This window comes from Streptomyces sp. ICC4 (genome assembly GCF_003287915.1).
GTDB lineage: Bacteria > Actinomycetota > Actinomycetes > Streptomycetales > Streptomycetaceae > Streptomyces > Streptomyces tritrimontium.
The window spans coordinates 6,824,073-6,879,190 of sequence record NZ_CP030286.1 but is presented as its reverse complement, the minus strand read 5'-3'; the positions used below and the strand labels follow the sequence as shown (position 1 = coordinate 6,879,190).

Here is a 55,118-nt window from a genome sequence, read left to right as displayed (position 1 = left end):
CAGCGCCTCCGGCGCCTTCCACGTCTTCGCGGAAGCCACCTCCAAGATCTGGTTCACGGCCGGCTGGCAGGACAAGGTCGCCGCGGGCTTCACCAACTCCGGCTCCAAGTCGGGCGACAAGGGCAACACCCTCGACTTCTTCCAGACGCTGGCCTCGCAGCACGGCATGAGCTGGGTCAACCTGGGTCTGAAGCCGGGCTGGAACTCCAGCACCGCTTCCGAGAACGACCTCAACCGCCTCGGCTTCTTCGACGGTGCCGCCGCCCAGTCCAACAGCGACCAGGGTGCCGAGCACGTCCACAAGGCCGACATCGCGACCGCCGAGCACCTCGGCCGCCGCGTCACCGAGCAGACCCGCGTGCTCCTCGCGGGCCGCGCCGCCCTGGCCTCCGCCTCCGCCTGAGACGGCGCGCCCGGAGAGCGGGCGGGACACGCGGGGCACGGCCGCGCGGCGCAAGCCGCGCTCGGCCGTGCCCCGCGGGCGTTCAGGGGTCCGGACCGGGATCCGAAGCCGGGTACGAGAAGCCGGGTACTAGAAGCCGAAGTCCTGCGTCCACCACGGACCGCCGGAGGCGTTGTGCATGCCGACGCCCAGGGTGCGGAACTCGCAGTTGAGGATGTTCGCCTTGTGGCCCGGGCTGTTCATCCAGGCCTTCATGACCGCCTGCGCGTCCCCCTGGCCGCGGGCGATGTTCTCGCCGCCCATCCCGGAGATCCCGGCCTTGGTGGCCCGGTCCCACGGGCTGTTGCCGTCGGGGTCCGTGTGGTCGAAGAAGCCCCGGACGGCCATGTCCTTGCTGAAGGCTCCGGCCAGCGCCGCCAGCGGCGGGTTCGCCCGGACCGGGACGCAGCCCGCCTGGGCGCGCTCCTGGTTCACCAGGGTGAGTACGGCGGCTTCCTCGGCGGAGTGCCCGGTATCGGCCGGCGGCCGTCCTCTATACACACCTGACCCCGCCGGGGGGAGACGAGGCGCAGGGCGGCCATGCAATACAGCAGCAGGCGTGCGGTGCGGCCCTGCGGGGTCGTCAGCAGGAACGGCAGCACGGGTGCGGCGGGGGCGACGGGCGGTGACACAGCGCCCTGAACGCTGCCTGGTGGCCCGCGCCACGGCGCGCGGCGGGGGATCGGGGGGCGGGGGGATGAGGGCTCCGGGGGATGCGGGCTCCGGGGGCTCGGGCTCCCCGGGCTCCCGCTCCCCTGCTGCTCTCTGCTCCCCGCTCCCGTTCCCCTGCTCCCCGCTCCGGGTCAGCCGCGGTCCGCGACGGCCCAGGACGCGGCGGCCACGATGCCCGCGGCTCCGAGCACGGCCGGCCAGGCGCCGACCTTCTTCGCCAGCGGGTGCGCGCCCGCGAAGCCGGCGAGGTACAGCGCGCCGAGCCCGGCCGCCGCGGGGGCGCCGCCGCGCTTGTGCCACTCCAGCCCGGCCACGATGCCCGCGGCACCGAGGACGACACCGCCGAGCGGGCGCTTCTTGGTCCACCGGGCGACGGCGTACCCGCCGACCAGGCCGGTGGCCGCCACAACGGAACTCGGTACCCGTGCCATGCCCAACTCCCTCACGCCATCGACTCGTACGGCCACGTGCCCGTACACCCGTACGCTTTCACATCCGCGCGCCAATTCGCCCACCCGCCGCTAACCCGGCCCCTTGACCACCCGTCGGGCACCCAGTCCGCCCAGCACCAGCACGGCGCCGCCGATCACCGGATCCGGCACCGCGTCCCGTACGCCGCGCGGCAGCACGGCCACCACGCCCAGGACGAGGAGGAACGCGAGCCCGCACCCGGCGGCGGCCCGTAGCAGTCTGTCCACGTGCTGCTCAACGCGCCGCCCGGCCGCCCGACACGGACCGCGTCGAGGGGATTTGTCGCACACTCGCCGGATCCGTGCGATGTCTGCCCAGGCAACCCGATGGGCATAAATTCAATCTCCCACCCAAAGGGGCAAACCACCTCGGCCCCTTGGAGCACAACCGCCCCTCCACTCCACTCCACTCCACTCCACTCCACTCCCCTCCCCGACCAACACACCAGGAGCCAGGACACAGTGATCTGCTACGGACAGGCCGTCCTCGACCTCGCGGACGAACTGGTCGACGTCTACGCCGACGTCTTCTCCGCTCCGCCGTGGAACGAAGACGAAGAAACCATTCGCCAGTTCGCCACCCGCCTCCCGGCCGATGCCCGGCGCCGTGGCTTCCGCACCGCCCTCGCCCAGTCCGCCACCGGCATCGACGGCTTCGCGACGGGCTGGATCACCCTGGCGGCCTTCCCGAAGAACCGCGCGTACGCCCAGGTCGCGGCGCAGCTCGGACCGGCCCGGGTGAAGGAACTCCTCACCGGGGCGCTGGAGATAGACGAACTCGCGGTACGCCCCTACGCGCGCGGCCGCGGCACCGCCCGTGACCTCCTCACCGAGATCACCACCGACGCCCCGGACCGCCGCGCCTGGCTGCTGACCAGCCGGCTGGCCAGGGAGACGGTGGCCACGTACCGCCGCCTGGGCTGGCACGAGGTCGAGGCCCGGCCGGGCACGGAGACGGGCGTGATCGTCTTCCTGTCCCCGGAGCACCCGAACCGCGCGGGGTGAGGGCGGACGGGGGCGGGCGGCACGCCGCGCGCCCCGACCACGGCCGGGCGCCGGCCGCCTGATTCCCGCACACGGCGCGCCGGGGGAGTCCGGACAGCCCGGCGGGGGCATACCGGGGCCATGAACCCCACCACGCGCACCAGCCCCGCCCGGCACGCGACGAAGCCCACGCCGACAAGGCCCAAGCCCCGCACATCACCCCCGCACACGGCTGCGCCCCCGCGCACGGCTGCGCCCATGTACACGGCTGCGCCCGCGCCCCGCACATCACCCCCGCACACGGCTGCGCCCACGCGCACGCCCAAATACACGGCCACGCCCACGGCTTCGCCGACTCCCCCCACCCCCATGGCGCGGCGCCAGCTCAACCTCGCCACGCGCCACCAGCTGACCACCAGGGCCGGCATCCCGCCGGGCACGATCACCTCCCGTACCCGCCCCGGCGGCCCCTGGCAGCGCCTGCTGCCCCGCGTCTACCTCCTCCAGACCGGGCCCCCGGACCACCGCCAACGCGCCCTGGCGGCCGTCCTCTACGCCGCCGAGCCCGCCGCCGACCCGCTCTCCGGCGATACGGCCGCCCTCACCGGCGCCGCCGCCCTCTCCCTCCTCGGCATCCGCATCCGCGAAGCCCCGTACCCGCCCGCCGCGCCCGCCGCGCCCGCCGACGTCCTGATCCGCGCCCCGCGCCGGCTGGCGTCCGTGGACGGGGTCCGCCCGTTCCCGACCGCCCGCTGGCCCCGCACCATCGCCGTCTGCGGCATCCCCAGCACCCGCCCGGTCCGCGCGGCCGCCGACTTCGCCGCCCGCTGCGAGGCCCCCGACACGATCCGCTCGGTCCTGGCCCAGGTGGTCCAGTCCGGCTGGTGCCACCCGCACGACCTGCACACCGAACTCCGCTCGGCCCGCCTCCTGAGCCGCCCGGCGATCCGCGAGGCCGCGGCGGAACTGGTCGCCGGAGTCCGCTCGATCGCCGAGGCCCGGGCCCGCGACACCCTGACCGCCACCGACCTCCCGACGCCCCTGTGGAACGCCCGCCTCTACACCCCGGACGGCACCTTCCTGGCGAGCCCGGACGCGTACTGGCCCGAAGAGGGCGTGGCCCTGGAAGTCGACTCGGCGGAATACCACTACACCCGTGACTCCTGGCAAGCCACCCTCCGTCGCCGCCTGCGCCTGGAGTCGCACGGAGTCCTGGTGGTCAGCGCCACCCCTTCGATGATCCGCGACACCCCGACGGAGGTCCTCGCAGCCCTCCGCACCCTCCTGATCCTGGCCAAAACCCGCCCCACCCCACCCACAACCCACGCCCGCGGCCACCAACAGCTCACCCTCTTCCCCGGGGCGAGGTGACGGCTGCGGGCCAGGACTCCTCAGCCCGCGATGGCGGAGTACGAGGAGACGTCAGCGGGGATCTCGTGGTGCAGCCGCCACTCGATCCCCATCGGCTTGCTGCCCTGATGGCGGACGTATTCGGCGGGTCCCAGGAGCATCCACGCCTGGGGGCCGCCGATGTCGGTCTTCTTGAAGCGGCGGACGAAGAGGAGGACATGCGATCCCCCCTCCGTGTGGGTCCGGTACCGAATGCCGGTGGGTGAGGTCTCGGAGGTGCTGTTCTGTGACTCCCAGTGGAAGTGGAACTCGCCCAACGCGTAGTCCTTGTACTGGGTCTGGGGCGAGAAGTCCTTGACGTCCTTCTCCAGGGTGACCAGGAGGGCATCCGTCTGGATCTCCTCGCACCACTTCACGCCTTCCCGGAAGTGCCCGGGAAGGAAGCCGCCGAGAGCCGCCTGCCCCAGGGCAGGAAGGATCTCCTCGCGGCTGTACGAAGCGTGCACGGTCAGCGGGAGCGCCGCGTGGTCGCCGGTCAGCGGAACGGGGACGTGTTCGGTCCGGTCCAAGTCATGGGCCAGGACCTGGCGGAGTTCGTTACGGAAGGCGTGCTGCGGCCGAAGGGACGCGAAGGCCTCTTCGTAGGTGGTGAATTCTGCTCCGAGCGGCCAGAGGGAGAAGAAGAACATGCGGGCGTAGGCCTGCTCGTGCTCGTCGAGATCGGAATACGCCGGGGCATCGTCGTCGAGGAAGGAGGCGTAGGCCTGTACTCGGGCGGGATCGTCCACGTGCAGGAAGGCCGAGACCCGCCTGAGGAGCACTTCTTCGCCCTCCGGTGCGGGGGTGGTGAGCAACTTCGCTCGGCGCAGGAGGCCCGTCCAGGAGTTGCCGTTCCCCCGGTACAGCTCGTTGATCTGGCGGCCGCTCTCCTTGAGGAAAGCAGCCAGATCCGCCTGCGCGTACGCGGCTACCTCTCGGGCGAGCTGGACGACGTTCACGTTGATCTGGCTTCGGATGTTCTCGATGATCCGGTCCTTCGCCTTGCTCTCGAGAACGATCTGGCAGCCGGCCGGGAGCTGCGGGAAGTCCTTCTCGATGGCGGCCAAGAGCCGGTTGCGCGTCAGGTTGGTGAGGGCGCGGAACTGCTCCTCGAAGCGGAACTCCTTACGGTGCTGCCCGATGAAGTCGAGGACGGTCAGCACCGGCTTGTTCTCGCTGCGGCGCAGGCCCCGGCCCAACTGCTGGAGGAACACGGTTGCGCTGGAGGTGGGCCGCAAGAGGAGCAAGGTGTCTACGTCAGGAACGTCGAGGCCCTCGTTGAAGAGGTCCACGGAGAAGATCACATTGAGTTTGCCGGCCTTCAGCGCTTCGAGAGCGGCCCGACGCTCCTCACGGGGAGTTTCGCCGGACAGGGCCACGGAGGTGAACCCCGCGAGGTTGAAGAAGTCGGCCATGAAGTGCGCGTGCGCCACGGACACGCAGAATCCGAGGGCGCGCATCGTCTCCGGTGCGTTGAGCTTCTCCTGAAGGGCGCGAACGACCAGTCGGGCCCGTGCCTCGTTGCCGGTGAAGAGAGAGCTGAGGGCGTCGGAATCGTAGGATCCCCGCTTCCACGCGACGGCGCTCATGTCGGTGCTGTCGGTGATGCCGAAGTAGTGGAAGGGGCAGAGCAGGTCGTTCTCCAGGGCCTCCCACAGGCGCATCTCGGCGGCAATGCGTCCCTCGAAGAACTCGTCCTGGACGTTCAGACCGTCCATGCGCTCGGGGGTGGCCGTCAGCCCGAGGAATTCATTGGGGGAGAAGTGATCGAGGACCCTGCGGTAGGTGGGGGAGGTTCCGTGGTGGAACTCGTCGATGACGATGACGTCGAAGTGTTCTGCGGAGAGCCGTTCCAAGGTGCGGGCGTTCAAGGACTGGACGCTCGCGAAGACGTTTTCCCAATCCTTCGGAACCTTCCCGTCGCACAACAGCTCGCCGAAGTTGGCGTCGTCGAGGACGTCCCGGTAGGTGCGCAGGGACTGTTCGAGGATCTCCTTGCGGTGGGCGATGAACAGCAGACGGAGATCGCGCCCCAGCTTCGCTCGCAGGCGTTTGAAGTCGAGCGCCGCCATGACGGTCTTTCCGGTCCCCGTCGCCGCTACGAGCAGGTTCGCGTGCCGGTCGTGCACCGTGCGTTCGACTTCGAGCCGCTCCAGCATGTCGCGCTGGTGCGAGAAGGGCTGGATGCCCAGGCCCGACAGGCTGATGACGCGGGCGGCGTCACGGTCCTTGCTCGACCCACCTGCGATGTCGAGAGCCCTGTCCAGGCGGTCGGCGTCGCGGTCCGGATCGTAGGGCTCGAAGGCCCGCTCGCTCCAGTAGGCGTCGAAGGTGGCTTCGAACTTCCGTAGTACGTCCGGTGTCGCGATGCCGGACAGTCGGACGTTCCACTCCAGCCCGTCGAGCAGCGCTGCTTTGGAGAGGTTGGAACTCCCGACGTACGCGGTGTCGAAGCGGGAACGGCGGCGAAAGAGCCAGGCCTTGGCGTGCAGACGCGTGGAGCGAAGCTCGTAGTTGATCTTCACCTCGGCGTTGAACTCGCGCACGAGCCGGTCCAGAGCCTTGCGCTCGGTGGCGCCGATGTACGTCGTGGTGATGACGCGGATGGGAACGCCCCGGGCGGCAGCTGCCTTGAGCGGCTGCTCCAGTACGCGCAGTCCGGTCCATTTCACGAAGGCGCACAGCAGGTCGATGCGGTCGGCGGTGGCCAGCTCGGCCCGGAGCTCCGAGCCAAGGCTCGGGTCCTCGGGCGAGTTGGTGATGAGGGCCGTCTCGGACAGCGGAGTGGAGGGTCGGATCGAGTAGCCCTGGGACGGTGCACTGCCTGCTACGGCGAGGAGTTGGCGCGGTCCCTCCATGATGGGACCGACCCAGCTCTCGGATTCCTTGGGCCCCGCGAACGTGCTCAGGGACCGGAGGATCTCGTTCGCCGCGTGCACCTGGTCGCTGGGTGCCAGCCTCTTCAGGACTTCGCCGATCGCGTGGGCAACGTGTCGGGTCAGTACGTGCTGAGAGGACTCGCCGCTGACTTGATCGGCTATGACGACGCTTCCCGCGGCGATGAGTTCCTGGAGCTGTTCCTCGAGCCCTGTGGTGATCAGCGTTTCGTGCAGTCCGGTGACGGGCTTCGAAGGGCTCGGGTGGTTGCCAGACGTCACGGAATCTCCTCGGGGGTTGATCGTCGCAGCCCCGTTGTATCAAGGCCGACTGACAACACCTGTCGGAATGTGACCCGAAAAGCCCTGAGAGAGATCCACTTCAGTCAGGTTGTGACTGGTTTTACTCACTCACTCACTCACTCACTCGTGCCGTGGCACTCCGCGTACGGCTTGCCCGACTGGCACCAGCACGTGGACGTGCCCGTCGGGGGCCACGGGGTGGCTTTGCCTCGGGCCGCCAGGGTCGTGGCGTACTCGACCAAGAGCGAGGGGGAGGACGGGGAGGTCTTCTCCGAGGCCGCGAAGGCCTCGTACGAGGGGACGCTCGCGGTGACGATGCCCAGGTTGGTCGTGCCCGAGGCGGCCAGGGTGCGCAGGGAGGCTTCGACCTGTGCCAGGTGGGCGTCGTGGGAGGGGTACTCGGCGGCCAGCGTCGGGTACGAGGTCAGGAGCTCCGCCAGCTCGCGCGCCGGCCAGTGCAGGATCGCCACCGGGAACGGGCGGGAGAGCGCGGCGCGGCGGTCGCCCAGCTCGGCGCGCAGGCGGGCGATCTCGGCGCGGAGCTCGGCGGGGTCGTCGGAGCCGAGGGCCCAGATGCGCTTGGGGTCGTGGAGTTCGTCCAGCGGGATCGGGCCGATGTGGCGGGTGTCCGCGACCATGTCCCAGTCGTCGTGCGGGAGTCCGAGGAGGCGGCGTACGCGGTGGCGGCCCGTGAGGAGCGCGGTGGTCGCCCGGGTGAGGGGGGCGTTGTCCGGGGCGAGCAGGGTGGCCGCCTCCGTGAAGCACTCGTGGGAGGCTTCCAGCTCGTCGTGGGCTTCGAGGGCCTCGGCGATGACTTCCCAGGGCGCCGGGTCCGAGGGGGCCGCCGCGCGGATGCCGGAGATCAGGGCGCGGGCCTCGGGCTCGTGGCCGTACTCCCAGAGGTTGGCGGCCTGGAGCGCCTTGATCAGGGAGGGGTCGGCCGGTTCGGCCGCGAGGAGTTGGTCGTAGAGCGTGCTCGCCCGCTCGCGTGCGTCGGCCAGTTCGAGGTGGGCCGCGGCCTGGAGGAGCAAGGGCTCCTGGTCCTCGGGGTAGCGGGTCGCCGTGCGGATGAGGCGCTCGGCTTCGGCGATGTGCTCGGCAGGCGTGTCGGGGCGCATGGTTCACACCGTACTGCGGCTGGTCAGTTGACGGGGGAGGACTTAGGGTGCCGCCCGTGCGAGATCACGTGCGGGTCGTGGTGCAGGGGAAGGGCCGGCGGTCGCGCCGGGCCGGTCTCGCGGGGGCGCTGTGGGCGGCGGCCGAACTGGCCGTCACCGTCGGCATGGTGGTGATGCTGCTGGTGGTGCACCAGGTGTGGTGGACCAACCGGCAGGCGCTCGCCGCGGCCCACGAGCAGGTCAGGGAGCTGGAGAGCGAGTGGAGCGAGTCGTCCGCCGCCCCGCCGCCCGACTCCGGCGCCGCGTCCGAACCCGCGGCCGAAGCCCCGGCGGAGCCCTCCGAGGCGCCCGTCGTCACGGACCCGCCCGAAGGGGCGGCCCCCGCGCCGGCGCCGTCGCGCGCCGCCAAGTCCCCGGCGCGCGAGGCCGCGTACGGTGTCCTGCGCATCCCGCGCCTCGGCGTCGTCGTGCCCGTCGCCGAGGGCGTCGACAGGCGGACCGTCTTGGACAAGGGGTACGCCGGCCACTACGTCGGAACCGCCCAGCCCGGGGCGCAGGGGAACTTCGCCCTCGCCGGGCACCGCAACACGCACGGGGAGCCCTTCCGCTACATCAACCGGCTCAGGGCCGGGGACGAGTTGATCGTCGATGTGAAGGGGAAGAGGTACGTGTACGTCGTGGGGAAGACGCTGGCCGAGACGAGCGAGCGCGACACCGGGGTGATCGCGCCCGTTCCGCACAGCACGGTCAAGCCGGACGCCGGATACGGCGAGCCCGGCGCGTACATCACGCTCACCACCTGCACGCCCGAGTACACCTCCAAGTACCGGCTCGTGGTGTGGGGAACCCTCAAGCGTTGACGCGGGTACGGTCTGGTCGATCGGGGCGACCTTCTGACGTGCTTGCCGTCTAGCTGCCCTCGGGCGGTGATCACCGGTGAGCGCCGCGTACGTCGTGGGGGCCTCGCTCAGTAGGCGGTGCGCAGGCGTGCTCACTGGGACTGACACGATTCTCGAGGTCTCCTCGATTTGATCGAGATGTGCATCGGTGATCACTTTTGCCATGAGAACCGAGTATTCCGGTGTCGCGGGAGGCCAATGTCCGTCATTCCTCGATCTGGGCCGTGTCGGTCGCAACTCGTCGGCAGGATGGAGGTGTGAAGGCGGACGCAGGGCGTAAGTATCGTGCGTACCCCACCGCGGTCCAGGATGAGGTCTTGAGCGGGTGGGGGCATACTGCGCGTGCTCTGTGGAATGTCGCTCTGGAGCAGCGGGTGTATCTGTGGGAGCAGCGTCGGTACACCCTGCGCTCCACGGAGCAGTGCAAGCAGTTGACGGCCGCCCGTGCGGATCTAGACTGGATCGGTGACTTTCCAGCACAGGCGGGGCAGCAGGTCTTGCGCCGTCTCGACCAGGCGTACGACAACTTTTGGAACCCCGCGCATTCTGCTGGGTTTCCGGCGCGGAAGAAGCGCGGGCACCGCCTGTCGATCCCGTTTCCCGGGCAGGCGGTGGAGGTCCGCAAGCTGAACCGCAAATGGGCCGAGGTGCGTCTGCCGAAACTCGGCTGGCTGCGGTTTCGGCTCTCCCGTGCGATCGGGGGCACCATCCGTAACGCCACGGTCTCCCGGGACGGCAACGGCTGGCACATCAGCTTCGGCGTCCACACCGGCCGCAAGCCGGACGCACCGAACGGGAAACCGTCGTGCGGGGTAGATTTCGGCGTCGCCGCATCCGCGTTCGTGTCCACCGAGACCCAACCCCGGCTCATGCCCCCGACGCTGACCGCCAACGAGAAGAAGCGGCTGAAAGTGCTGGAGCAGCGCAAGGCACGCCAGATCGCCTACGCGAAGAAACACAGCGGAGGGAAGTACAGCCGTCGTCTGCGCACGACGATTACCCAGATCGCGAAGCTCACCATCCGGCGGGCCAACCGGCGCCAGGACTTCACGCACAAGTTCACCACCGACCTCGCCAAAAACCACGGCCTGATCGGTATCGAGGACCTGCGCGTGAAGAACATGACCAAGTCCGCGAAGGGCAGTGCCGAGGCGCAGGGGAAGAACGTCCGGGCGAAAGCCGGGCTGAACAGGTCGATCCTCGACAACACCCCCGGGGAGCGGCGCCGCCAGCTTGAGTACAAGGCCTGCATGTACGGGTCCGTACTCGTCGCCGTGCCGCCGTTCCACACCTCCCAGACCTGCGGCAACCCTGCCTGCGGGAAGGTCGATCCCGAATCCCGCAAGGGATGCGGCCGGCTGTTCGCCTGCATCCACTGCGGACACGAGGACCACGCCGACCACAACGCCTCGGTCGAGATCGAGGCCCGAGCCCGCCGGACGGGCGGCTCGGACATCGACAGCACGCGCAGCACCCCCAGGGTGCGAGTCCCGGCCACCAGCCGGAGGCGGATGCGTGAAGCCCGCCCACGCGAGCTAGGGGGAATCGCCCGGTTTCATCGGGGCGAGGATCGTCAAAACGTGCTGCTCTTCGTGACGTGAAGGGGCTGGCTGGCGCGAAGTCCAACCTCTGGTCCGCTGCCCGGGGACGATCCGGTCCCCGTGGTCGTTGTCGATGGTGCGGGCTAGGATCGATCACGAGTGTGATCGCGAGTGCGAGTACACGGGCGTACGGGAGTTCGTGCGCGGGAGGGGAAGGGGGTGGTCTGCATGGCTGGGGAACGAAGCGGTGGTGGGACCTCGCCGTCCCTCTCTGTCGTATCCGGCTTCGCCGTCTTGTCCGCGCTCGCCCGGAGTTCGGGTGCGAGGGCGTTCGCCCGGCTGGGCCCGCTGGTGCTGCTCGGGGGAGTCCTCGGGCTGTTCGCCGGCGAAGGCGGGCTGGGCACCGTGGTGGCCGTGCTGTCGGTCACCGTCGCCCTGGGCTCCGCGGCCATGGCCGCCGCCGCGCGTCTGGTCCGGCCCGTGCCGCCGCACCGAATACGCACCGCGATCCGTGATCGCGAGCAGCGCACGGCGTTCCTGCCGCAGCGCGATCCCGACGCCTCGGGCCGGTCGCGGCCCAGGGCACCCGGCCGTCTGGTCCCGACGGCCGCGTAGGGGCGCGCAGTTCCTCTCGCCTTCTGCTGACTGATCACTGTCGTCGCCCCTCGCGGGTCGTCACGCCGAAACGCATTTCTTTCGACGTTCGACGAGACCCTTCGGAGGGCCCGCGTGTCCGTTTTCACTCATCTCGTAGCCCAGCTGGGCCGGCTCTTGGAGCCGCTGCTGGCCGATTCCGCGACCGCTGCCGCGATCGTGCTCTTCACCGTGCTCGTGCGGCTCGCGCTGCACCCGCTGAGCCGGGCCGCCTTCCGCGGGGCGACCCCGGTGGCGGGCTGCCTGCCCGTGCTGCTGCAGCTGCCGGTGTTCTTCGTGATGTACCGGGCGTTCTCCTCGGCGGAGATCGGCGGGGCCGCCAACGAGCTGCTCGGGCACCGGCTGTTCGCCGCGCCGCTGGGGGACCGGTGGGGCGACGCGCTCGGCGAGGGCGGCCTGTTCGGGGCGCAGGGGCTGGTGTTCCTCGGCCTGTTCGCGGTCATCGCGGCGGTGGCCGCCTGGAGCGCGTCGCGCGGGCGCAAGACCGCGGCGCTGACGGCTGCCGCCGCGATGACCGCGAACAGGCCCGAGCGGCCCACCACGAAGGCGGCACCGTCCCAATCCGTCCACTCAGCCAGCCCCTCAGAAAGATCCACGGAGCGATCCTGCCAGCACAGCATCAGACCCGGTGAACCTTTCCGGTCACAGCACTAGCTGCAGTCGTTCCCACGGACCAGGCCTCTACATGTGTAGAGTGCGGGCAGCATCCTCTACACATGTAGAGGGAAGCCTCGTTCGACTACAAGGAGCCACGGTGAGCGCGACCGTCACACCCGTCCTCGAGCGCAAGCCCCAGCCCAAGCCGCTGCGACCTTTCAGGGTCGGGGCCGGCGGCTTCCTCCTACTGGGCACGGGCCACCTCGCCTTTGCGGCCGCGGCGGCGCTGGACGACCCCACCCCTCAGCAGCGAGCCTCCTCGGCAGCCATGCGGGAGTCGAGCATGACGCTGCTCGGTCTGGAACGCAGCACCCTCGACATCGTCCAGGGCATGAGCCTCGCCATGGCCCTGTTCGTCATCGCGTGCGGGCTCCTCGCCCTCACCGTCGTCCGGCACGCCCCGGCACTGGTCGAACGGCGCACCGCCTTCGGATGGATCCCCCTCGTCGCCTCACTGGTGGGCCTGGCGATATCCGTCCTGCTCCTGCCCGTGCCGCCGATCGTCGTCCTCGCCGTCACCAGCTGCGCCTTCGCCCTGTCCTTGCGCCGGGCGACGCCCTGATCGGTGTCAACGCGGCCTCCGCGACGCGAAGCGTCTCCACAAGCCCGGGAACCCGCTCGCTGTCGCCGAAAGCGCGCGTATGAACCTCGCGCACGACCCGGTGATCGTCAGCGGTCTCTTGCCGGATCACCACCTCGGTACCGCTGGGAGCGATCCGGAAGCCTTCAGTCGCATCGTGTGACGTCATGGCCACGAGGCTAGGTCGCGGAGGAACTCGCGCGCGAGGCAATTGCGCACCACGCCGTAAGCGTCAGCTGAAGTCCCAGCTCGTCATGGTGGCCCGTTGGGCTTCCGCGACCTGCGTCTCGTATTCGTCGGCGGTCGTCATGGGGACACGCCGGCCCCACGGCTGCCGAGGGGGCACGGCGATGTCGTTCGGCCCGGACCGGCGACCGTCAGCGTACGGACAGCTCCGCCGCGACGATGACGTTGCCGTACAGGTCCTCGAAGTGCAGGGAGCCGCCCTCGCCCCCTTCCCGTTCGTCCCACACCCGCACGCCGTGATCGCGCAGGTGCCTGCCGGTCTGCTGCACGTCGGCCGTGTACAGGACGAGCAGGGGCTGTCCACCACACTGACGGCCGATCAGCTCACGTTCCCGCGCGGTGGTCGCGGGCATCAGCCAGAGGCCCACCTGCCCCTGGCCGGACAGGCCGATGTGCAGGTAGCGGTAACCGTCGACCGTTTGATCGTGCAGGACCGAAAAGCCCAGGACCTCTCGATAGAAGGCCAAGGCATCCGCGGCGTCCGCGACGAGCACCGACATGCGCCCGAGCGCGGAAAACGGGTTCCGATCGGGAGAGGGAGCCATGAGGAGAACCTCCGGGATGACGGTCGGAGCCGGGCCAGCCGACAACTACGTGAGTTACGCGTACCCAGCGTTGAGGGACGGTGGTGGTGGAGCAGCAGTAACGGTCAGACATCGCATCACAGTTACAAATGGGACTAGGGCGTGTATCGAATGTGCTGATCACAGCCACTCATGGATGGCTGCGATGAGAACGGTCGCTTCGTATCGGACCGCAAGCTTGTCGTACCTCGTGGCCACGGCCCGGTGTCGCTTGAGGCGGTTGATGCCGCACTCAACCGCGTGGCGTTCTCGGTAGTCGATCTTGTCGAACTTCGGAGGGCGGCCACCGCGCGAGCCGAGCTTCTTGCGGTTCCGGGCCTGGTCCGCCTTGTCTGGGATCGTGCAGCGGATGCCGCGCCTGCGCAGGTAGGCGCGGTTCTTTCGGGAGGCGTACGCCTTGTCGGCGCGGACCCGGTTCGGACGGGTGCGTGGCCTGCCCGGACCGGGGCGGAAGACGCGGATCTTCTCCAGGACGGCTTCGAACTGCGGAGAGTCCCCTCGCTGTCCGGCAGTGATCACGATCGACATCGGCTTCTGGCCCTGCTCGACGGCCAGATGCAGCTTGGTCGTCAGACCGCCGCGCGAGCGTCCAAGGCCGTGGTCGTACGGCTCCGCCGTGCCGACCCCGCCGGGCGGCTCCTTTTGCAGATCCCCCTTTCCCGCGCCCCGGCGGCGTGCTGGTGGGCCCGGCATACAGTGGAATCGACGTTGATGTCCCAGGTGATGAGTTCCTTGGCATCCGCCCGGACCTGAAGTTCGGCAAGGATGTTCTGCCAGGTGCAGTCCCGCTGCCAGCGGCGGAACAAGTCGTAGACCCGGCCCCAGGGGCCATACCGCTCCGGAACGTCACGCCACGGGACGCCGGTACGGGTCCGAAACCGTATGCCGTCGATCAGCTGCCGCCTCGTCCATATCGGCGGGCGTCCCGGCTTCTTGCCCCCGGGCAGCAACGGTGCCAGCCGCTCCCACTGGGTATCCGTCAGATCTCCACGCGCCACCGGGCGATCATCGCAGAGGCTGATCGACTTCAGAACTGGACGCCAGACCGGTCGCAGACAGGATCGCCTCGACTGTCTCTTCAACCGTCTGCGCAGCGTTGTCGATCCAGATTCCCTGCTGCCCGAGCTCGGAGCGCATCGCCTCATCCAGTGGCGACCAGTCCACGGCCAGCGCCTTCTCCCGAGCCTGGTTGCGCCGCCACGCCGTTGCCGGGCCAGGAGCGAGGACGACGATGTGGAGCGGCACGGCCGCCAGCGTCATGCGGTAGAAGTCAAGGTGGGAACGACGGACCACGACATCATCGAGCACCGGGATGAAACCGGCCCGCACGAAGCTGTCCGCCAGAAGGCACGCGTTGCGGGCCCGCAGGAAAATCTGCCGGTCGGCTTCCGCGTTCGCGGCCGGTGAGGGCCATTGCCCACCGCTGACGATCATCTGCTGGAGTGCGTCCACCTCGATATGGGCCGCCATCCGGAACCGGCCGGCCAGCGCAGCGGCCACCGTCGACTTCCCACTCCCCGGGATGCCGGTCAGTAGGACAGCCCCGGCGGCCGGCTCGCGGTCGACGGGCACCAGATCCAAGCTCATACGAGTTCTCCAAGCGCAAACGATCAAGACCTTGGGAGAATACGCGCTGCCCCATCACCCGCCCAGTCAGCGACCGCTTGATCCACTTTCGACACACGCCCTAGCGGTGTGAGTTGCGGTAATGGGCACGACGTTGGAATCGCCGACGGGCGCCGCGCAGAGCTCGGAGACGATCGCGAACGACGTCGTCACCATCGGCACGGCCATGGCCGGCGGCATCACCGCGTGCGTGGTCCGGCCGGGCGCCATGCCGTCGCGGATCTGCCGGCTCGGGCTTCACCTCCGCCTAGGCACGAGATGCACCCCCGCGACAGGGCTGTCAGGCTGGTCGTATGACGCTGGGTGTCTTCCCCGTCGGCCGTGTCCATCACGTCGGGCACGTCGAGTCGCGGGTTCAGGACGTGCGGGGCGAACCTGCCCTCCTGGAGGTCTACACGGGCTGGATCAACGCCGACGTGGCCGGGGTGGGCGGGCAGCTCGTGAGTATCGACTTCGCTTCATTCCTGCCGCACTCGGGAACGCGGGTCAAGCAGTACCCGCAGGAGCTGACCCCCGACGTAGCCGTCATCGCCGAGGTGCAGACGGTTGTTCACCAGGACGACGAGACCACCTGTCACGGCATCGACTTCGCCACTGTCGCCCTGGAGACCCAGCAGCAGCTGCCTGCGGACCCTCCGCCCCGGTGCCTCGTCCTGCGGGGCCGGTTCGCACTGCAGGACGTCCTGGTGAACAGCATGAGCTACCAGGTCACCCTGCTCTGGCCGCCCTACGACCCCCTCCCGGTCATCGACCTGCCGGCTCACGTGGGGCCGGGCTAGCCCCGACCCGGCGCGCCGGGTGAGGAACTCCAGAAGCAGCCGCGTGGTCTGCGCTGGCACGGGTCAGCCGCGCGCGCGGAGGCCCGCCATCCGGCCCGTGCCTGCCCGGCCAGGGAGCGCTCGCCCGGAGCGCGGCTGGCCTGCTCGAAGGCCTCCGCCGCTGCCTACGTACACCTCCGGGGTCAGGGTCAGGAGGCAGCAGCCGCAGGGGAAGTCTGCGCTCGGCCGGGCGGCATGGAGGCCCTGCAGGCTTTGCAATGCCCGGTAGTGGCGGTCCGGCTGGACAAGGATTCGCTCCGTCCCGGCTGGTTGCCGGGACGGAGCGAGGGGGCGTACGGGGGTTGGGCTCAGCGGGTGCTTGCGCGCCGGCGTCGGTGGAGCACGGCGGCTCCGCCCGCAAGGGCGAGTGCCGTGCCGGAACCGCCGGCGAGGAGCAGGGTGGATGACGAGGCGTCGTCCTCCGTGCGCTCGGGACCGTAGCCGCTGGAGTAGCCCTGGGTGTCGTACTCCGAGCCGGGGAGCTTGTCGGCGTAGCGGGCCTTGACCAGCTTCTGGTAGTCGCTGAGCGATACCGACGCCTGGCCGCCCAGTCCTTCCCGGGCTTGGTCGTTGAGTGGCTCGACGGTGGCGAGTTTGAGCTGGTACCAGCCGCGGTTCTGCGGTTCGGTGAAGACCAGCGTGCCCAAGGTGGCCTTGCTGGCGTATGTGGCGTCGCTGTCGCCGTCTCGCACGGCTGCCAGGTGCCAGCCGCCGCCCTGGGTGGGGGCGAGCATGACGGTGACGTTGCGGCCGTTGACGGTGGTGCTCAGTGAGGAGACCAGCTGCGTCAGCTTGATCGCCTCGGTGGGCAGTGGCTTGGCGGTGCCCGCGACGAACCCCGGGGTGATCTCGTTCAGTGCCACCGGGTCCTTGATCGTGAAGACCGGGAGGCCCTGGCACGGCTCGGTTGTTTCGGGGATCGTCTGCACCGGGCCGCCGGCACCCTCGGTGGGCACCGGAGTGCGCAGGAATCGGCAGACGGTGTTGCGGACGTCGGTGGACTTCACCGCGTTGAGGGCGGCCTGGTAGCCGGGGATGTCGGCCGGGAGGGGATCCTTGGCCGTGGTCGCGTGCGTCGGACCGACGACGGACAGCAGTGCGGATGCACTCACTGCGATGACGGTGGACAGACGGGAGAGGCGAGAGGCCGCCCACTTGGACATTTCGGTACCGCTGGTGTCGCGCATGTCGCCTGCCTTAGCGGGAGATACCGATGCGGGAATGGGTCCACTTGGACGAGCTGTTGCTCACGTAGTCGTTGTAGTTCCACCACGTGTACGTGGTGGTGTCCGGCCACGGGTCGGCCACAGCGATCGTGCTGTTCGCCGTGTCGAAGCCGTAGACCACGTTCATGTGGCCCCCGCCCGACGTCCACCCGATGCGGGCACCGATCGGTCGGGCCGCCTTGACGTCGGTGTACACCTGGTTGAACGTGGCCGCGCTGTTCAGGCCGGAGCCGGTGTGGGTCATGCCGAGGCTGCTCCACCCCTTGGCCATGTCGTCGAGCGTGGCAGGCTGGTTGTTGCAGCCGTAGTAGGGATTGGCCCGGCTGCAGAAGTCCGTCTGCGTGGAGCCGAAGCCCTGGAACTTGGCGATGGTCAGCCCGGAGGCGACCCAGCACCACTGGGTCTTCTCCTGCTTCAGCATGCTGATGGTGTCCTGGCCCGCTTCCGCGTGAGCTGTTCCTCCTGCGGCCGTGAGCGATCCCAAGGCGGCCAGCGCGATGGCCGACGCCGTGGTTCCGTACCTGAACCTGCCCATATTCCTGCCTTCCCCTGATGGGTACAACGAGACGAACGGGGCGATCTGGCAGGAATATGACAGCGCATCATGCCCGAGTCACATAAGGGCTTTGCAGGAAATAGCCCCCTACGGATTACTTCTCGGGTAATCATGGGAAATTGCCACTTATGGATCACCTCTATCTGCCGAAGCGGCGGGCGACTCACGATCTGCCCCTCGGCGGGCGCCATTGCCCCTTCGCGGGCGCGGCCGCACCGGCGTGGGGACTCCAAGGGGGCGGGGCCGTGGCAGTCGCGGCTCCCCACGCCTACTGCGTGGAGATCACCAACCAGGACGTGAACCTGTCCCGCCCCATTGTGGCGGCCATCCCCCGCGACCACGCCGGCCCCACCCTCCGGGCCATCGCCGGCGGCCGCGCGAACGGCAAGGGCGTCTCGGTGACCACCTACGCCCACACCGGGCGCCGGGCAGGCCACCGGCTTCCAACCTCCCACCTCGCCGTGCTCTGAAGACATCCTGCGCCAGGTCAGCGACCTGGTGGATGAAGCGAGCAACGCACTCGACACACCGACGAAGTAGCTGGAAGCAACCGTCCAGCCAACGGTTCAGCCCCCTTCCGGTGCAACCCTCTCCGGGGCGAGCGCGGCCTCAAGGCGGTCCAGCCGTTCGTAGAGTGCGCGGACCAGGCGGACACAGTTCTGGACGCAGCGCATCGTTCCCTCCAGCGTCGCGGACAGCTGGCCTTCCGCCTCGCGCAGGACGACGTCGGCGAGCACCCGGGACCCGCTGTCCTTCGGCAGCTGGTTCGCGCGGCGCCGTACGTCGGCGGCGACCGCGCGGGCGTGGCCGGTCAGCTGGAGGCCGATCTGCTCGTAGTCGCGGGTCGCGAGCGTGTCCTCGCCGGTCCAGGCGAGGACGGCTTTGACGAGGTACTCGTACGGTTCACGGTCGAGCGGGAGCTCCGCCTCGATGAGGCCGTCGGGGTCGTACAGGACCGTGTGGCTGCTGGTGTGCATGGCGGGCCTCGCTGCCGGGGGCGTCTCGTACGGGTGGTCGGCGGTCACCGCAGGGTGTCTTCGCCGTCGCCGAGCTCGTCGTCTTGGTCCCCGGTCGGCCGGGCGAGGAACCGGGCGAAGCCGCGGTCCGCGCGGGCGAGCAGGGCCGGAGAGGGCCGGCCAAAGTCGGGGCGCTGAAGACTGGGGCCGTCCGGTTCGGGGCTGGTGGGTGTGGGTGCGCTCATGGGCCACCGCCTCCGTGCTGGGGTGCGTCGCTGTTGTTCGACGCTACGGAGGTCACCGCTCGTTCCTCAGCGAGATTGCGGGAAATTGCGGAAGTTCACTCCAGGGCGTCGATCGCGGCCTCGATGAGGGCGCGGGCCGTGTCGCCGTAGACGGCCATCTTCGCGAGGGCGGCGAATGCCTTCGCGTAGTCGGCGAGCTCGCGCGGCTGCGTCACCTTGATCTCCGCCGTCAGCGTCTCCACCACGGCCGTGGTGTCGTCGTGGACGTAGAACGCCTCCAGTGGCCACACGGTGCGCTGCGCGGTGCCCTGGAAGCGGGTGATCTGGTTCATGAGGGCGGTGGCGAACGCCGGGGTCTGGAGGAAGCCGGGCGGGACGTTGGAGAGGTAGACGCGGCAGATGCGGGTCTGCTCGTGCAGGGCGTACCAGTCCTGTTGGACCTGGCGCATGCCGTTGCGGTGCAGGCGGCGCCACTCCATGTACATCGAGTCGACGGCGCGAGCGGTGGCGATCAGGTCCTGCGCCTGGCCGTCCGCGCCGCACGCCGCGCACCAGGAGCGGATGTCCGCGTCCGAGGGCAGTGCCGCGCCTCTTTGGATGCGGGTGGTCTTGGCGGGGTGCCAGCCGCACCGGGCGGAGAAGTCCTTCCCGGTGAGGCCGGCGTCCTTGCGCAGGTGCGTGAGCCGCACGGCGAGCGCCTCGCGGGCCGACTGGGCGCTGGACGAGGGAGAGGCGGTCGTCATGAGTGGCGGGCCTTGGGTGTGCGTCGGTCAGATGCGGTAGTCGGCGTGCGGAGTGGCCAGGTCCCATACCGAGCGGAACGCCTCGGCACACAGCTTGACCGCCTGCGGGTCTTCGGTGTGGTCGGGCTCCAGGGCCTGGCCGTCGCCGGAGAAGTTGAAGCGCACGATGCGGTCGTCGATGAGCCAGAAGTCGTTGCCGGGCAGGGCGAGCGTGGGGGCACGGCGGCGGGGAAGCCAGCGGACCTCTTCGCCGGCGCGGAGGTTGGCGTCGGTGATGGCGTGCTCGAAGCGGATGTACTCGGTGACGGGCTCGGAGACGATCCGGGCCCGCTGGACCTTCACTCCGCGGGCAACGGTCCGCTCGACCAGAGGCAGCCAGCCGCCCCAGTACTCCGAGTCGTCTGCGGGCACGCTGCCGTCCCGCCCGAACGCCTCGAAGACCTCCCGCTCCTCCCCCACCGCGTAGACGTCCCGCAGTTCCAGGTGCAGGGCGCGCTGCTGGGCGGAGTCGAGGAGGTCCTCAAAGCTGGGTGCCAGCGGCTTCTGCGGCATCACACGCCTTCCTGATCTGATCCACCATCCGGACCGAGATGCGGATGACGCCCTCGCCGTCCGCCGGCGGGCTGTCCTGACTGCAGGCGGCGCGGGTCGCCGCGTCGGCGAACTTGCCCTGCAGAACCAGCTCCGGCCCCTCCTTGGCGTCGGTGTCCACCCAGACCGCGGGGCAGTTACCTCCGCCCGAGTTCGGGTCCGTGCCGAAGAAAGGTAACGCCATGATCGCCTCCGGCGAAAGCCAGTTGCGGGGAGTTGCGCAATGACCGTCCCGCGCACCGGCCGCCTCGGTCAAGGGCGCGGCCTCACCGGCTCGCCGCCACCACTCCCCGGGCCGGCTTCCTCTCGCTGAGGCAGGCGCGGCGTGGGCCAGGCCGGGTTCCAGCGCCAGGCCGCACACCGGTCGGCGTCCGCGAACGGCCCGGCCCGTTTCTCGAGCATCGCGAGCACCTGGGCGCGGGCGAGCTCCACCACCTGGTGCTCGATGTCGGTCACGATGCCCAGGCGCCGGACGTGGGCGTACTCGTCCTCGTCCTTCCACGTCCACGTACTCAGGTCGGGGTCGATGACGAGGTCAACGGTCAGGTCGAAGGTGTCGAACCCGGCCTCGGTCCGGCGGATGGGGCGCTCGAAGTTGACGTACCAGTTCCTCAGCCCGGCCCCGGTGAAGAAGGCGTTGACGCTGAACCACGCCGCCCGCGGCTTCCACAGCAGCAGCTCCGTCTCCTGCCACACCCCGGGCGCCAGCTCCCACTCCCCCGTCGCCATCGCGTCGAATGCCACCGAGGGAGGCGCCGAGGGAGGTGGGCAGGAGGTCGAGCACGATGATGACCCGTACGGCGCGGAAGGGTGCAGTGCCGGTGCGCACGCTGCTCTCTGGGTGTCGTTCCTCCCGTGCCGCGCGGCGCCCTCGTGACGTCAGGAGGCGTGCTTCACGTGGTGGACCAGCCACATCAGCAGGGCGTCCAGGTCGTCGGCTGCCGAGAGGACCCGGTCGACCGCCTCGGGGGTGTGCAGCCACTCCTCGCAGCCGAGGGGACGGGCGGCGATCAGGGAACGGTGGCGCAGCAGGTTCGTACGGGAGTGGTTCGTCGGATAGCCGCGCGGGGGACGTTTCATCACGTCCCCGGAGATGTCGTAGCCCTTCTTCCGCACGTCCTCGACGATGGCGGACAGTTCGCGGCCGCTCCCCTCGGAGGCCACGGCTCTGCGGAAGCTGTCCACCTGGCCGGGATCGGGGTACCACCAGGCGCCCTGGATCCGCAGGCCGTCCAGGGAGAACCGGAGACCGATCTCGATCTTGCGGTCGAGCCGGATCACCGCGCTCTGGTGCTGCCACCACCAGGAGTCGGTGCGGTAGTGCCAGACGGAGAAGTCCTCGTATCGCGGGTCGGCGTCCGCGACCTCGTTGAGCAGGTCGATCATCGGCTGCCGGACCAGGCGTTCGCGGTCCGCGCGACAGCGCGCGCGGGTCGCGTGGGTCGGTTCGCCCTGGAGCTGCCACAACACGTCCATAGCCTGCTCAGGCCAGCCGGTGAACTGTCCGCGCATCCGGGCAGGTTAGCTCACCCATCGTCCGCGCGAGCGGAGTGAGACAGGGAGGAGGCCCCTCTGTCAGCCGACAGGCGGGGCTGGCCTTTCCCAGTCACTGAGTAGGAGTTCGAACCGGCCTGGGCGAGGTCAGCTGCCGATGGGTGTGAGGCATCCCCGGCCGTTCGGTCCGGTGCAACTTGGGGTCCCTTCGGGGAACGCGGGGTTGGTGAGGATCGGCCTCAGGGCCTCGATCAGTGCGGCGTCAGGCGGTGGTGCGGCAGCGACTCGCTGGTGGATGTAGGCGACGACTTCGTCGCCGAGGATGGCGTGTCAGCAGGCGCGGCAGGGCATGGGGATCCTCGTCTCGTGAGGCCCGGCTAACGAGTTCGTGCTGGCGTGTTCGGGCGCCGATTCCTACCCCGCACGAGTGCTGTCTGCACCCCGGTAGGCGATTCGGGCCAGGGCCGTGACGGAGTGCCGTTTCTGCGGTGAATTCGCACGCCCACCCGGGTGATCCGGATTCTGGAGGCGCTCCTCGGACTCGCCGAGGACTGCCCGAACGCCACCGTCGTCTACGAGCCCGCGCCGTAGCCGCCGCACGCGGCCCTGGGGTCAGCTGAGTCGGGATCCGATGCGGAATCTCATCTCAACGGCGGCGGACTGGGCAGTCATCCGCCGCTCCTGCTGCGCCGCTGGTGGATCCGGCACGCACCAGCGCTCCCCGCCGCGGACGCGGCAGCGCCTACCGCGTCTTGGAACATCGGACACTGACCCGCCGCCTGGGGCGGCGGACCAGGTCCGCTATCGGCCACCGGCCAAGGGATCGGCCACCGGCGGCTGGGCCCGAGTGAGCAGGCTGACCGCAGTGCCGGTGAGCGTGACCGTCGTCCACTGCGTTCCGCTGCGGCCAGGAGCCGTGCCTTCTCCAGCCGGTGCAACTGGTACGCGACGCGAATTCTGTAGCCAGTGACTGTTGTTGCTCAGAGCGGTGGATGCGTCTCGGGGGGGGTGGGCCCGGTCCCACGTACGGACCGAGGAGTTCATCGAGCTCCCCGTGCCCAGCAACCGCGTGCGCCCCGTCCCCGGAGCCATGTACGACAACCGTCCCCATGCTCCTCCGCCTGCCTCTTATACCCCTCTGCTGCTGCCGACGATCTACGCATTTTATTCCTCGTTGGTCGTGGAAGGGCGGTCCCGCATGGTGAGATGAACCGCCGCCGGGCGGCGCGCGCGTGCCAGACTCTGCCGCATGTCGCGCAAGCTGATTATTGGCGCCGGCGTGCCGGCCCCGAGCTGACTGCGATGACCCCAGCAGCTCACCGCCCGCACGCAGACCTCTCGCACCCGCGAGGGGTCTTCTTGGTTTCCGGGCCCACGCGCCCGCCCTCCCTGCGAACCTCACAGCCCGGCCGGCAAGGCCCCCGCCCCAGGACAGGAGCCCACCACTCATGACCCGCAGCGATGTTCTCCCCGCCGTCTCCGCCGTCTCCGCCGTCACTGCCGTCCCCGCCGTGCGTACCGCGCGGGCCGCCGCCCCCGTCTGTCACGCGCTGACCGTCACCGTCCAGGACGGCGGCCACGCCCTCACCCGCATCTCCTCGATGCTCAACAACCTCTCCGTCAGGGCGCTTTCCTTCAGGGCCTCCGAGGACGGCGGCCCCGCCGTGTGCGAGATCGTCGTCCCGGCCTCCGACTCGCCCCGGGCCCAGGCCAAGCTCCTGCGCTGCGTCGAGGTCGTCGGCCTCACGGCCCGCCTGGCGTCGGACCAGCCGGTCGGCTGAACGCCGGTCGGCTGAACGGCCGCGCCGCGCCGGGGTCTTGGCGCGGCCGTGGCCCGCTCGCGGGTCAGCGCGCGCTGCCGAGGTCCCGGTCCGCTTCCGCGCCGGCCAGCATGAGGGTGGTCTCCTCGATGCGGCGGAACCGGCCGTCGGGGGCGAACTCGCCGAAGAGGTAGACCTCCATGCGGACGCTCGAACCGTCCGTCTTGGTGACGTTCACGGTGTGGCGGTCGGCGTAGCGGGTGCCGTCGCTCAACTCCTCGTGGACCTCGAGGGTGCCGCCGGCCACCACCGTGCGCAGGTGGGCGATGTGCGCGAGGAATCCGGCACGATCGTCCCACGTGCCGTTGGTGCGCTGGCGGTAGTCGGGGGCGAAGTGCCGGTCGGCCGCCTCGTGGAGATCGAGCCCCGGGGTGAAGAGCAGATCGGTCAGGGCGGCGGTGATGTCGGTCCGGCTCACGGCTGTCCTCCATGGACGTACGGGTGTGTGGCGCACGCACGTGACTGTACGTTCCTGGCCGCGCCACCCCGTCGGCCACAGAACCTCGAACGCCTTACTTGACTGACCGTTCCAGTATCCCGTAGAGTCTGGGACGTGGCCAGGACCAAGGAATTCGATCCGGAAGCCGCACTGCAGTCAGCTCTGGAGCTGTTCTGGCAGCGCGGCTACGAGGCGACGTCCATGGCGGACCTCGTCGACCGCCTCGGCATCGGGCGGGCCAGCATCTACGCCACCTTCGGCAACAAGCACGACCTGTACCTGAAGGCGCTGGACCGCTACAACGAGAACCGTGACGCGGTCCTGCTCCACGAGCTGTCCCAGCCGGGGGCGGCGCTGCCGGCCGTGCGGGCGGTGGTACGCCGCTTCGCCGCCGAGTCGAGCTCCGCCGGTCAGCGGCTGACCGGTTGCTTCGTGACCAACACGGCCGCCGAGCTGGGGGCGCACGACCCGGTGGCGGCCCGCAAGGTCGAGGCGAGCTGGAACCACATCGAGACCCTGTTCCACTCGGCGCTGGCCCGGGCCCGGGCGCAGGGCGAGCTGCCGGCGGACCGCGATCCGCGCACGCTGGCCCGGATGCTGCTGGTGCTCATGCAGGGCATGCGGATCGTCGGCAAGGCGTCGGAGGACCCGTGTCGGCTGCGGGACGCGGCGGAGCAGGCGCTGGCGCTGCTCGACTGAAAAGCACTTCCCCCTGGGGGAGTGTTCTTATAGGCTCATTCTGGAATGTACGTTCAAGTATAAGGGGGAGTCGTGACCGTCACCACGCACCACGAGAGCACGAACGAGGCCGCGGCGGCCGGAAGGGGAGCGGCCGGCCCTGCCACCGGCCCCGCGTTCGCGCTGCTCGGCACCGTCCAGATGTCGCTGATCTTCGCGCTCACCTCGCTCGTCGTGCCGCTGCCCACGATCGGCCGCGAGTTCTCCCTGGCCCGTGACGACCTCATCCTCCTCAGCGCCGCCTACGGGCTGACCTTCGCCGGCCTCCTGCTCTTCGGCGGCCGGCTCACCGACCGGTTCGGCGGGCGCCGCGTACTGAGCGCCGGACTGCTCGTGTTCGCCGCGGCCTCCCTCGTCGCGCCGCTCGCCCAGGGCCCCGGCCTCCTGCTCGCCGCCCGCTTCGCCCAGGGCGTCGGCGCCGCGCTCACCGCACCCGCCGCCATGGCCGTACTGCGCGCCGTCTTCCCCCAGCCCGCCGCGTACGGGAGGGCCATGGCCACCTGGGGCGGCCTCTCCGTCCTCGGCGCGACCGCCGGGAACCTGCTCTCCGGGGTGATCTCCGCACTGGTCGGCTGGCGGCTGTCCTTCGCCGTCCCGGTCGCGGTGGCCGTCGTCGCCCTCGTCCTCGCCCCCCGGCTGCTGCCCGCCACCCCGGCGGGCGAGGGCCGCTCCCTGGACCTGCCCGGCGCACTGCTGGCCACCACCGGCATCAGCCTGGCCAGCTACGGACTCGTCCTGACCGACGCCCACTCCTGGGGTTCGCGCACCGTCCTGCTCTCCCTGCTCACCGCGGCCCTGCTCCTGCTGGCCTTCCCGCTCGTCGAGCGCCGGGCCCGTGACCCGCTGCTCCCGCTCGGATTCCTCCGCGACCGGCGCCGGGTCCTGGCCCTCGCGGCCATCGGCCTGACCGCGGCCGGCACGGCGACGGTGTTCGTCCTCCTCTCGCTCCACCTCCAGCAGGAGCTCGGCTGGTCGGCGCTGCGCACTTCCGCCGCCTTCGTCCCCTTCGCCGTGGTGCTGCTGGCCGCGGGCCGGGCGGCGGGCCCGCTCGTCGCCCGGTACGGGGCACCGCGCGTCAGCACGGCCGGGCTCGTGACCGCGGCGGCCGGCCTCGCACTCCTCGCGCTCACCGGCCTGACCGCGGACATCCCGTACGCCGTCGGCCTCCTGCCCGGCCTGATCCTGCTGCCGGCCGGCGCCGCCGCGGCCTTCGCGGGGGCCGCGGTGCTGGCCACCGACGGAGTGGAGCCGCACCAGGCGGGACTCGCGGGCGGAGTCATGAACACCGCGATGGAACTGGGTCCGACGGTCGTCTTCGCCGCCGTGCTCGCCTTCGGCTCCGACGCGATCTCCCTCGCGGTGTCCGCGGCCGCCTTCGCCGCGGTCGCCTTCCTGGGCAGCCGGACCAAGTAGCCGTCACCACGGCCGGCCACCCCGGGGTGGCCGGCCCTCCCCGGTGACCGGACACGGGCCACCGGACACACACCACCGAATGCACACCACCGAACACACAGCACCGAACACCACTCACAGAGCAGGGGATCCACCACCATGTCCGCACGTTTCACCGGCAAGAGCGTCCTCGTCACCGGCGCGGGTTCCGGCATAGGCCGAGCCGTCGCCCTCGCCTTCGCCGCCGAAGGGGCCTCGGTGGTCGCGGCCGGCCGCGGCGCCGCGGCCCTCGGGGAGACGGTCGCGCTGATCGAGGAGGAAGGCGGCACGGCCGTCGCGGTCACCGCCGACGTGACCCGGTCCGAGGACGTACGCGCCTTGGTCCGCAGCACCGTCGAACACTTCGGAAGCCTCGACGTCGCCGTCAACAACGCGGGAGTCTTCCGGGGCGGCGGCCCCGTGGCCGACCTTCCCGAGGAGGACTGGCGCACCCTCCTCGACGTCAACGTCACCGGCGTCCTCCTCAGCCTCCAGGCCGAGGTCTCCCGGATGCGCGAGCAGCCCACCGGAGGGGCGATCGTCAACATCTCCTCGAACCTCGGAGCACACGCCCGCATCCCGGGCGCGGCCGGCTACATCGCCACCAAGGCGGCCGTCTCCGCCCTGAGCCGGGCCGCCGCCCTGGACCACATCGGCGAGGGCATCCGCATCAACGCGGTCAGCCCCGGGCCGGTCGCCACCGACATGTCGCTGTGGCAGGGCGAGGACGAAGCCGGCCGCGCCGCCCGGATGAAGGACGAGTCACCCCTGGGCCGGGTGTCCGCCACGGCCGAGGTCGCGGCGGCCGTCCTGTACCTGGCCTCCTCGGACGCCGCCTCCGTGGTCGGCACCGACCTGGTGATCGACGGTGGCGCGGCGGCCTGAGGCCCGTCGGCCCGCCACCACCCGTCTGCCCGACGTGCCGTCGCCTGGCCCCCCCGTGCGGGGGAGCCAAGGTCGGTGGCATGAAGACCGCCCGCTCCGCCAGTCTCTCCGCCGCCCTCGCGGCCGCCGTCGCGCTCGCGCTGACGGCGGCCGCGCCGGTTCCCGCTCCCGCCCAGGCCCGCGCCGCGCCCGCCCGCACCGTGTCCGCCTGGCTTCCCTGGTGGGACCTGGAGACCGGCTACCGGGACGCACTGGCCCACGCCGACCAGCTCCACACGGTCAGCCCGTTCTGGTACGCGACCTCGTCCGCGACGGAGGTCAAGAGCGAGACCGGGGCCGGCGAGCGCCGGGTCATCGACGGACTGCGCGCCAAGGGCGTCAAAGTGGTCCCCACGGTCACCGAGAGCCTGCGCGCCCCCGCGATGGCGGACCTGATGAACGACCCGGCCCGCCGCACGGCCCACGTGGACGCCCTCGTCGCCGTCGCCACGAGCCGCGCCTACGACGGCCTCGACCTCGACTACGAGGTGATGACGGAGACCGCGGACGCCGCCCTGCGCGAGCGGGTCCGCACCGGGTACAACGCGCTGACGAGCGAGCTCTGCGCCCGCCTGCACGCGCTCGCCAAGAGCTGCGTGGTCACCGTCATGCCGCGCACGAAGGACACGGGCCAGGCCTTCGACTACGCGCACCTGGGCTCCGTCGCGGACCGCCTGCGGATCATGGGCTACAACCTGCACAACGCCCTGCAGGACCCGGGCCCGCTGTCCTCGACCGCCTGGTACGAGGAGTTCCTCGCCTACGCCACCGCGCACGTCCCGCGGGACAAGCTGGAGGTGGCGCTGCCCGCGTACGGGTGGAACTGGACGGTGGGCTCCAAGGCCCGAGCCCGGCACGTCACCTCGCTGGAAGCGGAGGAGCTGCGCCTCGAGGTGGGTGCGGAGTACGACCTCGACGAGGTGTCCGGCACCCCGCACTTCGACTACACGGACGACGAGGGCGAAGAGCACCAGGTCTGGTACCAGGACGCGAACGGGGCGGCCGCGCACCTGGCGGTCCTCGCGCGGCACGGGGTGCGGGGCGCCGGACTGTGGGCCCTGGGGTTCGAGGAGCCCGAGCTGTGGGACGCCTTGGCGGCCCAGGGCACGTGAAGGACCCCGGAAACGGCTCCGGCCCCCTTGACGCGTGGGCGTCAAGGGGGCCGGACCTTTCGTAGCGGGGACAGGATTTGAACCTGCGACCTCTGGGTTATGAGCCCAGCGAGCTACCGAGCTGCTCCACCCCGCGTCGTTGACACCACTGTACGGGACTTCCCGGGCGCCCCACGCCACTCACGCGGGGCGCCCCAAGGGAGTGGCCTGGGGCGGGTCCGCGCCGCTCCCGATTATCTATCCCCGCGAGGGCAGAATTGAATACGGGGGGCGGTGAGAATTTCTGGCGCAGTGAAGGAGCGGCCGATTTGCGGGTCAATCTTCCGGACCCGTCGTGATCCGCCGTGCTACTGTGGTTCCAGTTGCAGTTGTGGTTCCCAAAAATTTCGAACACCTTCGCTGGCTCTTCAACGACCGGCGCGAGTGTTCCCAGTTTTTCCGGTGCTTTCCGGGCTGGGCGATCATTCGGCGACTCGAGATCCGTACAGTGCGGGTCTCTGGGCTGAGCCCACAAAGGAGATTCAACATGGCTAACGGCACCGTGAAGTGGTTCAACGCGGAAAAGGGTTTTGGCTTCATCGAGCAGGAGGGCGGCGGTCCTGACGTCTTCGCCCACTACTCGAACATCGCCTCCCAGGGCTTCCGCGAGCTCCAGGAAGGCCAGAAGGTCAGCTTCGACATCGCGCAGGGCCAGAAGGGCCCGACGGCCGAGAACATCGTCACGGCCTGACGTTCAAGCGCAACCACGCAGCTGGGGCCCGCACCTTGGGGTGCGGGCCCCAGCTCGTTGCTTTTCCCCGGCTCCGCCGGCCGTCACGGCCCGTGAGAGCGGCGCGGGGGCGCAAGCCCCCAGACGCCCACCTGTTCGGCCGATGGATCCGCTCCTCGGCTCTCCGCCCGCACACGATCGCCGGTCATCTCGGCGCGCAGTGCGGTGCCCCTTTCATGACGGCCCGGTCGCATTGCATTCCGGTCCCGTCGCATCTGATTTTACTCCGGCTCATTCTTGTGAATCGTCGCGCGGCTCGTATTTCCGCTGCCGAGAATTCCTCGATGTGTGCCGTATCGAGGAAGGTTCTGCATGAACCGTACGACTCGCATGAATGACCGCTCTTCCCGCACCCGTACGGGTGGTGGATCCTCCGGCTCGTACGGCGGCTCCTCCTCCGGCTCGTACGGCGGCTCCTATGGCGGCTCTTCCGGTTCTTCCGGCGGCCGGGGGACCCGTTTCGGTTCCTCGTCGGCCCCCAGCCGGTCCGGCGGCCCGAAGCGCTCCGGCGGCGGCGGTGGCGGCAGCTACGGCCGACGCTCCTCCGGCCCGCAGGGCGAGTTCGCCCTGCCGGTCACCGTGGTCCCCGGGCTGCCCGCCGTCGAGGCGTTCGCCGACCTGGCCATGCCGGCCCCGCTGCTCAAGGCGCTCACCGCCGAGGGCGTCGCCACGCCGTTCCCGATCCAGGCGGCCACCCTGCCCAACACCCTCGCGGGCCGTGACGTCCTGGGCCGCGGTCGCACCGGCTCCGGCAAGACCCTGGCCTTCGGCCTCGCGCTGCTGGCCCGTACGGCCGGCCAGAGCGCCGAGTCGGGGCAGCCGCTCGCTCTGATCCTCGTACCGACGCGTGAGCTCGCCCAGCAGGTCACGGCAGCCCTCACCCCCTATGCCCGCGCGGTCAAGCTGCGCCTGGCCACCGTGGTCGGCGGCATGCCGATCCACCGGCAGGCCGGCGCGCTGCGCGCCGGGGCCGAAGTGGTCGTGGCCACGCCCGGCCGCCTGAAGGACCTCATCCAGCGGGGTGACTGCCGGCTGAACCAGGTCGCCATCACCGTCCTGGACGAGGCCGACCAGATGGCCGACATGGGCTTCATGCCCCAGGTCACCGCCCTGCTCGACCAGGTGCGCCCCGAGGGCCAGCGGATGCTCTTCTCCGCCACGCTCGACCGCAACATCGACCTGCTGGTCCGTCGCTACCTGACCGACCCCGTCGTGCACTCCGTCGACCCTTCGGCCGGCGCCGTCACCGCGATGGAGCACCACGTCCTGCACGTGCAGAGCTTCGACAAGCAGGCCGCCACGACCGAGATCGCCGCCCGCGAAGGCCGCGTGATCATGTTCCTGGACACCAAGCACGCCGTGGACCGGCTCACCGAGCACCTGCTGAGCAGCGGGGTGCGCGCCGCGGCACTGCACGGCGGAAAGTCGCAGCCCCAGCGCACCCGTACGCTCGCGCAGTTCAAGACGGGCCACGTCAGCGTGCTGGTCGCCACCAACGTCGCGGCCCGCGGCATCCACGTCGACAACCTCGACCTGGTCGTCAACGTGGACCCGCCGACCGACCACAAGGACTACCTGCACCGCGGCGGCCGTACCGCCCGGGCCGGCGAGTCCGGCAGCGTCGTCACCCTGGTGCTGCCCAACCAGCGCCGCGAGATGACCCGCCTGATGGCCGCGGCCGGGATCACCCCGAACACCGCGAACGTCCGCTCCGGCGAGGCCGAGCTGAGCCGCATCACCGGCGCGCAGGCGCCGTCGGGCATCCCCGTCACCATCACGGCGCCCGTCAGCGAGCGCGCCAACCGTGGGGCCAGCTCCTCCAGGGGTCGGCGCAGCCGTCCCGCACAGGACCGGCGCAGCCGCACGAGCACGGCGCCCAGGGGGTCCGAGGGCCGTCCTGCCCTCGCCACAGCCGCTTAGATCTCCCGGACAGTCCCCAGACCGGTTCTCTGCTACCTGTGAGGCACCATGCGCTGCGTCATCGCCCGTTTTCCGTTCGACCTGACCAAAAGCGGTGTGCTGGAGTCGATGAAGGGCATCAAGCCCGAACCGATCACCGCTGAGTCCGTGATCGTCGGCCGGCGCGCCTACCCCGTCAAGCAAGTGGGCGCCGTCATCACCCGCCAGGACCGCCGCGACTTCACCGCCGGCGAGGTGATCAGGGCGCTGACCGCGCTCGGCTTCACCTGCCGCGGGCTCGCCCCGGTCCCGGCGCCGGCCGCCGAGCAGACCCCGCTCGAGAAGGCGTCGGCCATGCTCGGCGCCCCCGCGGGCGTGTAGCCGCGGGCGGATCGAACACCACGTACGGACCCCAGGGCCCCGGTCGGCAGCAGCCGACCGGGGCCCTCGGCGTTCCCCGGACACGGCTCCCGGCTCATGCCCGCGTCCAGCGCGGGCCCGCCGCCGGGCCCGCCGCCGTGGCGGCCGCCGGCGGCTCGGCCCCGTCCAGGCGCAGGCTGCGCAGCGTGGCGTCCGTCTCGCGCTGGAAGTGCGCGTAGGTGATCAGCCGGTCCCACAGCGGGTCGGGCCTGCCGGGGACGGTGGCGCCGCGCGCTTCCCACTCGCGGGCGAGCTGCTCGAAGAGGGCCGCCCCGCCGGCCGGGGCGGATCTGCCGGGATGCTGCCGGGGAATGCCCCGCGCCGCCGCGGCGGGGCTGCGCTCGGGTGCCCGGTGCCGGGCCGGGGACGGGGAGACGGCGTGTGGAGTGCCCATGCCCGCCCCAACGATTCTGCGCGCCCACGGGCACGCCCCGGCGTCGACGGGCCCGGCCGTGGACGGCGGTCCGACGCACGCGCGACGGTCGCGCACCGCCTTCCGGCCGGTCCGAGGGGCAGAGGGACCCCGCCCATGGTGTTGAATTTCCCTCGGGGCCCTGGTGCCGGACGGCAGCAGGGCCTTCGACGCGTCCCACAAACGAGGTGAAAGTGACACCAGAGAACACGCTCGGCCGTTTCGACGACGACGACTATCCGGCCTACACCATGGGCCGGGCCGCCGAGATGCTCGGCACCACACCGGGCTTCCTGCGCGCGATCGGCGAAGCCCGGCTGATCACCCCCCTGCGCTCCGAGGGCGGCCACCGCCGCTACTCCCGCTACCAGTTGCGCATCGCCGCCCGCGCCCGGGAGCTCGTCGACCAGGGGACGCCCGTGGAGTCCGCGTGCCGGATCGTCATCCTCGAGGACCAGCTAGAGGAAGCCCAGCGCATCAACGCCGAGTACCGGCGGGCGGAGGGCGGCTCGCACGAGACGGCCCAGGCCTGAGTCAGCCGAGGCGGGTCGGCGACGAGGCGGCCGGCGCCAGGACGCGCGGGGCGCCGGTGCCGTCGGCCGGCACGGTCCAGAGGTCGGTGGTGTCCACCGACCCCTCGGTGGGCAGTGCGTAGGCCAGGGTGCGGTCGTCGAGCCAGAGCGCCTGGTCGTCCACGCTGCGCTTCTCCGCGAGCGGCTGCTCCCGCAGGGTCCGCAGGTCCAGGACGTGCTCCCGCCACAGGGACGCGCCGCGCTGCACGCGCTTCTTGTAGGCGACCCGGGTCTCGTCGGGGGACAGCGAAGGGCACTCGACGTTCTTGGCGAGGGTGGTGACGCTGCGCCGCGAGATCGAGCCCTTCACCAGGTAGGTCTGGTTGCCGGTGCCGAGCGTGGCGTAGAAGGTGTCGTCGTCCTTGGAGAAGGTCACGCCCCAGAAGTTCACGTCGCCCGCGCTGTAGGGCCGGCCGTCGAGCTCGATGGCGAACTTCTCCAGGTCCGGTTCGAGCGTGCCGGTGCGGACGTCCGCGATCGAGGTGCGGGTGGAGAAGAACGCGGCGCCGTAGGACTCCCCGGCGACGAAGACCGTCCACGCGGCGAAGTGCCCGCTCGGGGACACCCGGGCCCTGGACGGGGTGCCCGCCATCGGGAAGCTGCGCACCGTGCGCAGCTGCGCGTCGACGATGAGCGCCTTGTTGTCCTGGGCGAGCGCGCCGGGGGAGGAGTTGAGGCAGACGCCCGTGCCGGCCGCCGCGTGGAAGCGCTGGCAGGTGAGGTCGGAGGCGGTCCGCCCGCCCTGGGGGGACTGGGCCGGAACCGAGACGACGGCTCCGCGGTGCGGCCCCTGCGCGCCGTTGAGGAAGGCCAGCCCGTCCTGCCGGTCGAGCGTGACCCGGCCCTCGGTGGCCGTCGGATCGCCCTCCCGGGTCTGCTCGGCGCGTGCGGCGGCGCGCACCACCATCGCGCCGGCCGCCCCTCCGAGGAGCAGCACGGCCAGGGCGAGTACGAGCAGCCGGCGTGAGCGGGTCATCGGGTTCCTCGGGTGCGTCGGGGGTGCGGGGTCCGGCCGGACGCGCCGTCCGGGGCCGTGGGGCGGAGTACGAATCCGGCGACGGCCGCGCAGCAGCACAGCCCGGCCGCCGCGGCGGCGAGCGCGGGGCCCGCACCCCACAGCGTCCAGGCCCCGCCGAAGGCGAGCGAGCAGCCGAAGCGGGCCAGCGCCTGGCTGGTGCCGACGACCGCGATGCCGGTGCCCCGCAGCTTCGCCGGGACGGTCGCGGCGACGGCGGCGGGCAGCACCCCGTCGGTGGCGGCGTAGAACATGCCGTGCAGGACGAGGACCAGATAGGGCAGGGCGGGCCAGGCGGGGGCCCACAGCAGCAGCCCGTAGCCGGTCAGCAGGAGGGCGTGCCCGGCCAGGAACACGGTGCGGCGTCCGATCCGGTCGGCGAGGGCGCCGGCCGGCACGGCCAGCAGCAGGAACACGGCGGCGGTGCCCAGGGGCAGGAGCGGGAACCACTGCTCGCCGATGCCGGTGCGGTCCTGGAGCAGCAGGTAGAGGAAGGCGTCGCTGACGGTGGTCAGGCCCAGCAGGGCCGCGCAGGCCGCCAGGGCGCGCAGCCGGGGCAGGCGCAGCAGGGCCAGCGCCTCGCGCACGTTGACCGCGCCCGCGCCCGGCTTCGGGGCGGCGGGTGTGCCCGGGACCGGCTTCGCGGGAGCGGCGGGGGGGTTGAATGGTGCCGTTCTTGCCGGCAGCCTCATACGCCACCAGCTCAGCCTCCACCCCGGCCGACCGGGCCTGGGAGATCGACCACCAGCAGCCCGGCGACTGTGCCAACGGGCACCTGATGCCCCTGACCGGAACAGCGCCGGTCCCGGAGGATCTGCCCAACGCCCCGCGCGTCCTGCGCCTCTTCGGATCCTGAGCCTGCCGCCGGCCGGGTGGGAAGGGTACGGGTGGTGACGGGTGAGTCACGGCTCGCTACGGCATCGTGTGGGGGGTCGTTGGTGGGGCATGGACCAGAAAAACGTTCCCGCGCAGCGCGGTGCCACAGGCCCGCGGGCAGGCGGCGGGCGGGTTTTGGATTCGCCGATCTACGACGCCGTCAAGTGGCAGGCTGCGCGAGGGCCGGGAGGTTCCCGGCGGACAGGAGTCTGCGCCACGAGAAGGGCACTGGTTGGCAGGTGTAGGTCTCTTCCACCGCGGCTGACCGGACCCATGCTCATCCGGCGACGGTCCGCGGCCGGGACGCACGGCTCGCAGGGACAGGGGCTTTGTCCTCACTCGGCTGGCTGGCAGGGTTCATCGCAGGCGCCGGATCAGTCACCTTCGGCGATGGAGGAACACTCGGCCGGCATAGCGGATCGGGACTGCCAGGAACGAGTGAAAGCGGATGTCTTCCTCCGGATCGGCGTACGCGCGGCCGGCGGGGTCGCATCCACGTGCACCAGTACCTGCGCTTCGTCGTTGCTGGGGATGCTCCAAGTCCAGGGCCCGAGAGGAATAGGCCAGAGGTGCGGTGGGCCGCCGGGTAGGCCAGGCCGGGATCGCGTAGCCCCTCCGTCTTCGGGTAGACGCAGTCTGGATCGGCGGGCTTCCGCCGGCCGACGCTCATTCGCACGCGGCAGTGCGGAGCAGGGAGTGCTCCATGATCCTCATCCTCGGCCTCATCCTTCTGATCGCAGCGCTGATCTTCGCCGTGGCCGGGGTCATGGCGAACCTCGGTAGTGCCCACGAGCTCACCAACGACTTCTCGGTCTTCGGCTACCACGTCACCAGCTCGACCGGCGCCCTGTTCCTCTACGGAATCGCCGTCGGCGCCGCTGCCGTCCTGGGCCTGGCCCTCGTCCTGGCGGCCGCCCGCAGGGCCTCCCGCCGCAACCGCCTCGCTCGCCACGATGCTTCCCTCACCTCGAAGCGGGAGAGCGCGGTCGTGGACCGCGAACGCGAGAACCTCATCGAGCAGCGCGACGCCGCCCGCGCGCAAAACGCCCAAGCACTCGGCGACGACCATCCCACCACCACGGCCGCCCCGGCCACGGGTCACCGGCGCGCCAAATGGCTCGGCGGGCACAGCGATCCCCGCTAGTGCTGTGGCCGGGAAGGTTTGCCGGGTCGCGGTGTCCGGTGCGGTGCTTCTCCCCCAGCTACCGCTGGGAGGGGCCCCCGGGCGGAGGGCCACGCCTCGTACTGGACGTACCGGTGTGGTCCGACAACGCGGCGAGGTGCCGTGCCGGGCGCCGCGACCCGGTGGACCTTTCCGGCCACAGCACTAGCAACCGGAGCACCCTGCCGTTCGCGAGACGTGACTCTTCGAGCGCTGGCTGCGCGGGTTAGCGGGGGAGGAGGGCGCGTACGGTCTTGCCGCCTTCGGCCCTGGGTGTGATGACGGTGGCGAGGGCGAGGTCGTTAACCATGTGCCAGCCGAATCCACCGGTCCCGTCCCTCAGGTCGGGGACACGCATGCGCGGCGGTTCGGCGCTGGGATCGTCGACGGCGACCTCGATGCTGCCGGGGTGGGCGGTCAGACGCAGGGTGTAGGTGCCGCCGCCGTGACGCAGGGCGTTGTTCATCAGCTCGGAGACGACCAGGACCACGCTGTCGGCGCACTCCGGAGCGATGGCCGGGTGCCAGAGGGCCTCCAGAAACGCCCGCGCGGTCTGGCGTGCTCCAGCGACGGCGTTCAGGGAGCGGAGGGCTGTGCGGTCGGGGCTCATCGTGGTCATCGCGCGCTCCGGGTCCGTCGTTGGTGTCGGGCCTGGCCTGCCCGGGCGTTGTGCCCGCGCCAGCAGCTGTCGAACCTAACGACACCCGATTACCTCGGTGACGGGCATCTGAAAATCTATGTTGGTCGGAGTAGACATTGGGCTGCGACGTGGTTATGGTTTCTCTCGTAACCCAGACAGACCGCAGGGCCTGGCAGAGACGAACTGCCCGGGCAGCAGTACACGCAGTACCCGTAGTTGCAGTGCGCAGGACGGTGTGGTTGTGGAGTGTCGGAGCCAGGGTGGTTGCAGGATGGCGACGGGACTGGCGACCGGACCGGGTGGCCCGCAGTGATCAAGGGTCGCCGAGAGCAGTACCGCGGTTAACGCAGGTGGCAGTACCCGCAAGTGCAGTACGCAGTACAGGTAATACCCAGCAGTGAAGTCAGTAAGAGCGATACCTCGGTGAAGGCGTCGGCTGCGGGCGCGCGCACCGGGAGGTTCGGCAGTGGGGTTCTAAGCCAGAGCAGGTGCAGGACGGGCAACGGGGCTGGCTGCCGAAGCAATATCAGCAGTACTCGAAGTAGAGCGGTACCAGCAGTACTCAGTCCCCCGCAGGTAGGTAGTTGATCACCGAGGGATGAACGGAGGAGCGAAGCGCCATCAGGATCGCCCGGGCCGGCAGGTTGAAGCCCGGGTACCGCAGGACATCGTTTGCGAGGTGGTCTCCGGTCAAGCAACCGCGGTCCCCGCGCCTCGGGCAGCAGTCAGGCCAGGCACGCGGAAACAGTAGGCCGGCGCAGTTCCAGGGCCGGCAGATGGTGTAGCAGTTCCTTCGGGGCCCTGGTGCCATAGGCACCAGGGCCCCTCCGCGTTCCAGAAAGAGGGCCTTCTGCGGTCTCGGCGTCCGCGTCGGCGTAGGTGGGGTCTTCTCGGTAGCGGGCCGCGCTGGTGGCGTTCTGGGCGAGGAGGAAGCCGAGGATGACCAGGCTTTGGGCGTCGGCGGCGAAGGCGATCATCTGGCGGTCCCAGAGGGAACGGTCGAGCTGGGAGAACCCGGACTCGGTGTCTTCGCGGCCGCCGTAGAGGTGTTGGTCGGTGGCGGTGTTGCCGGGGATCTGGCGGAGGTGTTCGGCGCGGTGGAAGCCGGTTTCGGTGTCGCTCTGTCCGTCGTCGCGTTCGCCGGGGGTGTTGGTGATGGAGACGGGTTCGCGGTGCTCGTGGGCGCCGCGGGGGCGTGGGACGGCGATCAGGTGGCACCAGCGGTGGGTGTTCGGGCTGCAGCGGCGCTGGAGTTTGAGGATGGGCAGGGGCAGGGGCAGGAGCGTGGTGGTGCCGGTGTCGAGGAAGACGCGTTCGTGGGCACGGCCTTGCTGTGACCACGGCTCGTGGCGGCGCAGGTCGTAGTCGAGGGTCCTCAGGTAGCGGGGTCGGGCGGCCTGTGCATCGGGGAATGGGCGGAGTCGGTGGGGGGCGCGCCGACGCAGTCCTAACTCCTTCCCGGTTCCGTGAACATCACCGGGCGGTTACGCCTTCGGTTCTCCGGCCTGGCGGGCCGACAACTCGTCGTCCGTACACGCTGATTGGGGGCCTCTATGTCGATTGTGGCGTGGGTCACGTAGGGCGAGAGTGGCGGCCTTCCCGTCGGCTACCTGCCGCCAGCGTTGAGAGGACGTCCATGTCCCACAGTTCCAGCGGTGAAGTCAACCGGCTCAAGGCCAACTCGGTCGGCTTGGTCGGGGTGGTGTTCATGGCGGTCGCCACGGCCGCGCCCATCACGGCGATGACCGGCAACCTGCCGATCGCCGTCGGTTTCGGCAACGGTATCGGGGCCCCGGCCGGCTACCTCTTCGCCACCGTCGTCCTGACCGTCTTCGCCGTCGGCTACGTCGCCATGGCCAAGCGGATCACCGCAGCCGGTGCCTTCTACGGATACATCTCACACGGCCTGGGCCGGATCGCGGGGATGGCCTCCGGGATGCTCGCCGTCCTCGCCTACATCGTCTTCGAGGCGTCGATCGTCGGCGTCTTCTCGTACTTCGCCAAGACGACCGTGCACGACCAACTCGGCGTCGACCTTCCCTGGATCCTGTACGCGGCCGTCATGTTGGGCGTCACCGCGGGCTTGGCACACTTCGACATCAACCTCACCGCCAAGGCGCTCGGCGTGATGCTGGTCGGGGAGATAGCCGTCCTGTTCGCCGTCGCGATCGCGGTGCTGTTCGCGGGTGGGGGCCCGGACGGCATTCCGCTGGAACCGGTCAACCCGAAGAACGCCTTCACCGGCGCCTCCGCAGGCCTCGGTCTCTTCTTCGCCTTCTGGTCCTGGGTCGGCTTCGAATCGACCGCCATGTACGGCGAGGAATCCCGTGACCCCAAGCGGGTCATCCCGAAGGCCACCCTGATCTCGGTCGTCGGCGTCGGCCTCTTCTACATCTTCGTCTCCTGGATGACCATCGCCGGCAACGGCCTGACCAAGTCCGTCGAGCTGTCCGCCTCCGCCAACCCCCTGGACCTCTTCTTCGCCCCCACGCAGCAGTTCATCGGCTCCTGGGCCGTCGACTCCTTCCAGTGGCTCCTGCTGACCGGCTCCTTCGCCTGCGGCATGGCCTTCCACCAGTGCGCCGCCCGCTACCTCTACGCGATCGGCCGCGAAGGCTTCCTCCACCCCGCGCTCGGACGCACTCACCCCCGCCACGGATCGCCCCACGTCGCCTCCCTCGTGCAGAGCGCCATCGCGATCGCCCTCGTCGCCGCGTTCTGGCTCACCGGTCAGGACCCCTACATCCACCTCTACACCCTGCTCGCGATCCTCGGCACGATGGCGATCCTCATCGTCCAGACCCTCTGCTCCTTCGCCGTGATCGGCTACTTCCGCAAGAACCACCCCGAGGACCGGCACTGGTTCAAGACGTTCACCGCTCCCCTGCTCGGCGGGATCGCGATGAGCGCCGTCGTCGTCCTGCTGGTCGTCAACATGAAGACCGCGGCCGGACTCGCCGCCGACTCCCTCGTTTTCACCCTCATCCCCTGGATCGTCGCCGCCGTCTTCCTCGGCGGCCTGGCGCTCGGCCTCTACCTCAAGTTCAAAGCTCCCGAGCGCTACGAGGTGATCGGCCGGATCGTCCTGGAAGACGCCACCGAACGCACCGACCCCAGCACCGACACCTCTTCCCCCGCCGCCGCGAACGTCTGACACCCGAGGAGCCACCCGCCATGGCCCGAACCTCCGTCATGCACGCCCTGAGGCAACTCGCCGCCGAGCACGCCGTCGCCCGCAGGCTGTCCCTGCCCGCCGCGGACGTACGGGGCCTGAGCCGCCGCGCCCTGTTGGAGCGTGCCACCGCCCTCGGCCTCGGCACCGCCCTGGCGGGCGCCGCCGCCGGGCCCGCATGGGCTGAGACCGCACCCGCGCCGGACGGCAAGAAGCCGCCTACAGGCAACCCCCGTGTCGCCATCGTCGGCGCGGGCATCGCCGGTCTGACCGCGGCCCTCACCCTCAAGGACGCGGGAATCGCCTGCACCGTCTACGAGGCCAACCCCGCCCGGGTCGGCGGCCGCATGTGGACCCAGCGCGACCACTGGGCCTACGGCCAGAGCTCCGAGATCGGCGGCGAGCTGATCGACACCAGCCACAAGAAGATCCTCGAACTGTGCCGCCGCTTCAACTTGCCCACCGAGGACTTCCTCGGCGGTGGACCCAACGGAGCGGAGGAAGTCCTCTGGTTCGACGGCGCCTACTACCCCCGCGCCCAGGCCGACGAAGACTTCAAGGCCGTCTACCAAGCCCTGCGCCGAGACCTCCAGGACGCCGGCGAGGTCACCTGGAACACCACCACCCCCACCGGCACCGCCCTGGACAACATGTCCATCCACCAGTGGATCGAGACCCGGGTCCCCGGCGGCCACACCTCGCGCCTGGGCCAGTTCATCGACGTCGCCTACAACGTCGAATACGGCGCCGACACCGTCGACCAGTCCGCCCTCGCCCTGGTCCTCCTCATGGGCTACCAGCCCAACCCCGGCCACTTCAACGTCTGGGGCCTGTCCAACGAGCGTTACCACATCACCGGCGGCAACGACCAACTCCCCAACGCCATCGCACAGACCCTGCCCGCCGGAACCCTGCTGATGGGACGCGAACTCACCGCTGTCCGAGCCAACGCCGACGGGACGCAGACCCTCACCTTCAATGAGTCCGGCACCACCCGCACCGTCACCGCAGACCACACCATCCTGTGCCTGCCCCTGCCCGTACTCCAGCGCATCGACCTCACCGCCGCCGGATTCGACCCCCTCATGAAGAACCTCCTGCGCGACGCCCGCATGGGCTACTGCACCAAACTCAACATGCAGTTCACCAGCCGACCCTGGCGCGGCACCGGACCTTGGCCCGGCGTCTCCGCAGGCGACTGTTTCACCGACTCAGACGTCCAGCAGACCTGGGACACCACCAAGGTCCAGCCCGGAAACGGCGGCATCCTGCTCCAGTACGCAGGCGGCACCCTGGCCAGGGCGCTCACCCCCGCGACCCCCTTCGCCACCGAGACCGACCCCTACGTACGCGCCCTCGCCAACCGGATGCTCACCGGCATCGACGCATTCTTCCCCGGCACCAAGAACGCGTGGAACGGACGCGCACAGATATCGGCCTGGCACCGCAACCCGTACGCCCTCGGCGCCTACTCGTACTGGCCGACCGGATACCTCCACCGCTACGCCCGATACGAGGGCACAGCCCAGGGCAACGTCCACATCGGCGGCGAGCACTGCAGCTACGACTTCCAGGGCTTCATGGAAGGAGGCGCCACCGAAGGCGAGCGCGCGGCCCGCGAGGTCATCACCGCCCTGACCTAGACCGCGCGGCGCGAAGCCCTCGACCATCCGCCGGGGACCTCCCGAGCCCAGCACGGATGCCCAGGCCCGGCGATGAGGCCGGCCCGGGCACCAACCTTGCCGCAGTCGATCTGTGCCTTGGGCCTGGCAGGCGGTGTTGGCTGGGGTGAGGGCCTTGGCTCAGGAGTCGTTGCCCTGGCTTTGGATGGAGATGCGAAGCCCCGGTGGGTAGCCGGGGCTGTCCGCGTCGGAGAGGTTCTGCCAAGCACAGCCCGGCTCGCCCCAACCGCGAACGTCTGGCCGTCGACCAGCGCCGCGCTGAACGACTCCGTGCGGTTCGGGTTCAGACTCTCGATGTCGTTGCACGGCCCGGCCCCACCGGTCGTCCGTGGCCCCGGTAGCTCCGGGCCCGCGGCGCCTGTGGCCCCTGTGGCTCCGGTCGTATCCGTAGAGCCCGTGGCTCCCCTGGTACCTTCATCGGCCGCCGCCACGAGCCCATTGTCGAAGGCGTGATCCTTGTGCCCTCCTGAATTGGGGATTCCGTGACGTCGGCAGCGGCCGCCCATCGAGACGGCCCTAGGCAGTGTCTGATGGCTCTTGCCCGGGGTGGTGGATCTGTTGCCGTTCCGGGCATGGGTCGGTCATGGTGCGTCGGCATGAACTGACGAATGCTCAGTGGGAACACATAGTTCCGTTGCTGCCATCGGAGCGTTGTCAACGGTGTGCTCTACCGGACGCGGACCGGGATTCCCTGGCGTGACCTGCCCGAACGCTACGGATCCTGGCAGACCGTCTACGAGCGCCACCGCCGCTGGTCGGCGGACGGTACTTGGTCGAAGATCCTGCGAGCGCTGCAGGCCGGTGCCGATGCCACCGCCCGGGACGCGGACGGTTCCTGGGCGGTCAACGTCGACTCCACGACCTGCCGGGCCCGCCAGCACGCGGCCGGAGCTCGGCATGCACCCCCGGCCGACCACCCCGAAAAGGGGGCGGCACGCGTGTGGACACGGAGGGCGGCGAGGCCCTGGGACGCTCCCGGGGCGTGCTGACCAGCAAGGTCCATCTCCTGGCGGACGACCGCTGCCGCCCGCTGGTCTGGCTGACCTCGCCCGGCCAGCGCGGGGACAGTCCGATGTTCATCCCGCTCATGCAGGCCCTGAACGTGGCCCGCACTGGGCCCGGGCGCCCGCGGACCCGGCCCGACCGGGCTCGCGGCGACAAGGCGTACTCCAGCCGCGCCAACCGCGCCTACCTGCGCAAACGCGGGATCGAAGCAACGATCGCGCAGCCGGACGACCAGCGCGCGAAGCGCCGCAGGCGCGGCCGGGCCGGCGACCGCCCGGCGGCCTTGGACCGCAGGTAGTACCGCCGGCGCAACACCGTCGAACGCTGCATCGGGAAACTGAAACAGCACCGGGCCGTCGCGACTCGCTACGACAAACGCGACTACATCTTCAACGGCACCCTGGCCACAGCAGCCATCGTCATCTGGCTCCGCGACCTCATCAAAGAGCCACCAAACACCGCCTAGTGCTGTGACCGGAAAGGTTCACCGGGTCGCGGCGCCCGGCACGGCACCTCGCCGCGTTGTCGGACCACACCGGTACGTCCAGTACGAGGCGTGGTCCTCCGCCCGGGGGCCCCTCCCAGCGGTAGCTGGGGGAGAGGCAGTGCACCGGACACCGCGACCCGGCAAACCTTCCCGGCCACAGCACTAGCTCTTCAGTCGGTCGGCTCCTGGGGCTTGGCGTTGCCAGGGCCGGCGGCCGGTCGCTCGCCAGCCTCCGGGCCGTTGTTCCCCGACCCGCCGTTCTCCTCGCTGCCGGTCCTCTCAGGGCCGTCGCGCCGGGCCCGTCCGCGCTCGGCGTCCGGGAGGTCGGGGGCTCCCGGCCCGAAGGGCGGCAGGTCAGGGGTGACGGCGTCACGTTTCTCCGGCACACGGTCCGGAAGCTCGGGCTGCGACGGGGGCTTTTGCATATCAGCTCTCCTTGCGATCGGGGACGGTGGCACGACAGGGGAGGACAAAAGAGCGTCGCCGGTGTCCTTCTTGCGCCTGCCCCGACCGCGGCTCCGCACTCGCGCGGAAGGAGGACAACGTGGTGCGCGGCCCGGGGGAGCCCTGGTCGAGTTCGGCCGTCACGCTGGTGACAGCACGGCGGCCCCGGCGGTCAGCCGGACGGTACGGTGCCGGTGATCAGTCCAGTCAGCGCCGGCAACCCGCCGTCGGCCACGGCTCGGCGCTGGCGGTCCGCGGGCGTGCCTTCTCGCAGCAGCCGGTGTGACAGGGCGCTCACCTCCCGGAGATCACCGGCGTCTTCCAGTGCGGGCGTGATGTGACGCATGAGGGTGCACAGGACGTCGCCGCTGCTGCGCGGTCGGCCGTCCGGCGCCACGAGGGTGCCGTTCAGGCCGTACCGGGCTGCGTGCCAAGTCGCGGCCTGGAGGACCTCGGGATCACTCGCAGGGGCGGGCGGTATGCCCGCCTTTTCCTCGGCGATCGCCGTGGTGACCAGCGCCCTGACGATGCCGGCGAGCATCACGGCCTCGTCGGGCCGCAGCTGTACGTCCGGGCAGCGCACCTCGACGGTCGGGTAGCGGCCGGACAGTCTCGCCTGCCAGTAGACCTGTCCCCGGTCGGCGATCACCCCGCAGCCCAACAGTGCCTCCAGACGGCGTTCGTAGTCGGCGAGCCCCTCGAAGTACGGCGGCGGACCGCTGACGGGCCAGCGGCTGAAAACGATGGTGCGCCAGCTGGCGTACCCGGTGTCCCGCCCGTCCCACAGGGGCGAGTTCGCCGACATGGCCAAGAGCGTCGGCAGCCAGACCCGGATCCGGTTCAGCACGGCGACACCCGTTTCCGCGTCGGGGATGGCCACATGGACGTGCATTCCGCAGATCAGCTGCTCGTCCACCAGCTGACGCGCGGCGCCCTCGATCCTCAGGTACCTCGCCGACCGGGTGACGGGTACGGGCAGGGCGCCGCGCACCGGCGCCGCACCGGTCGCCGCGATCCGGCAGCCATTGGCCTCCGCCGCCGAGGCCAGCGCATGGCGAAGCCGGAGCAGGTGGCCCCCGATTTCCTCGAGCTTCGAGCAGACAGGCGTGGCTACCTCGATCTGTGCCTGGAGCAGCTCGTCCTGGACCTCTCCCTGTTCCGTGAGGGCTCCCAGACCAGCCGTGCGGCGCACTTCCTCCACCAGCGGAGTCGGCACGGCTGTGGCCGGGTCCACCAGCAGATACTCCTCTTCGACTCCCACGGTGATCACCCCATGCGGCTACCCGCCCACTCCATGATCACGCCTCTTCGGACGGCCCCGGGCCCCGTCCCGTCAGGGGGCAGGGGCTGTGCGCAGGGCGCTGTGCCCTTGCTGCCAGGCCGTGCGGATGTGGGTCGCGAGGCGATCCTCCAGGAGGCCGGTCGCCGCGCAGCCGAAGGCGATGCCCTCCTCCAGGGCCGGTTCGTCGGCGAGGAGACCCCCGATGCCTCCAATTTTGGGCGGGAGAGCATCGCGAAGCCTGCATGCCCCTGTACATCCGTTTGTTGGCTGCGTAGGTCACCGAGGGCCCTGGTCCACCTTTAGCGAAGGCTCACGGAAAGTGATGCCTGTGCGGTGTGGTGGTATGGCCGGACTCTGCGTCGCCGGCCGGTGAGTCCGGCTGCCAGTCGGCGGGCTGGCAGTTCGCTTATCGCGCCCGGTCCACGCCGAGGTCGGCCAGCGCGGCGAGCTGCGCTGGCTCGAGCCAGTCGAGGCGTTGTATCTGGTTGACGATCCAGATCCCGGTCCGGTGTTCCACGCCGTCTGGTAGGAGGACGTGGACGGGCGGGAGCCGGTCGGGCGGCTGAGTTCGGGCGGGCCCGGTCATGGTCGGGTGCGGACGGTCCGGCGGAGCTCGGCGGCGCCGGACCGTCAGCGCGCGGGGGAGGCCCAGTAGGGGTTGGTGGCCAGGTGCAGGTCCAGCAGGCCGGAGTCGACCTCGGCACGTTTCTGCCGCCGATGGGCCGCATGACCGCCGGAGTCCACCGGGCCGTCGTGCCCCGGAGCCAGCCCCGGTGTCCCCGGCCGGTGGACGGCGGTGCTCGGGGAAGGCCCGGTGCCCGGGCCGGCGCGTGACAGAGCCCGACCGTCTGATGGTGGGCCCGGCCGGGCCCTGCGTGTGTGGGGTGGGGCTGCTCAGGCGTCGTCCTCGCGGGGGCGGCGCTCGTCGCGGAGCAGGTCTTCCTCGCGGCGGCGTTCGGTCTCTTCGGGGTCATGGAGGTGGAGCGGGCGCAAGTGGCGCTCACCCCCTTCTACTTCTCTTTAACCCGGGTTTCGGAGCTGGCTCCGGAGCCGACCGCCGAAGCGTTGGGGGCCGTCCTCGCCACGTTAACCCCCCGCCGCCCCGCCCGGTGCCAACCCCGGTTGGGGTCCTTTTCCCCGGCCGGGCCCGACCCCGGCACCGACTCCGAGACCCACAGCGACAGTGGCAGTGACAGCGGCAGTGACACCGAGAGGGAGGCACAGGCAGTGGCGAAGGACTGGTGGCTGTACCACGGGACCGGCGAGGCCGCCGTGCGCCGGGCCAGGCTGGAGGCCGGACCGCCCCCGCCCTGGCGCGATTTCACCGGCGTCCCCGACCCGGGGTACACACCCCCCGGCTGCGAGGGACCGGCGTGGGAGCGCACCTGGCGGCGCGGCGAAGGCTACGCACCCGACGAGCCCGAGAAGGACGTGGTCAACACCGCCCTGCACCTGCGCAGGCCGCTCCTGATCACCGGCAAACCCGGCGTGGGCAAGTCCACGCTCGCCTACAGCATCGCCGCCGACCTCGATCTGGGCCCGGTGCTGCACTGGCCGGTCACCAGCCGCACCGTCCTGCGCGACGGGCTCTACCTCTACGACGCGATCGGCCGGCTCCAGGAGGCCGGGCTGGAACAGCTGCGCACACCCGGCGCGGCCCACGGAGCCACGGCCCACGGAGCCGCGACCGCCCCGGCGGGCACCCCGGCGGGCACCCCGGCGGGCAACCTTCCGGGCGGCCCGACCGCGGCCCCGGACCCCGCCGCCGGCCCGTCCATCGCCCGCTACCTGCGCCTCGGCCCCCTCGGCACGGCCCTCCTGCCCCAGGACCGCCCGCGGGTCCTGCTCGTGGACGAGATCGACAAGAGCGACATCGACCTCCCCGGCGACCTCCTCACCGTCTTCGAGGACGGCGGCTTCGTGATCCCCGAGCTCGCGCGGCTGGCGAAGGAGGACCCGACCGTCGCCATCGGCACCGACGACGACGCGGAGGCCGCCGTGCGGATCGCCGAAGGCCGCGTGCAGTGCCGCTACTTCCCCATCGTCGTCCTCACCAGCAACGGCGAACGCGACTTCCCGCCGGCCTTCCTGCGCCGCTGCGTCCGCCTCCACCTCGAACCGCCCAAGATCGACAAGCTCGCCCGCATCGTGCTCGGCCGGCTCGGCGTCGACATCGAGCACAACACCGAGTACCGCGAACTAGTCCAGAGCTTCCTCGACCGGGCCGAGGACGGCGACCTGGCCACCGACCAGCTCCTCAACGCCATCCAACTGCGCCTGGCCGGCGCCTGGTCCGCCCCCGACGAGCGCGAACGGTTCCTCTCCACCGTCATGCACCACCTCACCGGGCCCTCCGCGTGATCGAGAAGCTCCTCGCCGCCTTCGCCGAAGGCGGCGGGGAAGGGGGCCCGCGCCCCGGGGTCGGAGCGGAGGAGATCGCCGACATCCTGTGGCTGGCCACCCGGGTGGACGCGGCGGTCCGCCCGCCGCCCGCCGGTCCGCCCGCGCCGGAACCGCGGCCGGCCGACACCACCGAACCGGCCCCGCCGGCTCCCGAGTCGGGGGAGGACCGCCGGGCGGACCGGGAAGCCGCCGCCCAGTTCTTCCCCGCGCCCCGGCCCGGCCCCGCCGTGCCCCGCGAACCCGCCGGGCCGGCCGCCGGAGCCGCCCCCGCGGCCGGGACGGCCCGCCGCCTGGGCACCGCGCTGCGCCTGCCGCGGGCCGCCTCCCTCGACGACCCGCTCGCCCTGATGCGCGCCCTGCGCCCGGTGGGCCGCCGCAACATCGGCGGCCCGGGCGAGGAGCTGGACGAACAGCTCACCGTGGAGCGCAGCATCGAGCGGATGGTGCTCACCCCGGTCCTGCGCCCCGCCGAGAGCCGCTGGCTGGACGTGGCCCTGGTCGTGGACGCGCACCATTCGATGCTGCTCTGGTCCGATCTGGTGGAAGAGGTGCGCGGGGTCCTCACTCGCAGCGGCGTCTTCCGCGACGTGCGGACCTGGCGGCTCACGGGCACCGGCTCGGGCGGCACGCCCATGGTCGCGCTCGGCCGGGACACCCCGCCCCGCAATCCCCTGGAGCTCGTCGACCCGGCGGGCCGCCGGCTGATCCTGGTCCTCTCCGACACGGTGGCCGGCGGCTGGCGCGAAGCCCCCCTGCGCGGAGTGCTCCGGCAGTGGTCCGCGCACAACGCCGTGGCCGTGCTGAACGTCCTGCCCGAACGGCTGTGGGCGCGCGGCGCCGTCAGCCCGGTGCCCTTCGCCGTCCGCGCGGACCGGCCCGCGGCCGCCACCCGGTCCTGGCAGCGGGTCCCGGTGGTCCGGCGGGCGCGCGGGGGCGGGGCGGTGGTCCCGGTGGTCGGCCTCGCCTCGGGGAGCCTGGCCCGGCTGATCCGCGTGGTGTCCGGGGACGGGCGCTGGCGGCGCCTGGCCTGCCTGCGGCTGGACGCCGAACCCAAGCACGAGGCGGCGTACGGGCTCCCCGAGCCGCCGGACCCCTTCCCGGACCCCCTGGAGGTGATCGAGCGCTTCCGTGCGAACGCCTCCCCGACGGCCCAGCGGCTCGCCGCCCACCTGGCCGCCGTACCGCTGACGCTGCCCGTGATGACCCTCGTACGGCGGTCCCTGCCGGGAGACTCCGAGCACAGCCACCTCGCGGAGGTGGCCCTGGGCGGCCTGTTCGCCCCGTGGGGCGCCGAACAGGCTTCGGACCAGGCCGAGTTCGAGTTCCTGCCGGGCGTACGGGAAGCCCTGCTCGGCTCGCAGCTGCGCGGGGACGTGGCCGCCGTACGGGAGCTGGTCCGCCGGCGCGTGTGGGAGTACGTGTCCCGCAACCGCGGCACCGGCCGGGACTTCACGGCGATCCGGCTCACGGACGGTGCGCGGGGCCGCCGGGAGGTGGCGCGGGAGGCGATCCCCTTCGCGACGGCCGCCCGCCCGGAACCGGGACCGGCCGGCCGCGTGGTGCGGGTCCGCTTCGAGCCGATGAGCGAGCCGCAGTCGGTCGGCGTCCTGCTGTCCTCCCGCATGGTCCTCGCGGTCGGGGACGGGGCGGGCCGCAACGCCGTGGCCTGGGTCCGGGCCGGCGGCCGCGAGCTGCCCTGCCGTCCGGTCTGGTGGGACGCGGCCGCGCCCACCGTGTTCCTGCTGGTGGCCGACGAGGACCTGGTGGACCCGAGGGCGTGGCCGCCTCCGCGGTGGACCGAGGACGCCGGTGAGGGCGGACGGGTCCGGGTCGACGGCTTCACCGACCAGGGCGAGCCGGTGACGCTGAACGGCGAGGCGCTGCCGTACGAGGGGGAGCGCAACGGGGAGATCGTCCGGCTCACCTCCGAACCACAGCCGTGGACCCACTACGTGGGCGCCCCGGTGGTCGCGCGCGGCGGGCTGGCCGGCGTCGTGCACACCGTCATGCCGGACCGGATGGTGTTCCTGTCGGCGCGGGCGCTGCTCGAACAGCCCGGATTCCGCGTGGCGATGACGACGCACGAGCAGGTCGGGACGGAGGTCTCCGGCATCTGTCTGGCGGTACGGGCGGACGTGGCCATGGGGCCGATCGGCCGGTCGGTGCAGTCGGCGCTGGTCGAACTCCTCATGCAGCCGGGAGGGGAGACCGGCGCGATGGGACTGTCCGCCCCGGCGGAGGAGGACGGGACCCTGTTCGTCACGGTGCCGGACGCGGACGCCCTCGGGAAGGCGGGCCTGCTGATGGCCGCACTGCCGCGGGTCCTGTCCCGGTTGCGCGCCGGCTCCGGCGAGTGGGTGGTCTCGCTGGCGGTGGCCCTGGCCAAGGGCGCCTTCACCGCCGACGCGGCGGGAGTGCGCGGTCCGGCGGCGGACGAGGCCGGGGGACTGGTCCGCCGGCGGGAGGTCTCCGCGCGGCTGAGCAGGGGGGACGGGGCCGGGGCGATCGTCATGGTGACGGGCGAATCGCTGCGCGACGTCGACGGTCTCGGCTCGCTCAGGGTCGAGCCGATGGACCCGGACACCGGCTCGGACACCGGCCCGGAGTCGGAAGTGGACCCGGAGGCGGACCCGGAGGCGGACCCGGGAACGGACCCGGAGCGGTCGGCGGTCCCGGCGCCCGGGGGCGGGCGGGCCACCGGGTGGTTCCACCTGGACGCCCCCGCGGACATGGCCCGGGCCCTGATCGACGCCGGGCTGCGAGTCGATGACCCGGCCGTCGACTGGCAGTGCTGCGGGTACGGGGCCACGGTGGCGGAGCCGATCGGGTGCACCGGCATCCGGATGTGGCCCCGCGCGCGCTGCCTGGCCCATCTGGAGCCGGACGAACAGGCGGCGCGGATCGCGGAGTTCAGGCCGGGCCAGGACGTGGACCTGCGGGGCACCACCTTCGCCGGCGGCCTGCTCGCACGCGTACTGCACGCTCTGCGCGATCCCTCGACGGGCCAGGTCAGGACGGGGGCCGCGGCCTTCGACCGGGCGCGCTTCGTCGACGAATGGAGCACGGCCGGAGCCGAGTTCGACGGGCGCACCTCCTTCGACCGGGCCGTCTTCGACGAGCGGGCGGGATTCGAGACCTCGCGCTTCCGCGGGGCGGCCTCCTTCGGCCGGACCGCGTTCCGCCGGGGCGGTGCCTTCGACGGGACCGTCTTCGACCGGGAAGCACGGTTCGGCTGGGCGGACTTCGGCGGTGGCGCGGGCTTCGTGGACGCGCTCTTCGCACAGGACCTCGACATGGCCCGGGCGGAACTGTGGGGCGAGGCGATGGCGAGCGGGATGAGAGTGCGCGGTGCGGCCGATTTCGCGCACACGGTCTTCCACGCCCCCAACACCTGGGTCCGGACGGCCTTCCTCGGGTCCGCCTCCTTCTCGCACACCTTGTGGGGGAACCCGGCGGCCTTCGACGGGGTCCGCTTCGAGGGCCCGACCTCCTTCGACCGGGCCGTCTTCGGCCGGGCCGCCCGCTTCGAGAACGTGGTCTTCGCGCAGCGCGCGACCTTCGAGGGGGCCGATTTCGTGAACCGGGCGGAGTTCACGGCGGTGTCCTTCGCCGAACCGTCCGCGCTTCCCCCCGCATGGCCGGTCGCGCTGGCCCGCCCGGGGGTCGTCGCCTTCACGCTGGGCACCCTTGCCCGGTGAGCCGGCGGGGTGAGGAACGCCCCTACCCGCGGCGCCGGAGGAGGAAGAAGAGGCTCGGCCCGAAGTCGACGGCGGCCAGCGGGCCCTGGACGCGCTGTTCGACGGCCAGCAGCCGGGCCTCGCCCAGACTCCGCTTCAGCCGGCCGCTGCGCAGGTTGGACACGGACAGCTTGTCCTCGACCCGCAGGCCGGCTGCGGCGAACTGCCCCACCACGGTGCCCGGATGGTGGTTCACGAAGGGGATGCCGCCCTCGGCGGCCCTCTCGGCCGAGCGGATGTCCACGGGGCCGCGCGGGACGCCGCGCAGCCGTTTCGCGTAGCGCAGCCTGTTCAGCGCGTGCGCGGAGTTGGCGACCTCGATCAGGGCGCGGGCGCCGGGCTTCAGCACGCGCGCGATCTCGCGCAGCGTCGGGCCGGGGTCGGGCAGGTGGTGCATGACGCGGACCATGGAGACGAGATCGACGGAGCCGTCGTCCAGCGGGATGCTCCCGGGGCTCATGAGCCGGGCCGTGACACCGGGCCGGTCGGCGAGGAGCCGCTGCGCGATGCCGACGTGCTTGGAGCTCGGGTCGAACATCACGACCTGGTCCGCGTACTCCTTGAGGATCGGGGTCAACCGGCCGAATCCGCCGCCCACTTCGCAGACGAGTCCGTAGCGGCTGCCGTCGTGGCGCGCGACGAGCCGCCTCAGCGCGGCGATTTCCGCGGCGTGCTCGTAGTCCCGCCCGTGCCAGTAGGCGACGTAGTCCTCCGACTCGTCGTCGTACTGGTCGCCCCGCGCTTCGCCGCCGTCCATGCGTTCCCCCCGGGTGTGCGCCCCGGGCGCATCATCCCGGCGGGGCGCGGGGGAGGCAACGGCTCCACCGCGTGGTGCGTGCACCGACCGCGGGCGGGGGCCTCCAGGCCCCGCACCCGCGGCCGGTGCAGGCGGCCGGTACCCGCGGCCGGTGCAGTCGGTCAGGCGCCCGGCGGCACCCGTCCCGGACGGCCGGGGCCCCGGGTCAGCCGGTGGCCGCCGATGCCGGCGAGCGCGGCGAGCAGCCCGCCGGCCGCCGTCCAGAGCCAGCGGTCGGACCACCAGCCGCCGGACCAGCCGTCCTCCGGCTCGATGCCGGACGCCGTACCGGCGCCGGGGACGAGCGGCGACGCGAGCGCGTTGTCGGCCGCGTACGCGCCGCCGACGTCCTTCGCCTCGGCCCGCAGGCGTGCCCGTACCGGCTGGCCGAGGTCCTCCGGCGCGAGGTCGGTGACCGTGAGGCGGATGTAGTAGGCGCCCTGCAGCGGGTCGTCGGCCCACTGGTCCGCGCCCGAGCGAACCGGTCGCAGGGTGCACGACAGGTCGATCGTGGCGGCTTCCTTGGCGGCCGTACCGGTCTGCGTGCCGTACATGCACGGCTGGCGGCGGCGCAGGCCGTCGTAGACGTCGAGCTGCCACGTCGAGGAGGCGTGCCGGCCGGTGGCGGCGGGCAGGGTGACCGACGCCCGGACCGTGGCGCGCTGCCCCGAGTCCAGCGGGAGCACCCAGTAGAGGTAGTCGCCGGTGGAGGCGTCGGCCGTGGCCTCCTGGCCCAGCCGGACCGGTGTGGCCGTACGGAAGGCCGTACCGGCCTCGGTGGGCGCCTGGGGCCCGCCGCTGGGGCTCGGCGACGGCGAGGCCGCCACCCCGAGCAGGCCGCCGCCCACGAGCAGCGCGGCGGTCAGCGCCCGCCGCACGCCCCGCACGCCCCGTGCGTTGCGCGCGCTGCGTGCGCTGCGTGCGTGTCCCACGGTACTTCTCACGGCACTCATCAGTTGGTCCTCCAGACCGCGATACGCCAGCGGGAGACCCAGCCCCACACCAGTCCGGCCAGGAAGCCGGTGAGCACCAGTACGCCGATCAGCCACCAGCCGCGCCCGAGGCCGAAGGCGGCCACGTCGGTCGCGTCGTCCGGCCCGTCCACCACGTCGATGGTCAGCTCGAGGGGCATGCCCGGGGTGGTCTTGACGGAGGCCGGCGCCGAGAAGGAGTTGCTGACCTGGAGACACACGGTCTCCGTGCCCTTCGCGTCCGTCGTGCCCTTGGTGTCCGTCGTGCCCTTCGCGTCCTCGTCGTCCTCGCCGTCCGAGGCGCTCTTGGGATAGCGCAGACCGGAGGAGATCAGGTCGGTGCGCCCGTCCCCGGCCTCCTCGCCGCGTACGATCTCCCGCCCGCTCAGCGTCGTGGCGCGCAGCAGGATCCCGTAGTCGTTGTTGACCGCGCGGTCGGCGCCGATGCTCACCGAAGCCCGCAGCTCCTGACCGGGCTTGACGTCGACCCGGTACCAGCGGTGCTGGCCGAAGCCCTCGCGGTCGCTGTAGAGGCCGGGCTTCAGCGCCGGAGCCCCCTCGCACTGCTTGGCGCCCTCGGTGGCCACCGGGTTGACCACCGGAGTGGCCGCCCGGTCCACCAACTGGCGGACCCTGCCCGACAGCTCGGCGGTGTGCTGCACCGAGGTGTACGTACCGCCCGTGGCCTCCGCGATGCAGATCAGCTGGCTGCGGGTCTTGGCGTCGGGGACGAGCCCGAGGGTGTCGATGACCAGGTGGATCCCCTTGGCCGCGATCTCCCGGGCCACTTCGCAGGGGTCGAGCGGGGCGCAGGTGTCCTCGCCGTCGGTGATGAGCACGATCCGCCGGGTGGCGTCGCCGCCCTTGAGGTCCTCCGCGGCCCCGAGCAGGGCCGGCCCGATCGGCGTCCACCCGGTGGGGGCGAGCGTGGCGACCGCGGCCTTGGCCTCGGTCCGGTTCAGCGGCCCGACCGGGTAGAGCTGCCGGGTGTCCTTGCAGCCCTGGTTCTTGTCGTCGCCGGGATAGTTGGCGCCGAGCGTGCGTATGCCGAGCTGTACTTCGTCGGGAACGGCGTCCAGTACCTCGTTGAACGCCTGTTTCGCGGCGGACATCCGGGACTGCCCGTCGATGTCCTGGGCACGCATCGAGCCGCTGACGTCCAGCACCAACTCGACCTTGGGGGCTTCCTTCGCCACCGGTTCACCGGCGGCGGCACCTGCCGGGAACAACCCGGCAGCCAGGGTGACAAGCAGACCGCACGCACCGGCCGCCACCCATCTTCTAGTGATCATCGCCGGATCGTATTGAGATTCCCCCCGCCCGCCAAACCCGGGCGGCCGCCTTCGAGCGTCTCCCGTCGGCACCCCCCGCCGCTACGAGGCCGGGGCGAGGGTGCCGGCGAACAGTCCGCGCAGCGTATGGGCCCCGGCGACCAGCCAGGCCAGCACGAGGAACACGTACAGCCCGCCGGCGATCCAGGCGCAGGCGGTCACGCCGGTGTGCCGCGCCAGCCCCTCCGCGCCGGTGACGCAGGTGCCGACGGGGAAGGTCAGGGCCCACCACGTCATCGAGAAGCCCATGCCCTGGCGCCTGGCCCGCCGGACCACCGCGCAGGACAGGGCGAACCACAGCAGCGCGAACCCCATCGTGGGCACCCCGTAGAGCACCGCGAGCATCCGGAAGCCCTCGGCGTACGGGGCCCGGAGCACACCCGGCGCGACATCGGCGAAGTTGTTCACCGCCGTCGTGGACTGCCCCAGCGGGCCGAGCACCAGGAAGAGCGTCGGAGTCAGGGCGAGCGGCAGCCGCGGGCCCGCCAGCAGCCGCGCGAAGACGATGGGGAGCAGGAACACGGTCGCCAGCAGGCTCAGGCCGAACATGGCGTAGCAGCCGAGCAGGAGCGCCTGCTGCCACTGGCCGGCCGGCAGGTGCGGGACCAGCAGCGGCCCCAGCGCGGCGGCGACCATCGGCGCGACCACGGGCAGGATCCATACGGGTGAGGCGCTGCCCGGCTTCAGCTCGTGCCGCGTCGCCATCAGACAGGGGATGGCGGCGGCGACGAGCAGCCCGACCGCGGTCCCGGCCGTGAACAGCACCGCGTCCACGGCGACGGCCGCGCCCACGCCGATCCAGTCCTTGCCGACCAGCATCGTGCCGCCGCCCACCGCCAGGAGGGCCATCGAGAGGCAGCCGTAGAACGGGGCCATCGCCGGGTCGAGCAGATGGGCGCGGGCCTGGTCGCCGTGGCGGGCCCAATGGGCCGCCCGGGTGACGAGCAGGACCGCCAGCAGCACCGCGGACAGCGCCCAGACCAGGGTGCAGGCCGTGCGCAGGCCGGGGATGTGCCAGGGCAGGGCGGCGCCGGCATTGGCCACGATGGCGGTGCCCATCACGCTCGCGTACCAGTTGGGGCCGAGATTCCGCACGCGGGAGCCCCGGGAGCCGGCCTCGGGGCGGATCGCGGAGCCCGTCGGGGCCGGTGTGGTCATGGGTCCACGGTGACCCGCCGCGGCCGCCCCGACCATTCGGCGTTCCCCGTCCCGCGTTCCCCGTCCCGCGTTCCGCGTCCCTCGCTCCGCCGCCAGGACGGCCGTAGGACCTACCGCGCCGTGGTGAGTCCGGCGCGTTCGGCGAGGGCGCCGCCCTGGAACCGGCTCTCGGCGCCGAGCTCCTCCATCAGTTCGGCGATGTGGCGGCGACAGGTGCGCAGGGACATGCCCATCCGCCGGGCGATCACCTCGTCCTTGGCCCCCTCGGCCAGCAGCCCGACCAGCGCCCGGCGCAGGCTCGGGCCGACCTCCTTGTAGGCGGCCTCGCTGCCGCCGTGGAACGGGGTCGCGCCGGACCAGTGCTGGTCGAACACCCGGCACAGGTACGCCACCACGTCCGGGTCCCGGACCAGTACGGCCCCCTCGCCCGGGCCGCCGTCGGCGCGGCGCGGCAGGAAGGCCACCGAGCGGTCGAACACCACCGCCCGGTCCGGCAGTTCGGCGGCGGTCCGGTACTCGGCGCCGGCCTCCGTGAGGGTCTCCACGTACCCCTGGGTGGAGAGGCTGGGCCGCGCCGAGTGCTGGTAGAGGGTGCGCATCCGCACCCCGCGGGCGAGCATCGCGAGGTCCCGGTCGATGGCGTCCCCGAGGCGGTGCGGGGCCCGGCCGCCGCCGGGCTGGATGCTGAACACCTCCTCCCGGCAGCGGGCCGACTCCTCGGTGAGCATCGCCGAAGCGGCCGCGAGGTCCG

Annotated in this window: 55 protein-coding genes, 1 tRNA gene and 4 pseudogenes (2 of these 60 cut by a window edge); 27 read left to right on the top strand and 33 right to left on the bottom strand. The window is 71.3% G+C overall.

All coding sequences use genetic code 11. The features are described from left to right. Positions 1-403, top strand: the 3' portion of a protein-coding gene (locus DRB89_RS32240; protein WP_112451783.1) for a flavodoxin family protein. The gene continues 209 nt to the left of window position 1, outside the view; the window shows 403 of its 612 coding nt (coding positions 210-612); its start codon lies beyond the left edge, outside the window; the stop codon is at positions 401-403. 129 nt (positions 404-532) lie between these two features. Here DRB89_RS32240 and DRB89_RS32235 read toward each other — a convergent pair. From DRB89_RS32235 to DRB89_RS43290, 3 genes and pseudogenes are all read right to left on the bottom strand, one after another. Further along, positions 533-907 (bottom strand): annotated as a pseudogene (locus DRB89_RS32235) (CAP domain-containing protein); the annotation flags it as partial. A gap of 338 nt (positions 908-1,245) precedes the next feature. Next, positions 1,246-1,545 carry a hypothetical protein gene (locus DRB89_RS32230; protein WP_112451765.1) on the bottom strand — a complete coding sequence of 100 codons (300 nt, stop codon included), beginning with the start codon at positions 1,543-1,545 and terminating at the stop codon, positions 1,246-1,248. Positions 1,546-1,635: 90 nt separating this feature from the next. Continuing rightward, a complete protein-coding gene (locus DRB89_RS43290; RefSeq protein WP_162688813.1) occupies positions 1,636-1,812 on the bottom strand; it encodes a hypothetical protein in 177 nt (58 codons plus the stop codon). A 234-nt stretch (positions 1,813-2,046) separates the two neighbouring features. Between DRB89_RS43290 and DRB89_RS32225 the strand changes: the two genes are divergently transcribed. Beyond that, positions 2,047-2,589 carry a GNAT family N-acetyltransferase gene (locus DRB89_RS32225; RefSeq protein ID WP_239516436.1) on the top strand — a complete coding sequence of 181 codons (543 nt, stop codon included), beginning with the start codon at positions 2,047-2,049 and terminating at the stop codon, positions 2,587-2,589. Positions 2,590-2,937: 348 nt separating this feature from the next. After that, the gene (locus DRB89_RS32220) at positions 2,938-3,939 is read left to right on the top strand and encodes a hypothetical protein (protein ID WP_112451763.1); all 1,002 of its coding nucleotides are present in this window, start codon (positions 2,938-2,940) and stop codon (positions 3,937-3,939) included. A gap of 20 nt (positions 3,940-3,959) precedes the next feature. Here DRB89_RS32220 and DRB89_RS32215 read toward each other — a convergent pair whose 3' ends face one another. Both DRB89_RS32215 and DRB89_RS32210 read right to left on the bottom strand, forming a co-directional pair. After that, positions 3,960-7,115 carry a DEAD/DEAH box helicase gene (locus DRB89_RS32215; protein WP_112451762.1) on the bottom strand — a complete coding sequence of 1,052 codons (3,156 nt, stop codon included), beginning with the start codon at positions 7,113-7,115 and terminating at the stop codon, positions 3,960-3,962. 137 nt (positions 7,116-7,252) lie between these two features. Beyond that, on the bottom strand, positions 7,253-8,254 hold the full coding sequence (locus DRB89_RS32210) for an SEC-C metal-binding domain-containing protein (protein WP_112451761.1): 1,002 nt from the start codon (positions 8,252-8,254) through the stop codon (positions 7,253-7,255). Positions 8,255-8,310: 56 nt separating this feature from the next. Between DRB89_RS32210 and DRB89_RS32205 the strand changes: the two genes are divergently transcribed. From DRB89_RS32205 to DRB89_RS32185, 5 genes are all read left to right on the top strand, one after another. Further along, positions 8,311-9,114 carry a class E sortase gene (locus DRB89_RS32205; protein ID WP_162688812.1) on the top strand — a complete coding sequence of 268 codons (804 nt, stop codon included), beginning with the start codon at positions 8,311-8,313 and terminating at the stop codon, positions 9,112-9,114. 263 nt (positions 9,115-9,377) lie between these two features. After that, positions 9,378-10,754 carry a transposase gene (locus DRB89_RS32200; RefSeq protein ID WP_343234710.1) on the top strand — a complete coding sequence of 459 codons (1,377 nt, stop codon included), beginning with the start codon at positions 9,378-9,380 and terminating at the stop codon, positions 10,752-10,754. A 168-nt stretch (positions 10,755-10,922) separates the two neighbouring features. Next, complete coding sequence (locus DRB89_RS32195) at positions 10,923-11,309, top strand: DUF6412 domain-containing protein (protein WP_239516434.1); 387 nt, start codon at positions 10,923-10,925, stop codon at positions 11,307-11,309. Positions 11,310-11,423: 114 nt separating this feature from the next. Continuing rightward, complete coding sequence (locus DRB89_RS32190) at positions 11,424-12,002, top strand: hypothetical protein (RefSeq protein ID WP_112463521.1); 579 nt, start codon at positions 11,424-11,426, stop codon at positions 12,000-12,002. A 100-nt stretch (positions 12,003-12,102) separates the two neighbouring features. Continuing rightward, entirely contained in the window at positions 12,103-12,567 is a 465-nt protein-coding gene (locus DRB89_RS32185) for a hypothetical protein (protein WP_112451745.1), read from the top strand. A gap of 395 nt (positions 12,568-12,962) precedes the next feature. On the opposite strand, the gene DRB89_RS32175 is transcribed toward DRB89_RS32185, so the two are convergent. The 3 genes from DRB89_RS32175 to DRB89_RS32165 all read right to left on the bottom strand — a co-directional run bounded on the left by DRB89_RS32175 (position 12,963) and on the right by DRB89_RS32165 (position 15,002). Further along, positions 12,963-13,331, bottom strand: coding sequence for a VOC family protein (locus DRB89_RS32175; RefSeq protein WP_162688811.1), 369 nt, complete (start codon positions 13,329-13,331; stop codon positions 12,963-12,965). Positions 13,332-13,535: 204 nt separating this feature from the next. Further along, a protein-coding gene (locus tag DRB89_RS32170; RefSeq protein WP_204357869.1) for an IS5 family transposase occupies positions 13,536-14,413 on the bottom strand; the annotation gives its coding sequence in 2 pieces (ribosomal slippage) (positions 13,536-14,018 and positions 14,021-14,413; 876 coding nt in all). Positions 14,414-14,420: 7 nt separating this feature from the next. Next, positions 14,421-15,002, bottom strand: a complete 582-nt coding sequence (locus DRB89_RS32165; RefSeq protein WP_112451743.1) for an AAA family ATPase — start codon at positions 15,000-15,002, stop codon at positions 14,421-14,423. Positions 15,003-15,334: 332 nt separating this feature from the next. Between DRB89_RS32165 and DRB89_RS32155 the strand changes: the two genes are divergently transcribed. Then, positions 15,335-15,820 carry a hypothetical protein gene (locus tag DRB89_RS32155; RefSeq protein ID WP_112451741.1) on the top strand — a complete coding sequence of 162 codons (486 nt, stop codon included), beginning with the start codon at positions 15,335-15,337 and terminating at the stop codon, positions 15,818-15,820. 347 nt (positions 15,821-16,167) lie between these two features. Here the strand turns inward: DRB89_RS32155 and DRB89_RS32150 are convergent, their stop codons facing one another. Together DRB89_RS32150 and DRB89_RS32145 are read right to left on the bottom strand one after the other, a co-directional pair. Beyond that, a complete protein-coding gene (locus DRB89_RS32150; protein WP_239516433.1) occupies positions 16,168-16,971 on the bottom strand; it encodes a hypothetical protein in 804 nt (267 codons plus the stop codon). 85 nt (positions 16,972-17,056) lie between these two features. Beyond that, on the bottom strand, positions 17,057-17,620 hold the full coding sequence (locus tag DRB89_RS32145) for a papain-like cysteine protease family protein (protein WP_112451739.1): 564 nt from the start codon (positions 17,618-17,620) through the stop codon (positions 17,057-17,059). Between the two features lie 266 nt (positions 17,621-17,886). On the opposite strand from DRB89_RS32145, the gene DRB89_RS32140 reads away from it, so the two are divergent. Beyond that, positions 17,887-18,111: a hypothetical protein gene (locus DRB89_RS32140; protein ID WP_112451738.1), complete on the top strand. Its 225-nt coding sequence runs from the start codon at positions 17,887-17,889 to the stop codon at positions 18,109-18,111. Positions 18,112-18,207: 96 nt separating this feature from the next. Here DRB89_RS32140 and DRB89_RS32135 read toward each other — a convergent pair whose 3' ends face one another. The 7 genes from DRB89_RS32135 to DRB89_RS32105 form a co-directional block, all read right to left on the bottom strand. Then, positions 18,208-18,618 carry a DUF6415 family natural product biosynthesis protein gene (locus DRB89_RS32135; RefSeq protein WP_162689007.1) on the bottom strand — a complete coding sequence of 137 codons (411 nt, stop codon included), beginning with the start codon at positions 18,616-18,618 and terminating at the stop codon, positions 18,208-18,210. Between the two features lie 44 nt (positions 18,619-18,662). Beyond that, positions 18,663-18,842, bottom strand: coding sequence for a hypothetical protein (locus tag DRB89_RS32130; RefSeq protein WP_112451736.1), 180 nt, complete (start codon positions 18,840-18,842; stop codon positions 18,663-18,665). 95 nt (positions 18,843-18,937) lie between these two features. Continuing rightward, positions 18,938-19,585 (bottom strand): helix-turn-helix transcriptional regulator, encoded by a 648-nt coding sequence (locus DRB89_RS32125; RefSeq protein ID WP_112451735.1) that lies wholly within the window; start codon positions 19,583-19,585, stop codon positions 18,938-18,940. 27 nt (positions 19,586-19,612) lie between these two features. Then, positions 19,613-20,137 carry a DUF6879 family protein gene (locus DRB89_RS32120; protein WP_112451734.1) on the bottom strand — a complete coding sequence of 175 codons (525 nt, stop codon included), beginning with the start codon at positions 20,135-20,137 and terminating at the stop codon, positions 19,613-19,615. Continuing rightward, the gene (locus DRB89_RS32115) at positions 20,106-20,432 is read right to left on the bottom strand and encodes a hypothetical protein (RefSeq protein WP_343234640.1); all 327 of its coding nucleotides are present in this window, start codon (positions 20,430-20,432) and stop codon (positions 20,106-20,108) included. The genes DRB89_RS32120 and DRB89_RS32115 overlap by 32 nt, the downstream gene beginning before the upstream one ends. After that, positions 20,429-20,920, bottom strand: a complete 492-nt coding sequence (locus tag DRB89_RS32110; protein ID WP_239516432.1) for a DUF402 domain-containing protein — start codon at positions 20,918-20,920, stop codon at positions 20,429-20,431. Before DRB89_RS32110 ends, DRB89_RS32115 begins: the two co-directional genes overlap by 4 nt. Positions 20,921-21,055: 135 nt before the next feature. Beyond that, the gene (locus DRB89_RS32105; RefSeq protein ID WP_239516431.1) at positions 21,056-21,688 is read right to left on the bottom strand and encodes a DUF2461 family protein; all 633 of its coding nucleotides are present in this window, start codon (positions 21,686-21,688) and stop codon (positions 21,056-21,058) included. Between the two features lie 1,430 nt (positions 21,689-23,118). On the opposite strand from DRB89_RS32105, the gene DRB89_RS32100 reads away from it, so the two are divergent. Then, a complete protein-coding gene (locus DRB89_RS32100) occupies positions 23,119-23,451 on the top strand; it encodes a hypothetical protein (RefSeq protein ID WP_112449499.1) in 333 nt (110 codons plus the stop codon). Positions 23,452-23,515: 64 nt separating this feature from the next. On the opposite strand, the gene DRB89_RS32095 is transcribed toward DRB89_RS32100, so the two are convergent. After that, positions 23,516-23,908, bottom strand: coding sequence for a nuclear transport factor 2 family protein (locus DRB89_RS32095; protein WP_112449498.1), 393 nt, complete (start codon positions 23,906-23,908; stop codon positions 23,516-23,518). 135 nt (positions 23,909-24,043) lie between these two features. Between DRB89_RS32095 and DRB89_RS32090 the strand changes: the two genes are divergently transcribed. The 4 genes from DRB89_RS32090 to DRB89_RS32075 all read left to right on the top strand — a co-directional run bounded on the left by DRB89_RS32090 (position 24,044) and on the right by DRB89_RS32075 (position 28,134). Next, entirely contained in the window at positions 24,044-24,628 is a 585-nt protein-coding gene (locus DRB89_RS32090; RefSeq protein ID WP_112463520.1) for a TetR/AcrR family transcriptional regulator, read from the top strand. Positions 24,629-24,790: 162 nt separating this feature from the next. Beyond that, on the top strand, positions 24,791-26,080 hold the full coding sequence (locus tag DRB89_RS32085; RefSeq protein ID WP_275432078.1) for an MFS transporter: 1,290 nt from the start codon (positions 24,791-24,793) through the stop codon (positions 26,078-26,080). A gap of 138 nt (positions 26,081-26,218) precedes the next feature. Beyond that, entirely contained in the window at positions 26,219-26,983 is a 765-nt protein-coding gene (locus DRB89_RS32080) for a glucose 1-dehydrogenase (RefSeq protein ID WP_112449496.1), read from the top strand. A gap of 80 nt (positions 26,984-27,063) precedes the next feature. Beyond that, a complete protein-coding gene (locus DRB89_RS32075; RefSeq protein ID WP_112449495.1) occupies positions 27,064-28,134 on the top strand; it encodes a glycosyl hydrolase family 18 protein in 1,071 nt (356 codons plus the stop codon). A 62-nt stretch (positions 28,135-28,196) separates the two neighbouring features. On the opposite strand, the gene DRB89_RS32070 is transcribed toward DRB89_RS32075, so the two are convergent. Beyond that, positions 28,197-28,270, bottom strand: a tRNA-Met gene (locus tag DRB89_RS32070). Between the two features lie 390 nt (positions 28,271-28,660). Between DRB89_RS32070 and DRB89_RS32065 the strand changes: the two genes are divergently transcribed. The 3 genes from DRB89_RS32065 (at position 28,661) to DRB89_RS32055 (ending at position 31,183) form a co-directional block, all read left to right on the top strand. Next, the gene (locus DRB89_RS32065; protein WP_053678014.1) at positions 28,661-28,864 is read left to right on the top strand and encodes a cold-shock protein; all 204 of its coding nucleotides are present in this window, start codon (positions 28,661-28,663) and stop codon (positions 28,862-28,864) included. A 351-nt stretch (positions 28,865-29,215) separates the two neighbouring features. Continuing rightward, positions 29,216-30,823 (top strand): DEAD/DEAH box helicase, encoded by a 1,608-nt coding sequence (locus tag DRB89_RS32060; protein WP_112449494.1) that lies wholly within the window; start codon positions 29,216-29,218, stop codon positions 30,821-30,823. Between the two features lie 48 nt (positions 30,824-30,871). Then, positions 30,872-31,183, top strand: coding sequence for an SCO5918 family protein (locus tag DRB89_RS32055; RefSeq protein WP_112449493.1), 312 nt, complete (start codon positions 30,872-30,874; stop codon positions 31,181-31,183). Between the two features lie 94 nt (positions 31,184-31,277). Here DRB89_RS32055 and DRB89_RS32050 read toward each other — a convergent pair whose 3' ends face one another. Further along, a complete protein-coding gene (locus DRB89_RS32050) occupies positions 31,278-31,616 on the bottom strand; it encodes a hypothetical protein (RefSeq protein ID WP_112449492.1) in 339 nt (112 codons plus the stop codon). Positions 31,617-31,828: 212 nt separating this feature from the next. Between DRB89_RS32050 and DRB89_RS32045 the strand changes: the two genes are divergently transcribed. Beyond that, complete coding sequence (locus DRB89_RS32045) at positions 31,829-32,167, top strand: MerR family transcriptional regulator (RefSeq protein ID WP_112449491.1); 339 nt, start codon at positions 31,829-31,831, stop codon at positions 32,165-32,167. 1 nt (position 32,168) lies between these two features. On the opposite strand, the gene DRB89_RS32040 is transcribed toward DRB89_RS32045, so the two are convergent. Together DRB89_RS32040 and DRB89_RS32035 are read right to left on the bottom strand one after the other, a co-directional pair. Then, on the bottom strand, positions 32,169-33,182 hold the full coding sequence (locus DRB89_RS32040; RefSeq protein WP_112449490.1) for a TolB-like translocation protein: 1,014 nt from the start codon (positions 33,180-33,182) through the stop codon (positions 32,169-32,171). Then, positions 33,179-33,808: pseudogene (locus tag DRB89_RS32035) on the bottom strand (MFS transporter); the annotation flags it as partial. The gene DRB89_RS32040 and the pseudogene DRB89_RS32035, both read right to left, overlap by 4 nt. Before the next feature lie 89 nt (positions 33,809-33,897). Between DRB89_RS32035 and DRB89_RS32030 the strand changes: the two are divergent. Beyond that, a complete protein-coding gene (locus DRB89_RS32030; protein ID WP_162688810.1) occupies positions 33,898-34,077 on the top strand; it encodes a hypothetical protein in 180 nt (59 codons plus the stop codon). 723 nt (positions 34,078-34,800) lie between these two features. Continuing rightward, positions 34,801-35,241 carry a hypothetical protein gene (locus DRB89_RS32025; protein WP_204357759.1) on the top strand — a complete coding sequence of 147 codons (441 nt, stop codon included), beginning with the start codon at positions 34,801-34,803 and terminating at the stop codon, positions 35,239-35,241. Positions 35,242-35,485: 244 nt separating this feature from the next. Here the strand turns inward: DRB89_RS32025 and DRB89_RS32020 are convergent, their stop codons facing one another. Beyond that, positions 35,486-35,878 carry an ATP-binding protein gene (locus tag DRB89_RS32020; protein ID WP_112449389.1) on the bottom strand — a complete coding sequence of 131 codons (393 nt, stop codon included), beginning with the start codon at positions 35,876-35,878 and terminating at the stop codon, positions 35,486-35,488. Between the two features lie 746 nt (positions 35,879-36,624). After that, a complete protein-coding gene (locus DRB89_RS32015) occupies positions 36,625-36,876 on the bottom strand; it encodes a hypothetical protein (RefSeq protein WP_112449388.1) in 252 nt (83 codons plus the stop codon). Here DRB89_RS32015 and DRB89_RS32010 point away from each other — a divergent pair. The 4 genes and pseudogenes from DRB89_RS32010 (at position 36,850) to DRB89_RS31990 (ending at position 42,224) form a co-directional block, all read left to right on the top strand. Continuing rightward, positions 36,850-37,236 (top strand): hypothetical protein, encoded by a 387-nt coding sequence (locus DRB89_RS32010; protein ID WP_112449387.1) that lies wholly within the window; start codon positions 36,850-36,852, stop codon positions 37,234-37,236. The genes DRB89_RS32015 and DRB89_RS32010 overlap by 27 nt on opposite strands. 299 nt (positions 37,237-37,535) lie before the next feature. Further along, a complete protein-coding gene (locus DRB89_RS32005; protein WP_112449386.1) occupies positions 37,536-39,053 on the top strand; it encodes an APC family permease in 1,518 nt (505 codons plus the stop codon). A gap of 20 nt (positions 39,054-39,073) precedes the next feature. Next, positions 39,074-40,714 carry an NAD(P)/FAD-dependent oxidoreductase gene (locus DRB89_RS32000; protein WP_112463519.1) on the top strand — a complete coding sequence of 547 codons (1,641 nt, stop codon included), beginning with the start codon at positions 39,074-39,076 and terminating at the stop codon, positions 40,712-40,714. A gap of 625 nt (positions 40,715-41,339) precedes the next feature. Then, positions 41,340-42,224, top strand: a pseudogene (locus DRB89_RS31990) (IS5 family transposase). 191 nt (positions 42,225-42,415) lie between these two features. On the opposite strand, the gene DRB89_RS31985 reads toward DRB89_RS31990, so the two are convergent. From DRB89_RS31985 to DRB89_RS43285, 4 genes and pseudogenes are all read right to left on the bottom strand, one after another. After that, positions 42,416-42,670: a hypothetical protein gene (locus DRB89_RS31985; RefSeq protein ID WP_112449383.1), complete on the bottom strand. Its 255-nt coding sequence runs from the start codon at positions 42,668-42,670 to the stop codon at positions 42,416-42,418. 191 nt (positions 42,671-42,861) lie between these two features. Next, the gene (locus DRB89_RS31980; RefSeq protein ID WP_112449382.1) at positions 42,862-43,959 is read right to left on the bottom strand and encodes a glutamate--cysteine ligase; all 1,098 of its coding nucleotides are present in this window, start codon (positions 43,957-43,959) and stop codon (positions 42,862-42,864) included. 63 nt (positions 43,960-44,022) lie between these two features. Further along, a pseudogene (locus tag DRB89_RS45150) lies at positions 44,023-44,175 on the bottom strand (iron-containing redox enzyme family protein); the annotation flags it as partial. Between the two features lie 202 nt (positions 44,176-44,377). Then, complete coding sequence (locus DRB89_RS43285) at positions 44,378-44,557, bottom strand: hypothetical protein (RefSeq protein WP_112449381.1); 180 nt, start codon at positions 44,555-44,557, stop codon at positions 44,378-44,380. A 293-nt stretch (positions 44,558-44,850) separates the two neighbouring features. Here DRB89_RS43285 and DRB89_RS43880 point away from each other — a divergent pair, with 293 nt between their 5' ends. Together DRB89_RS43880 and DRB89_RS31965 are read left to right on the top strand one after the other, a co-directional pair. Then, positions 44,851-46,332: a MoxR family ATPase gene (locus DRB89_RS43880; protein WP_239516430.1), complete on the top strand. Its 1,482-nt coding sequence runs from the start codon at positions 44,851-44,853 to the stop codon at positions 46,330-46,332. Continuing rightward, positions 46,329-50,072 carry a pentapeptide repeat-containing protein gene (locus DRB89_RS31965; RefSeq protein ID WP_112463517.1) on the top strand — a complete coding sequence of 1,248 codons (3,744 nt, stop codon included), beginning with the start codon at positions 46,329-46,331 and terminating at the stop codon, positions 50,070-50,072. The genes DRB89_RS43880 and DRB89_RS31965 overlap by 4 nt, the downstream gene beginning before the upstream one ends. Positions 50,073-50,094: 22 nt before the next feature. Here the strand turns inward: DRB89_RS31965 and DRB89_RS31960 are convergent, their stop codons facing one another. The 5 genes from DRB89_RS31960 to DRB89_RS31940 form a co-directional block, all read right to left on the bottom strand. Next, on the bottom strand, positions 50,095-50,868 hold the full coding sequence (locus DRB89_RS31960; protein WP_112451718.1) for a class I SAM-dependent methyltransferase: 774 nt from the start codon (positions 50,866-50,868) through the stop codon (positions 50,095-50,097). A gap of 161 nt (positions 50,869-51,029) precedes the next feature. Next, positions 51,030-51,794 (bottom strand): hypothetical protein, encoded by a 765-nt coding sequence (locus tag DRB89_RS31955; protein WP_112453984.1) that lies wholly within the window; start codon positions 51,792-51,794, stop codon positions 51,030-51,032. A 65-nt stretch (positions 51,795-51,859) separates the two neighbouring features. Then, complete coding sequence (locus DRB89_RS31950; protein ID WP_112451717.1) at positions 51,860-53,170, bottom strand: VWA domain-containing protein; 1,311 nt, start codon at positions 53,168-53,170, stop codon at positions 51,860-51,862. A gap of 81 nt (positions 53,171-53,251) precedes the next feature. Next, positions 53,252-54,367 (bottom strand): TDT family transporter, encoded by a 1,116-nt coding sequence (locus tag DRB89_RS31945; RefSeq protein ID WP_112453982.1) that lies wholly within the window; start codon positions 54,365-54,367, stop codon positions 53,252-53,254. 110 nt (positions 54,368-54,477) lie between these two features. After that, on the bottom strand, positions 54,478-55,118 hold the 3' portion of the coding sequence (locus DRB89_RS31940; protein ID WP_112451716.1) for a hypothetical protein. 385 nt of this gene lie beyond the right edge of the window; 641 of the gene's 1,026 nt are visible here — the last part of the coding sequence; its start codon lies beyond the right edge, outside the window; its stop codon occupies positions 54,478-54,480.

Excerpts from the sequence above, each read along its gene's own strand:
- DRB89_RS32230 (WP_112451765.1), bottom strand. The coding sequence starts at position 1,545 with ATGGCACGGGTACCGAGTTCCGTTGTGGCGGCCACCGGCCTGGTCGGC.
- DRB89_RS32220 (WP_112451763.1), top strand. The coding sequence starts at position 2,938 with ATGGCGCGGCGCCAGCTCAACCTCGCCACGCGCCACCAGCTGACCACC.
- DRB89_RS32210 (WP_112451761.1), bottom strand. The coding sequence starts at position 8,254 with ATGCGCCCCGACACGCCTGCCGAGCACATCGCCGAAGCCGAGCGCCTC.
- DRB89_RS32195 (WP_239516434.1), top strand. The coding sequence starts at position 10,923 with ATGGCTGGGGAACGAAGCGGTGGTGGGACCTCGCCGTCCCTCTCTGTC.
- DRB89_RS32175 (WP_162688811.1), bottom strand. The coding sequence starts at position 13,331 with ATGTCGGTGCTCGTCGCGGACGCCGCGGATGCCTTGGCCTTCTATCGA.
- DRB89_RS32165 (WP_112451743.1), bottom strand. The coding sequence starts at position 15,002 with ATGAGCTTGGATCTGGTGCCCGTCGACCGCGAGCCGGCCGCCGGGGCT.
- DRB89_RS32155 (WP_112451741.1), top strand. The coding sequence starts at position 15,335 with ATGACGCTGGGTGTCTTCCCCGTCGGCCGTGTCCATCACGTCGGGCAC.
- DRB89_RS32145 (WP_112451739.1), bottom strand. The coding sequence starts at position 17,620 with ATGGGCAGGTTCAGGTACGGAACCACGGCGTCGGCCATCGCGCTGGCC.
- DRB89_RS32135 (WP_162689007.1), bottom strand. The coding sequence starts at position 18,618 with ATGCACACCAGCAGCCACACGGTCCTGTACGACCCCGACGGCCTCATC.
- DRB89_RS32130 (WP_112451736.1), bottom strand. The coding sequence starts at position 18,842 with ATGAGCGCACCCACACCCACCAGCCCCGAACCGGACGGCCCCAGTCTT.
- DRB89_RS32125 (WP_112451735.1), bottom strand. The coding sequence starts at position 19,585 with ATGACGACCGCCTCTCCCTCGTCCAGCGCCCAGTCGGCCCGCGAGGCG.
- DRB89_RS32120 (WP_112451734.1), bottom strand. The coding sequence starts at position 20,137 with ATGCCGCAGAAGCCGCTGGCACCCAGCTTTGAGGACCTCCTCGACTCC.
- DRB89_RS32105 (WP_239516431.1), bottom strand. The coding sequence starts at position 21,688 with ATGCGCGGACAGTTCACCGGCTGGCCTGAGCAGGCTATGGACGTGTTG.
- DRB89_RS32100 (WP_112449499.1), top strand. The coding sequence starts at position 23,119 with ATGACCCGCAGCGATGTTCTCCCCGCCGTCTCCGCCGTCTCCGCCGTC.
- DRB89_RS32080 (WP_112449496.1), top strand. The coding sequence starts at position 26,219 with ATGTCCGCACGTTTCACCGGCAAGAGCGTCCTCGTCACCGGCGCGGGT.
- DRB89_RS32075 (WP_112449495.1), top strand. The coding sequence starts at position 27,064 with ATGAAGACCGCCCGCTCCGCCAGTCTCTCCGCCGCCCTCGCGGCCGCC.
- DRB89_RS32065 (WP_053678014.1), top strand. The coding sequence starts at position 28,661 with ATGGCTAACGGCACCGTGAAGTGGTTCAACGCGGAAAAGGGTTTTGGC.
- DRB89_RS32060 (WP_112449494.1), top strand. The coding sequence starts at position 29,216 with ATGAACCGTACGACTCGCATGAATGACCGCTCTTCCCGCACCCGTACG.
- DRB89_RS32055 (WP_112449493.1), top strand. The coding sequence starts at position 30,872 with ATGCGCTGCGTCATCGCCCGTTTTCCGTTCGACCTGACCAAAAGCGGT.
- DRB89_RS32050 (WP_112449492.1), bottom strand. The coding sequence starts at position 31,616 with ATGGGCACTCCACACGCCGTCTCCCCGTCCCCGGCCCGGCACCGGGCA.
- DRB89_RS32040 (WP_112449490.1), bottom strand. The coding sequence starts at position 33,182 with ATGACCCGCTCACGCCGGCTGCTCGTACTCGCCCTGGCCGTGCTGCTC.
- DRB89_RS32025 (WP_204357759.1), top strand. The coding sequence starts at position 34,801 with ATGATCCTCATCCTCGGCCTCATCCTTCTGATCGCAGCGCTGATCTTC.
- DRB89_RS32020 (WP_112449389.1), bottom strand. The coding sequence starts at position 35,878 with ATGACCACGATGAGCCCCGACCGCACAGCCCTCCGCTCCCTGAACGCC.
- DRB89_RS32015 (WP_112449388.1), bottom strand. The coding sequence starts at position 36,876 with ATGATCGCCTTCGCCGCCGACGCCCAAAGCCTGGTCATCCTCGGCTTC.
- DRB89_RS32005 (WP_112449386.1), top strand. The coding sequence starts at position 37,536 with ATGTCCCACAGTTCCAGCGGTGAAGTCAACCGGCTCAAGGCCAACTCG.
- DRB89_RS32000 (WP_112463519.1), top strand. The coding sequence starts at position 39,074 with ATGGCCCGAACCTCCGTCATGCACGCCCTGAGGCAACTCGCCGCCGAG.
- DRB89_RS31985 (WP_112449383.1), bottom strand. The coding sequence starts at position 42,670 with ATGCAAAAGCCCCCGTCGCAGCCCGAGCTTCCGGACCGTGTGCCGGAG.
- DRB89_RS43285 (WP_112449381.1), bottom strand. The coding sequence starts at position 44,557 with ATGACCGGGCCCGCCCGAACTCAGCCGCCCGACCGGCTCCCGCCCGTC.
- DRB89_RS31960 (WP_112451718.1), bottom strand. The coding sequence starts at position 50,868 with ATGGACGGCGGCGAAGCGCGGGGCGACCAGTACGACGACGAGTCGGAG.
- DRB89_RS31950 (WP_112451717.1), bottom strand. The coding sequence starts at position 53,170 with ATGATCACTAGAAGATGGGTGGCGGCCGGTGCGTGCGGTCTGCTTGTC.
- DRB89_RS31945 (WP_112453982.1), bottom strand. The coding sequence starts at position 54,367 with ATGACCACACCGGCCCCGACGGGCTCCGCGATCCGCCCCGAGGCCGGC.